Source organism: Streptomyces sp. NPDC127129, from assembly GCF_042671585.1.
In the GTDB taxonomy this organism is placed as follows: domain Bacteria; phylum Actinomycetota; class Actinomycetes; order Streptomycetales; family Streptomycetaceae; genus Streptomyces.
In genome coordinates, this window is sequence record NZ_JBHXTV010000002.1 from 460,024 (window position 1) to 517,328 (window position 57,305).

The 57,305-nt window shown below is 72.5% G+C and carries 46 protein-coding genes (1 of these 46 running past the window's edge); 25 read left to right on the forward strand and 21 right to left on the reverse strand.

The window, feature by feature from the left end; translation table 11 throughout:
- From ACFVGW_RS05325 to ACFVGW_RS05335, 3 genes are all read left to right on the forward strand, one after another.
- Positions 1–300: the 3' portion of an ATP/GTP-binding protein gene (locus tag ACFVGW_RS05325; RefSeq protein ID WP_352188908.1), read on the forward strand. 294 nt of this gene lie to the left of the window's left edge; 300 of the gene's 594 nt are visible here — the last part of the coding sequence; the start codon falls outside the window, past its left edge; its stop codon occupies positions 298–300.
- Between the two features lie 15 nt (positions 301–315).
- Entirely contained in the window at positions 316–1,659 is a 1,344-nt protein-coding gene (locus ACFVGW_RS05330; RefSeq protein WP_385850885.1) for a cytochrome P450, read from the forward strand.
- Between the two features lie 272 nt (positions 1,660–1,931).
- Entirely contained in the window at positions 1,932–3,038 is a 1,107-nt protein-coding gene (locus ACFVGW_RS05335) for a tryptophan dimethylallyltransferase family protein (RefSeq protein WP_385850886.1), read from the forward strand.
- Positions 3,039–3,065: 27 nt separating this feature from the next.
- Here ACFVGW_RS05335 and ACFVGW_RS05340 read toward each other — a convergent pair whose 3' ends face one another.
- On the reverse strand, positions 3,066–4,445 hold the full coding sequence (locus tag ACFVGW_RS05340; protein ID WP_385850887.1) for a flavin-containing monooxygenase: 1,380 nt from the start codon (positions 4,443–4,445) through the stop codon (positions 3,066–3,068).
- A gap of 292 nt (positions 4,446–4,737) precedes the next feature.
- Between ACFVGW_RS05340 and ACFVGW_RS05345 the strand changes: the two genes are divergently transcribed.
- From ACFVGW_RS05345 to ACFVGW_RS05355, 3 genes are all read left to right on the forward strand, one after another.
- A complete protein-coding gene (locus tag ACFVGW_RS05345; protein WP_383220567.1) occupies positions 4,738–5,541 on the forward strand; it encodes an endonuclease I family protein in 804 nt (267 codons plus the stop codon).
- 263 nt (positions 5,542–5,804) lie between these two features.
- Positions 5,805–7,055, forward strand: a complete 1,251-nt coding sequence (locus tag ACFVGW_RS05350; protein WP_385850888.1) for a serine hydrolase domain-containing protein — start codon at positions 5,805–5,807, stop codon at positions 7,053–7,055.
- 108 nt (positions 7,056–7,163) lie between these two features.
- Entirely contained in the window at positions 7,164–7,946 is a 783-nt protein-coding gene (locus ACFVGW_RS05355; protein WP_385850889.1) for a hypothetical protein, read from the forward strand.
- A 66-nt stretch (positions 7,947–8,012) separates the two neighbouring features.
- Here the strand turns inward: ACFVGW_RS05355 and ACFVGW_RS05360 are convergent, their stop codons facing one another.
- From ACFVGW_RS05360 to ACFVGW_RS05380, 5 genes are all read right to left on the reverse strand, one after another.
- Positions 8,013–9,584 carry a polysaccharide lyase family 1 protein gene (locus ACFVGW_RS05360; protein WP_385850890.1) on the reverse strand — a complete coding sequence of 524 codons (1,572 nt, stop codon included), beginning with the start codon at positions 9,582–9,584 and terminating at the stop codon, positions 8,013–8,015.
- Between the two features lie 225 nt (positions 9,585–9,809).
- Positions 9,810–10,451 carry a DUF998 domain-containing protein gene (locus ACFVGW_RS05365; protein WP_383291937.1) on the reverse strand — a complete coding sequence of 214 codons (642 nt, stop codon included), beginning with the start codon at positions 10,449–10,451 and terminating at the stop codon, positions 9,810–9,812.
- A 103-nt stretch (positions 10,452–10,554) separates the two neighbouring features.
- Complete coding sequence (locus ACFVGW_RS05370) at positions 10,555–11,355, reverse strand: pyridoxamine 5'-phosphate oxidase family protein (RefSeq protein WP_385850891.1); 801 nt, start codon at positions 11,353–11,355, stop codon at positions 10,555–10,557.
- Positions 11,352–12,827, reverse strand: coding sequence for a globin domain-containing protein (locus tag ACFVGW_RS05375; RefSeq protein WP_385850892.1), 1,476 nt, complete (start codon positions 12,825–12,827; stop codon positions 11,352–11,354). Before ACFVGW_RS05375 ends, ACFVGW_RS05370 begins: the two co-directional genes overlap by 4 nt.
- Before the next feature lie 343 nt (positions 12,828–13,170).
- Complete coding sequence (locus ACFVGW_RS05380; protein ID WP_385850893.1) at positions 13,171–15,192, reverse strand: prolyl oligopeptidase family protein; 2,022 nt, start codon at positions 15,190–15,192, stop codon at positions 13,171–13,173.
- 349 nt (positions 15,193–15,541) lie between these two features.
- Between ACFVGW_RS05380 and ACFVGW_RS05385 the strand changes: the two genes are divergently transcribed.
- From ACFVGW_RS05385 to ACFVGW_RS05400, 4 genes are all read left to right on the forward strand, one after another.
- Positions 15,542–15,793 carry a hypothetical protein gene (locus ACFVGW_RS05385; RefSeq protein ID WP_385850894.1) on the forward strand — a complete coding sequence of 84 codons (252 nt, stop codon included), beginning with the start codon at positions 15,542–15,544 and terminating at the stop codon, positions 15,791–15,793.
- A 97-nt stretch (positions 15,794–15,890) separates the two neighbouring features.
- Positions 15,891–16,697 carry an HlyD family efflux transporter periplasmic adaptor subunit gene (locus tag ACFVGW_RS05390; RefSeq protein WP_385850895.1) on the forward strand — a complete coding sequence of 269 codons (807 nt, stop codon included), beginning with the start codon at positions 15,891–15,893 and terminating at the stop codon, positions 16,695–16,697.
- On the forward strand, positions 16,694–18,958 hold the full coding sequence (locus ACFVGW_RS05395; RefSeq protein WP_385850896.1) for an NHLP family bacteriocin export ABC transporter peptidase/permease/ATPase subunit: 2,265 nt from the start codon (positions 16,694–16,696) through the stop codon (positions 18,956–18,958). Before ACFVGW_RS05390 ends, ACFVGW_RS05395 begins: the two co-directional genes overlap by 4 nt.
- 1 nt (position 18,959) lies before the next feature.
- Positions 18,960–21,848: an NHLP bacteriocin export ABC transporter permease/ATPase subunit gene (locus ACFVGW_RS05400; protein ID WP_385850897.1), complete on the forward strand. Its 2,889-nt coding sequence runs from the start codon at positions 18,960–18,962 to the stop codon at positions 21,846–21,848.
- A gap of 104 nt (positions 21,849–21,952) precedes the next feature.
- On the opposite strand, the gene ACFVGW_RS05405 is transcribed toward ACFVGW_RS05400, so the two are convergent.
- The gene (locus ACFVGW_RS05405) at positions 21,953–23,170 is read right to left on the reverse strand and encodes an MFS transporter (protein WP_385850898.1); all 1,218 of its coding nucleotides are present in this window, start codon (positions 23,168–23,170) and stop codon (positions 21,953–21,955) included.
- On the reverse strand, positions 23,167–24,018 hold the full coding sequence (locus ACFVGW_RS05410; protein ID WP_352188923.1) for a DMT family transporter: 852 nt from the start codon (positions 24,016–24,018) through the stop codon (positions 23,167–23,169). The genes ACFVGW_RS05405 and ACFVGW_RS05410 overlap by 4 nt, the downstream gene beginning before the upstream one ends.
- 151 nt (positions 24,019–24,169) lie before the next feature.
- On the opposite strand from ACFVGW_RS05410, the gene ACFVGW_RS05415 reads away from it, so the two are divergent.
- From ACFVGW_RS05415 to ACFVGW_RS05425, 3 genes are all read left to right on the forward strand, one after another.
- The gene (locus tag ACFVGW_RS05415; protein WP_385850899.1) at positions 24,170–25,267 is read left to right on the forward strand and encodes an AI-2E family transporter; all 1,098 of its coding nucleotides are present in this window, start codon (positions 24,170–24,172) and stop codon (positions 25,265–25,267) included.
- A gap of 4 nt (positions 25,268–25,271) precedes the next feature.
- A complete protein-coding gene (locus tag ACFVGW_RS05420; protein WP_385850900.1) occupies positions 25,272–26,078 on the forward strand; it encodes a hypothetical protein in 807 nt (268 codons plus the stop codon).
- A gap of 223 nt (positions 26,079–26,301) precedes the next feature.
- Entirely contained in the window at positions 26,302–27,069 is a 768-nt protein-coding gene (locus ACFVGW_RS05425) for a dienelactone hydrolase family protein (RefSeq protein ID WP_385850901.1), read from the forward strand.
- Here the strand turns inward: ACFVGW_RS05425 and ACFVGW_RS05430 are convergent.
- A complete protein-coding gene (locus tag ACFVGW_RS05430; protein ID WP_385850902.1) occupies positions 27,045–27,917 on the reverse strand; it encodes an SMP-30/gluconolactonase/LRE family protein in 873 nt (290 codons plus the stop codon). The genes ACFVGW_RS05425 and ACFVGW_RS05430 overlap by 25 nt on opposite strands.
- Positions 27,914–28,684, reverse strand: coding sequence for an IclR family transcriptional regulator (locus ACFVGW_RS05435; RefSeq protein WP_383220550.1), 771 nt, complete (start codon positions 28,682–28,684; stop codon positions 27,914–27,916). The genes ACFVGW_RS05430 and ACFVGW_RS05435 overlap by 4 nt, the downstream gene beginning before the upstream one ends.
- Before the next feature lie 201 nt (positions 28,685–28,885).
- Between ACFVGW_RS05435 and ACFVGW_RS05440 the strand changes: the two genes are divergently transcribed.
- The 6 genes from ACFVGW_RS05440 (at position 28,886) to mmsB (ending at position 36,148) form a co-directional block, all read left to right on the forward strand.
- A complete protein-coding gene (locus tag ACFVGW_RS05440) occupies positions 28,886–30,052 on the forward strand; it encodes a mandelate racemase/muconate lactonizing enzyme family protein (protein ID WP_385850903.1) in 1,167 nt (388 codons plus the stop codon).
- Entirely contained in the window at positions 30,049–31,077 is a 1,029-nt protein-coding gene (locus ACFVGW_RS05445; protein ID WP_385850904.1) for a zinc-binding dehydrogenase, read from the forward strand. Before ACFVGW_RS05440 ends, ACFVGW_RS05445 begins: the two co-directional genes overlap by 4 nt.
- Before the next feature lie 144 nt (positions 31,078–31,221).
- Positions 31,222–32,208, forward strand: a complete 987-nt coding sequence (locus ACFVGW_RS05450; RefSeq protein ID WP_385850905.1) for a hypothetical protein — start codon at positions 31,222–31,224, stop codon at positions 32,206–32,208.
- A 4-nt stretch (positions 32,209–32,212) separates the two neighbouring features.
- On the forward strand, positions 32,213–33,319 hold the full coding sequence (gene chvE, locus ACFVGW_RS05455; RefSeq protein ID WP_385850906.1) for a multiple monosaccharide ABC transporter substrate-binding protein: 1,107 nt from the start codon (positions 32,213–32,215) through the stop codon (positions 33,317–33,319).
- Positions 33,320–33,347: 28 nt separating this feature from the next.
- Entirely contained in the window at positions 33,348–34,898 is a 1,551-nt protein-coding gene (gene mmsA, locus ACFVGW_RS05460) for a multiple monosaccharide ABC transporter ATP-binding protein (protein ID WP_385850907.1), read from the forward strand.
- Entirely contained in the window at positions 34,895–36,148 is a 1,254-nt protein-coding gene (mmsB, locus tag ACFVGW_RS05465; RefSeq protein WP_383291948.1) for a multiple monosaccharide ABC transporter permease, read from the forward strand. Before mmsA ends, mmsB begins: the two co-directional genes overlap by 4 nt.
- Before the next feature lie 141 nt (positions 36,149–36,289).
- Here mmsB and ACFVGW_RS05470 read toward each other — a convergent pair whose 3' ends face one another.
- From ACFVGW_RS05470 to ACFVGW_RS05485, 4 genes are all read right to left on the reverse strand, one after another.
- Entirely contained in the window at positions 36,290–37,735 is a 1,446-nt protein-coding gene (locus ACFVGW_RS05470) for a glyceraldehyde-3-phosphate dehydrogenase (protein ID WP_352188937.1), read from the reverse strand.
- A 146-nt stretch (positions 37,736–37,881) separates the two neighbouring features.
- Positions 37,882–39,474, reverse strand: coding sequence for a molybdopterin-dependent oxidoreductase (locus ACFVGW_RS05475; protein WP_385850908.1), 1,593 nt, complete (start codon positions 39,472–39,474; stop codon positions 37,882–37,884).
- Between the two features lie 42 nt (positions 39,475–39,516).
- Positions 39,517–40,323 carry an N-formylglutamate amidohydrolase gene (locus tag ACFVGW_RS05480; protein WP_385850909.1) on the reverse strand — a complete coding sequence of 269 codons (807 nt, stop codon included), beginning with the start codon at positions 40,321–40,323 and terminating at the stop codon, positions 39,517–39,519.
- 178 nt (positions 40,324–40,501) lie between these two features.
- On the reverse strand, positions 40,502–43,282 hold the full coding sequence (locus ACFVGW_RS05485) for a hypothetical protein (protein ID WP_385850910.1): 2,781 nt from the start codon (positions 43,280–43,282) through the stop codon (positions 40,502–40,504).
- Between the two features lie 294 nt (positions 43,283–43,576).
- Here ACFVGW_RS05485 and ACFVGW_RS05490 point away from each other — a divergent pair, with 294 nt between their 5' ends.
- Positions 43,577–44,491, forward strand: coding sequence for a diiron oxygenase (locus ACFVGW_RS05490; protein ID WP_383220541.1), 915 nt, complete (start codon positions 43,577–43,579; stop codon positions 44,489–44,491).
- A gap of 39 nt (positions 44,492–44,530) precedes the next feature.
- Positions 44,531–46,216 (forward strand): FAD-dependent oxidoreductase, encoded by a 1,686-nt coding sequence (locus tag ACFVGW_RS05495; protein ID WP_385850911.1) that lies wholly within the window; start codon positions 44,531–44,533, stop codon positions 46,214–46,216.
- A 68-nt stretch (positions 46,217–46,284) separates the two neighbouring features.
- On the opposite strand, the gene ACFVGW_RS05500 is transcribed toward ACFVGW_RS05495, so the two are convergent.
- The 3 genes from ACFVGW_RS05500 to ACFVGW_RS05510 form a co-directional block, all read right to left on the reverse strand.
- Positions 46,285–46,920: a DUF4232 domain-containing protein gene (locus tag ACFVGW_RS05500; protein ID WP_385850912.1), complete on the reverse strand. Its 636-nt coding sequence runs from the start codon at positions 46,918–46,920 to the stop codon at positions 46,285–46,287.
- Between the two features lie 15 nt (positions 46,921–46,935).
- The gene (locus ACFVGW_RS05505) at positions 46,936–47,556 is read right to left on the reverse strand and encodes an L-threonylcarbamoyladenylate synthase (RefSeq protein WP_385850913.1); all 621 of its coding nucleotides are present in this window, start codon (positions 47,554–47,556) and stop codon (positions 46,936–46,938) included.
- 78 nt (positions 47,557–47,634) lie between these two features.
- Positions 47,635–48,213, reverse strand: a complete 579-nt coding sequence (locus ACFVGW_RS05510; RefSeq protein ID WP_352188945.1) for a Type-2Aa cytolytic delta-endotoxin — start codon at positions 48,211–48,213, stop codon at positions 47,635–47,637.
- A 103-nt stretch (positions 48,214–48,316) separates the two neighbouring features.
- On the opposite strand from ACFVGW_RS05510, the gene ACFVGW_RS05515 reads away from it, so the two are divergent.
- Entirely contained in the window at positions 48,317–49,546 is a 1,230-nt protein-coding gene (locus ACFVGW_RS05515; protein WP_385850914.1) for a Tm-1-like ATP-binding domain-containing protein, read from the forward strand.
- A 6-nt stretch (positions 49,547–49,552) separates the two neighbouring features.
- Here the strand turns inward: ACFVGW_RS05515 and ACFVGW_RS05520 are convergent, their stop codons facing one another.
- Positions 49,553–52,303: an FAD/NAD(P)-binding protein gene (locus ACFVGW_RS05520; protein WP_385850915.1), complete on the reverse strand. Its 2,751-nt coding sequence runs from the start codon at positions 52,301–52,303 to the stop codon at positions 49,553–49,555.
- A gap of 141 nt (positions 52,304–52,444) precedes the next feature.
- Here ACFVGW_RS05520 and ACFVGW_RS05525 point away from each other — a divergent pair, with 141 nt between their 5' ends.
- Positions 52,445–52,906, forward strand: a complete 462-nt coding sequence (locus ACFVGW_RS05525) for an RrF2 family transcriptional regulator (RefSeq protein WP_383220536.1) — start codon at positions 52,445–52,447, stop codon at positions 52,904–52,906.
- Positions 52,907–52,916: 10 nt separating this feature from the next.
- Here ACFVGW_RS05525 and ACFVGW_RS05530 read toward each other — a convergent pair whose 3' ends face one another.
- Both ACFVGW_RS05530 and ACFVGW_RS05535 read right to left on the reverse strand, forming a co-directional pair.
- Positions 52,917–53,213, reverse strand: coding sequence for an antibiotic biosynthesis monooxygenase (locus ACFVGW_RS05530; protein WP_352188949.1), 297 nt, complete (start codon positions 53,211–53,213; stop codon positions 52,917–52,919).
- Positions 53,214–53,298: 85 nt separating this feature from the next.
- On the reverse strand, positions 53,299–54,378 hold the full coding sequence (locus tag ACFVGW_RS05535) for a M28 family peptidase (RefSeq protein ID WP_385850916.1): 1,080 nt from the start codon (positions 54,376–54,378) through the stop codon (positions 53,299–53,301).
- 102 nt (positions 54,379–54,480) lie between these two features.
- Between ACFVGW_RS05535 and ACFVGW_RS05540 the strand changes: the two genes are divergently transcribed.
- Together ACFVGW_RS05540 and ACFVGW_RS05545 are read left to right on the forward strand one after the other, a co-directional pair.
- A complete protein-coding gene (locus tag ACFVGW_RS05540; protein ID WP_383291958.1) occupies positions 54,481–55,026 on the forward strand; it encodes an EF-hand domain-containing protein in 546 nt (181 codons plus the stop codon).
- A 37-nt stretch (positions 55,027–55,063) separates the two neighbouring features.
- A complete protein-coding gene (locus ACFVGW_RS05545; protein ID WP_385850917.1) occupies positions 55,064–55,285 on the forward strand; it encodes a hypothetical protein in 222 nt (73 codons plus the stop codon).
- On the opposite strand, the gene ACFVGW_RS05550 is transcribed toward ACFVGW_RS05545, so the two are convergent.
- Positions 55,282–57,126, reverse strand: coding sequence for a S8 family serine peptidase (locus ACFVGW_RS05550; RefSeq protein WP_385850918.1), 1,845 nt, complete (start codon positions 57,124–57,126; stop codon positions 55,282–55,284). The two genes, ACFVGW_RS05545 and ACFVGW_RS05550, sit on opposite strands and share 4 nt — an antisense overlap.
- Positions 57,127–57,305 lie beyond the last annotated feature (179 nt).

Genomic DNA, 57,305 nt, shown 5'->3' on the forward strand with positions numbered 1-57,305 from the left:
CGCTTCGTGCAGATGTGGGAGGACATGGCCCGCGGCGCGCTCGGGGCCCTGGTGCTCGTCGACCCCGAACGGCTCGCCGACTCCTTCGCCGTGATCGATCTGATCGAGCAGTACGGCCTCGACTACGCGATCGCCGTCAACCACTTCGACGGCACGAAGGACCGCGAGGAGCGGGCGCTGCGCGAGGCGCTGGACCTGCTCGACGACACCCCGGTCGTCACCTGCGACGCGCGCGACGAGAAGTCGTCCGCGGACGCGCTGATCACCCTCGTCCGCTATTTGCTGGACCGCGCTCACTAGAAGCAGAGAGAAATCATGGACGCTCGTTCCACCGCACCCGTACCCCCGCCCGGGTGCCCCGCGCACACCGACGGCGGCCGGGTACCGCTGTACGGGCCGGAGTTCCAGGCCGATCCGCAGGCGTACTACGCCTATCTGCGCCACTTCGGGGCGACCGCGCCCGTGGAGCTCGCTCCCGGGGTGGAGGCCACCCTCGTCACGGACTACGCGACCGCCCTGCAGCTGCTCCAGGACTCGGGGTCCTTCCGCAAGGACGCACGCCGCTGGCGGCACCTCAACGAGGGACTCATCAGCCCGGACAACCCGGTCGTGCCCGTGCTCTCGTACCGGCCCAACTGCATGTTCAGCGACGGCGCCGAGCATCTGCGGCTGCGCCAGGCGGTCACCGACAGCATGGCCCGGATCGACGCGCGCAAGCTCAGCCGGACCACGGAGCAGGTCTCCGAGTACCTCGTCTCGCGGTTCGCCTCACGGGGCTCCGCCGACCTCCTCGGTGACTACGCGCGGCAGCTGCCGCTCTTCGTGTTCAACGAACTCTTCGGCTGCCCGGCCGACATCGGCGACCGGGTGCTGTTCGGCATCACCGGCATGTTCGACGGCATCAACGCCGAGCGTGCCGTGGAGGTGCTGTTCGGCGCCGTCGGCGAACTGGTGGCGCTGAAGCGGGCCAAGCCCGGTGAGGACGTCACCACCTGGCTGATGCAGCATCAGGCGCGGCTCACCGACGAGGAGATGGTTCATCAGGTCGCCCTGCTCCTGGGCGCGGGAACCGACCCCCTGGGGAATCTGATCGGCAACACGATGCACCGGCTGCTCACCCATGACCGGTACGCCGACGGCGGGGGCCTGATCGACGAGGCACTCGACGACACGCTGTGGGACAACCCGCCGATGCCCAACTACGCTCCGCACTACCCGGCCACCGACATGGAGTTCGCCGGGACGAAGGTCCAGGCGGGCGACCTCATGCTGGTCAGTTTCGCGGCCGCCAACACCGGGCCGAACCTGACCGCCGCGCGCGAGTCCGGTAGCAACCGGTCCCACCTGGCCTGGAGCGCAGGCCCGCACGCCTGCCCGTCGAAGGAGCCCGCGCGGCAGATCACGGTCACGGCCATCGAGAAGCTGCTCAACCAGCTCCCCGACGTCGATCTGGCCGTGCCGGAGGAGAGCCTCGTCTGGCGCCCCGGCCCGTTCAACCGCGGTCTCACCACGCTGCCCGTCCGGTTCACCCCGGCCGAACCCGTACGCCGGACGGCCGAGGCGCCTCAGGCGCGGGCTGCGGCGGACGCCGCGGCCGAGCCGGGCGGTCGCAAGCGCGGCGGGATGTGGAGCCAGTTCCTCAACTGGCTGGCGAAGTGATCAAGGCAACTCCCGCCGGAGTGCCCGGCGCGGCATGAACGTCAGCCGTGGGGGGTATTGAGCACCGCGTTGTTGTCCAACCGTGCTCATGAGGCTGAGGAGGTGTCGTGGAACAGATATCCACCCACCCGGATGTCATGCGTCATCTCGCCGAGTTCGGCCCCCTCGATACCCGCCCCTCCGGGCGGGTATCTTCTTGGGCGCCCCCATCGGGGGAGACGCTCGGGGGGCATACGGCGAGACAGGCCCTGCGGCTCTGTGAAGCCGCCGGGTTGAGCGGGTCCGACTCCGCGGAGTACGCACGGACGCTGCTCAGGGTCCTGGGACCGGTCGCCGAGCGCCCGCTCGCCATGCCGCCGCCCTACGACTCCTTCCTCTCCGACGACCACACGCCCGTGGAGTTCTCGCTCACCTTCACCGCCGGCTCGGGGCCGACCCTGCGGGTCCTCCTCGAGCCGGGGTGCGAAGCGGCTGACCTGGCGGAGAACGGGCGCGTGGGCCTGAGGGCCGTGCGCGCGATGGGACGGCGCTGGGGCTTCGACACCGCGCGGCTCGACGAGCTGGAGGACCTGTTCTTCCCTCCGGACCCCGAGGGGCCGTTGGCACTCTGGTGTGCGCTGGAGCTGCACCCGGGCGGCGTGCCCAAGGTGAAGGTCTACCTGAACCCGGCGGCCTCCGGGCAGGAACGTTCCGCCGAGACGGTACGGGAGGCCCTGCGCCGGCTCGGCCACGACCAGGCGTTCCCGGCACTCCCCCCGAGCGACCGTCATCTGTTCCTCGCCCTCGACCTGGGTGACTGGAACGAACCCCGCGCGAAGGTCTACCTCGTGCACGACGACCTGTCGGCACGGGAGGCGGCAGGTCTCTCCCGGATGACGGGCGGCCCGGGGCCCGGGGCCATCTCACGCTTCTTCCGCACGGCGGCGGGGCTCGACACCGGCGTGGGCCCGGATGCCGGCAGCGACGCCGACGGGCTCGCCGCCCTGGACGGGCCCGGCGCACTGGACGCCCTCGACGTACCGCTGGACCGGCGGCCGGGACTGACCTGCCACTCCTTCACCGAGACCGGGGCGGACCGGCCCAGCGGGTTCACCCTGCACATCCCCGTCCGGGACTACGCCCGGCACGACGGGGAGGCGCTGGACAGGGCGGTGACCCTGCTGCGGCGCCAGGGCATGGACCCCGCGCCGCTCCTCCGGGCTCTCAGAGCCGTCACCGGGCGACGGCCCGAGGACGGCGTGGGGCTGATCGCCTATCTGGCCCTGGCCCATCAGCGGGGGAAGCCCACCCGGGTGACCGCCTACATCTCCTCGGAGGCGTACCGCGTCAGGCCGCCGGCCGACGCGCCCCTTCCGCGCGCGGTGGAAGCCGTCCACTGACCGCGCGCCGACGGACGGTCGTCCGGGTCACCTCTCCTGCAGCTCACGCAGCTCGCGCAGATAGGGGCCGACGTCCACCTGGACCGAGGCGCCCCCCTCGGTCCGCCCGTAGCGCGCCTCGACGTCCTTCAGATAGACGTCGATCTCCTCACGCATGAGGTCCGCCGACGGCAGGGTGACGTCACCGTCGACGATCCCCGCCACCCAGCGCGCCTGGGCCTCCACGAGGCGCGTGATCGAGCCGACGGGGCGGATCAGGCCGACGAAGTACAGGCCGGTCCGCTCGGGTGCGACCACGCGCCGGTACAGCCGGACCGCCCCGTGCCCCTCGCCGGTGGGACAACCGGCGGGAAGGAAGGGGAAGTCCATCCGGAATCCGGTGCAGTGCACGATCGCGTCGGCCTCCTCCACGCTTCCGTCGGTGAAGGTCACCCGTCCGCCGTCGACGGAGTCGATCGCGGGCCTGGGAATGACGCCGCCGTGCCGGATCCGGCTGAGTATCTCGTCGGAGATGGTCACGGCGGAGGAGAAGATCGCGTGGTCCGGTTCGGGGAGACCGTAGTCCGAGAGGTTCCCGCGTGCCACGAGCAGCGCCTGTTCGACGAAGCTCCGCTGTTCGGCGAAGGGCATGTCCTGCCACCACGGCGCGTCGGCGATGAGGTCGACGGACATGCCGAAGAGCTGCTTGGGGACCACGTGCAGCCCACGGCGGACGGAGAGCACGGTCCGCGCGGCATGGCGGGAGAGATCCGACGCGATGTCCACACCCGACGCCCCCATCCCCACGACGACGACGCGCTGCCCGGAGAAGTCGGCGCCGTCGTGGAAGTCGAGGGAGTGCAGCATCCTTCCGGTGAACGAACCGGAGCCCGGGGGAAGGGGTTTCGGCGGCGACGCAACCGTGTTGTGACCGGAGGCGACGACCACGTGCGTGAAGCGCCGTTCCGTCACCTCGCCCCGCGCGTCCCGGCTGGTGACCGTCCAGGAGCCGGCGCCGTCGCCTTCCCCACGCGCTCCCCCGTCGTCCTGCCGTACGGAGAGCACCTCGGTCCGCGTCTCGACGCGCGGCAGCAGGCCGGCCCACTCGGCGAACGCCCGCAGGTAGGCGGCGACCTCGGCGTGCCCCGGGTACAGCGGCAGGTCGGCCGGCATCGGGAAGTCGCTGTATCCGGTCAGCTGCTTGGCGGTGTTCAGGTGCAGGGAGCGGTAGCCGGGCCCGCGCTCGCCCGCCCCCGGCTGACGCCAGATCCCGCCGACCTCGGGCGCCTTCTCCAGACACACGAAGTCGATGCCCTTGAGCGAGAGCGCGTGCGCGGTCGCCAGCCCGGACAGTCCCGCACCGATGACGCACACGCCCCGGGCGGGGGGACCGTCGACCGCACGTGACCCGTTCCTGGATCCCTCCACAGCACACCATCCGTCCTCGCGCCGGGGGCGGTCGGCACCGCCGTCCCCCCGTGCGGGAGCCCGGAGGCCTCACGATACCGATCACCGTTCGGGAGTGATCTTCCGAGGTGCCGGGCCGTCCGGGGACGTGCCGTATGCGAGAACGTCATGGAAAAGCCTTCTGGGGGTTACACATTCGGCCACCGCACCGTGGCACGCTCCCGCTGGCGGAAAGTCAACACGCGTAGATCACGCCACTGTTGAGCCGAAACCTTACGCCAGGCGTATCCCCATCCCCCCGAAAGGTCCCCCCATGTCCTTTGTGCCCACCGGCAGATGGAAGGCTCTGGCCGCGACCATATCCGCGGTCCTCATCGGTCTCACCCTCCCGACGGTCGCCGCGACCCCGGCGAGCGCCACGACCACGGCGTACGACAGCACGTACTACAAGAACGCGATCGGCAAGACCGGCACGAGCCTGAAGTCCTCGCTGCACACGATCATCGGCAGCCAGAGCAGGATCTCGTACGACGCGGTCTGGAACGCGCTCAAGGTCACGGACCAGGACCCGAACAACAGCGCCAACGTGATCCTGCTGTACAGCGGCACCTCGCGCAGCAAGAGCCTCAACGGCGGCGACGTCGGCGACTGGAACCGTGAGCACGTCTGGGCCCAGTCCCACGGCAACTTCGGCACGTCGGCCGGCCCCGGCACCGACCTCCACCACCTGCGCGCGGCGGACGTCCAGGTCAACAGCATCCGCGGCAACAAGGACTTCGACAACGGCGGCAGCGCGGTCAGCGGCGCGCCCGGCAGCTACACCGACTCCAACTCCTTCGAGCCGCGCAACGCGGACAAGGGCGACGTGGCCCGCATGATCCTCTACATGGCCGTCCGCTACGAGGGCGACGACGCCTGGGCGGACCTGGAGCCGAACGAGTCGACGTCCAACGGCAGCGTGCCCTGGCACGGCCGGCTCTCGGTCCTGAAGCAGTGGAACGAGCAGGACCCGCCGAGCGCCTTCGAGGAGCGCCGCAACGACATCATCTTCGGCACCTACCAGGGCAACCGCAATCCGTTCATCGACCACCCGGAATGGGTCGAGGCGATCTGGTAGACCCGCCGCGGTCCGCCGAGTTCCGCGCCCCCCGGCGGGGAACTCGGCCCCGGTGCGGCCGGGAGACGGGGTGAGCGGGGCCGCCGGGGTGACAGGGCGACCGGGCGACCGGGGCCGCGTGGGCGACTGAGCGACCGGGCCGTACTCCAGGACTCCGGCGGGGTGGTGCGCCGGGATGGTGTCCCTGCCCCACATGGGCGGGTCTCGGACCGTCCCCGGAGTGTTCGGCAGCCTCCCCGCCGGGCCACCTCCATAGTGCGGTCATGACACGCACCTCCCCCGCACGCCCGCCCGCCCGGACGCGTGCCCGCAGGGCCGCCCTGCTCTGCGCGGCCCTCCTCGCTGTCACGGTCCACACCACCGCTGTCGCACCCGCGCTCGCCGAAGGGCCCGGCGGCCCCGGCGCACGGGACTGTACGAGGACCGCACGCCCCCTCGACGCGCAGGGCCGCGAGGTCCTGGCCATCGCCCGCAAGGCCAAGGACGACCTCAGGCTGAACTCCGTGGAGCTGCGGGTCACCGTCGGCGGACGCGAGGTCGTCACCGACGCGCTCGGCGAGTCCATGACCGGTGTCCCGGCCCGGCCGGACATGCATTTCCGCGCCGGATCCGTGGCCTTCGCCCACATCGGCACCGCCCTCCTCCAGCTGGTGGAGGAGCGGAAGGTCCGTCTGGACGACACCGTGGAGAGCTGGCTGCCCTTCGTACCGAAGGCGGACCGGATCACCCTGCGGATGCTGGCCACGAACACAAGCGGCCTCCACGACTACGTCACCGACCCGGCCTTCGCCGCCGAGCTAGGGCCCCACCCGTTCCGCCACTGGACCCCGCAGCAGCTCCTCGCGTACCCCTTCAGCCACTCGTTCTGGTACGAGCCGGGTACCAGTTGGAGCTACTCGCACGCCAACTACCTGCTCCTGGCCATCGCGCTGGAGAAGATCACCGGCACTCGGATCGACCGGCTTCTGGAGGAGCGGGTCTGGCGCCCCCTCGGGCTGCGCAACACGCGGAACAACTTCACCCCCGACATTCCCGAGCCGGTCCTGCACGCCTTCACCTCAGACCGCGGTCTCTACGAGGAGTCCACCTTCTGGAACCCGTCGTGGACCACGGCGCCCGGCGCGGTCATCACCACCGACATCTGCGACCTGGCCCGCTCCGCGCGCGCCATCGGCGCCGGGGAGCTGCTCTCGCCCCGCTCGTACCGCACCTTCGTCAACCCGGGCACGGTCGGCCTGGGCGGCGGGACCGCCACATGTCCCGAGGCGATCTGTCTGCCGCAGACCGAGGGCTGGCACTTCGGGCTCGGCGTCATCGTGGCCAACACCTGGCTGGCCCAGAACCCGTCGTTCTCCGGCTACGCCGCGATCCAGGCGTACCTGCCCTCGCAGCGCCTCGCCATCGCCGTCTCCACGACCAAGACCGCGAACACCCCCGCCGGCAACACGGCCGAGGTCGTCGCCGAGCGCATCGCGGCCGAACTCGCGCCGGACACCCCGCTGACGCTCAGCTGAGATCGTGGTCCCGGCCGGGACCACGATCCACAGGGACACCACACCTTCACGCGCCGACTCCGACGATCAGGAACCGGCGCGTGACCGCCGTCAGGCAGCATGGTGACCATGAACTCGGAACAGCCGCCGTCGCACGGAGCGACCGTCGTCCCCACGGACACCCTTCCGAACGCGGCCGACGTCAGGAACGCGAGGACGACCCTCCTCGGACTCCTCGCCCGTACGGGCGTACCCGAGGACGAGACGGGGCGGCTGATCGCCCTGGTGGAGGCCGGCGCCCTCGCGGAGGCCCACGGCGAGGTCGCCCGGGTCGTGGCGAGCGCTCCCGGGGACCGGGGAGAGCGGTTCCGCCTAGGGTGGCTCGACGGCGCCCGGGCGGTCGACGAGACACTGCTGCGCAGTACCGAGCGCGCGCTGCGGCGGGCGCTCGGCGCCGACGAGCCGGGCGGCGCCGAGGGACCGTCGGACACGGCGCACGTCCACCCCCCGGTCGCGGGGGTGGACGTGGAGCGGGCGAAGGTTGCCGTGACCCCGCTCTACCTCGCGTTCACCCATGTCTCCGACCTCGACCCCGAGGTGTCGGAGGACGTCCTCGTCGCCGTCCTCGGCACGATGAGCACCGCGGAACGGGCCGGGTACGCCGGACATCTGGACGCGTTCGCCGGGTCCTGGAGCGAGCGGCTGAACCGGCTGTACGCGGAGTACGGGCCCGGCAGCGACGTCTCCATCCACGGCCGCTACTCCCTCCTCCACTCCCCCAGCAGCGTCGCCGTACTGGAGCGTCTCGTCTCGGCGCCGGACGCGCTGCGGGAGGAGTGGGACCGGGTGGAGCTCCCTCCCGTCTGGCTGGAGGGGCTGGCGAAGGCCTGGGACGCCCCGCCGGGCGGGTGAGCCGCGGCGGGGCGGCGGGTGGACCGCGGTGGGGCTGCGGCGGCGCCGCTCCGTCGCGTGGGTGCGCTACGAGGCGTAGGTCTCGAACTCGGCGACCTTCGGGGTGGCGGTGGAGCCGGTGATCTCGAAGGTGACCTTCTTCAGCGAGGTCGCGGGGAAGGTGATGACGCCCGCCCCGCTGCCGGACGTCAGGACCGCTCCGGTGTCGCCGTTGAGGACCCGCCAGGAGCCGATGGCGCCGGCCGAGCCCGCCGCCTCCCGTACGGCGATCCGGGACACGCTGGTGGCCGAGCCCCACTTGACCGAGACGGAACCGGTCGCGCCGGCCGGGGACCAGTACGTGCTCAGGTCACCGTCCCGCACGTTGCCGTAGCTCGTGCCGTCGGCCTTGCCGGAGCCGTCGGAGCCGGCTCCGAGGGAGAGGTTGGTCCCGGCGGGCGGGGTCGGAGTCGGGGCGGGGGTGGTGGGCGCCGGGGTGGTCGGCCGAGGAGTGGTCGGGGTCGGCGCGGGGGTGGTCGGCGCCGGTGTCTGCGGGGAGCAGCTGCCGTCGGAGACCCGCAGGCCGTTGTTCGCGCCCGCCGTCCGGCTCACGACGTCGGGTACGCAGCTCGCGTTGTCGAGGCTGTACGCGTAGGGGATGGCGACCGTCGTGTTGGACTGCGGGTTCGGGCCGGCCGGGTTGTTGTCGGTGCCGGGGCTCGACCAGGTCACGTTGTCGAAGACGTTCCCGCCGACCTGCCAGTACCCGGCCGCATCCGTGTAGAAGGTGCCGAGGACGTCCTTGGAGTCCTCGAAGTAGTTGTTGTCCACCTTGGCGCGCGCCCCGGCCCGGGAGTTGATGCCGGACTCGTTGAGGCTCACGTAGTGGTTGTTGTAGATGTGCGCCGTGCCGCCGCGCAGCAGGGGTGCGCGGGAGTCGATGTTCTCGTACAGGTTGTGGTGGTACGTGATGAAGCCGTTCGAGAGGTCGCTCTCGCTGGAGCCCACGAGGCCGCCGCGGCCGGAGTTGCGCAGGGTGCTGTAGGACAGGGTCACGTACTGGGTGTTGTCCTTCATGTCGAACAGGCCGTCGAACCCCTCCGACTCACCGCCCGACGCCTCCAGGGTGACGTGGTCGACCCACACGTTGCGGACGTCGCTCTCCATGCCGATGGCGTCACCGCCGTTGGAGACGGGCGAGCCCGACTTCTTGACGTTCCGTACGGTCACGTTCTGAATGATGATGTTGCTGGATTCACGTATGTGGATGCCGAGTTGATCGAAGACCGCACCGGCACCGACGCCGACGATCGTGACGTTGCTGATCTGCTTGAGCTCGATCACCCCGTCCGCGGTGTTGCAGCCGGTGCCCGACACCTTGGCCGTGTTGCCGTGGTCGACGGTTCCCTCGACCTCGATGACGAGGGGGGTGCTCGTAGAGGGTCGGGCGCAGAGCGCCGCGTGGATCGCGGTCCCCGTGGTGGCGCGTACGGTCTGCCCGCCCGCGCCTCCGGTGGTCCCGCCGTTCTGGGTCGCGTAGCCGGTGGCGCTGCCGGTCGCCGCCGATGCCTCCGGCGCCGACAGCACCGCGGCACCCGCTGCCACCAGGGCCGCGGCGGCCAGCGCCGCGGCGAGTCGTGGTGCGACTGCTCGTCCCATTCTCGTCTCCCATTCGTCGTCGGCACGCGTCGTCGCATGCCGGAACGGCGGCGGCTCCTCGGCCGCCCCCGCCGGGTGTCCCGTACAAGGAGAAAGCGCTTTCTGCCGTGCGACGATAGGGCGCCGTCCGTTCGACTGGCAAGGTTTGAGCCCGCGTCAAATTCAGTGATGTGAACACCGGCTCCCCTGCGGACCGCTGCCGAGCGCCGTTCCGGGGCGGGTCGTTCAGTCGGGCAGGGAGCGGTCGTCGTCGCTCCGCGCGTCCACCGTCGCCCGTGCGTCGCGCAGGTCCCGGTAGGCGACGCAGGAGGCGACGACGACGAAAGGCCACACCGCCTGCATGCAGGTCACCAGGCGTTCGGCGACGCCGGGAGCGCCCTGACGCTCCGTCTCGATCAGGTACCAGGCCGCCCCGACGCCCATCAGGACGCTCGCCGCGACCGAAGGCGCGAGCCGCAGGCCCCAGGGCGCGGCCGGGGTCCGGACGGCGGCCAGGACCGGCCACACCGCGAGCAGGACGAAGCCGACGACGGCGACCGAACCGTGCTCCAGGGACCCACCGCTGCTGGGCGCCGGGAGCATCGTCACCAGGAAGGCCGCGAGCCCGCCGGCAGCCAGCGCCAGCCGTCCGGCCAGTGCGGCCGGGCGGAGCCCCCAGGCGGTGAACAGGTGGCAGACGCCCAGCGCGAGCAACGCTCCGGTCATCACCCAGAAGCCCTTGGCGCCGTAGGCCCCCAGCACGCTGATGTTCTGGGTGACGGGATCGTACGCCGGTCCTTCCAGATGGGCCGCGAGCATCCAGCCGCCGACCAGCAGAACGGGGGCGCACCCCGACGACACCAGAGCCCACCGAGGAACAGGTCGCATCGGCACACCGTAAGCCGCTCGGTCGCCTCCGCCGCGCGTACACGGGCGGGTGGAGTCCGAATGGGGGTGTGCGGAGCGTGGCGTGCCGTCGGGGACCGGACGGTCAGACGGTCACGTTCCTGTCGAACCAGCCGGTGAAGACGTGCTCCTCGTCGGCGATCCGGCGCTGCTCGGCCTCCTCCAGGACCCTCTCCGCCTCCGCCCGCCAGGTCGCGGCGTCCGCGCGCGGCGGGGGCAGGAACGGACCGCGCTCCGGGGATTCGGCCGCGGCGCCGAAGAAGTCGCCGCCCTTGCGCCTCACGTCGTCCGTACCCCAGGCGCGTCCGTTCCCGTCCCGGGGCACCTTCTGCAGATGGGGGATGTGCTTGGCGCAGTGGATGTACGCCTCCTCCACGGCGACCTCGACCCAGACCTGGGCGCGGCGGCCCGGGACGGAGTCGTACGGGAGACCCTCGTGGGCGCGGCGCATGGTGTCGTCCGACACGACCCGGGCCCGGCCGTTGACGTGGAGTCCGATGCGGTCCCGGAGGAAGTCCATCATGAGGAGGCCGACGTGGGGGTTCTCCTCGATGTTGCCGAGGCTGGCCTGCACCCCGTTGCCCCGGTACTCGGGGTACGCGAGGGTCCGGTCGTCCAGGACGTGGAGGAAGCCGGGCGGGCCGGCCCGGAAGGTGTTGTCGCACTCGCCGTGCCGGTCGGCGGTGGCCAGGAAGAACATCTCCTGGCGCGCCACGAACTCCCGCATGCGGGTGTTGAGCCGTTCGAGGACCTGGTCGGCGTAGAACCGGTCGGCACGCTCGGTGGTGCCCATGCGCTGCTGGACGAGGTGCTCGCCGTCGCTCCCCGGCCGGACGGCGCGCACCGGCGTCGGCTGCCGGTAGCCGGTGTGTTCGAAAGTGCTCAATTCCTTGCCCCGACCAGTTCCTCGATGGAGTCGTGCCGTATGCGGTGGGTCGGGATGCCGATGCCGACCAGGGTGTCGACGCCGCGCCGGATCATGCCGGGCGGGCCGGAGAGATAGGCGTCGTAGGTGTGCCACGGTCCGTACTGACAGACGGCGTCGGGCAGTTGGCCGCACAGCTCGCCACTTGCCCCGTCGTCGACGACGGGACGGACGGAGAGCCAGGGGTGCGACTGCTGCATCCGGAGCATGGTGTCGATGTCGTACAGGTCGTGGTCGCGGCGGGCACCGTAGAAGACCTGCACGGAACGGCGTCTGCCGTGCTGGGCGACATCCTCGACCAGCGCCTTGATGGGGGCGATGCCGGTGCCGCCGCCCAGACAGAGCAGACCGTTGTCCGTGGTGTGGTCGACGGTCATGGATCCCGCGGGCGCGCCGAGCCGGATCACGTGCCCCGGACGGGCCCGGTGCACCAGGGCGTTGGAGACCCATCCCGCCGGTACGGCCTTGACGTGGAAGGAGAGCAGTCCGTCCGAGCGGGGCGCGGAGGCGAAGGAGTAGTGCCTCCAGACACGCGGCCACCAGGGCGTCTCCAGCGAGGTGTACTGCCCGGCGAGGAAGGGGTACGGCTGGTCGGGCCGGACCGTCACGACAGCGATGTCGCGCGTGCGCATCTCGTGGGCGACCACCTCCGCCTGCCACCAGGCGGGGGCGCGGAGTTCGTCCTCGGCCGCCGCGTCGATCATGATCTGGGAGATCGCGGTGTAGGCACCCACCCAGGCCGCTTGGGTCTTCGGCCCCCAGCTCTCCGTGGCGTACTGGGAGAGTGCGCCGAGAAGAGCTTCGCCGACGGCCGGGTAGTGCTCGGGGAGCGTGCCGTACTTCCGGTGCCCGCGACCGAGCCCGGAGAGGTACGCGGTGAGGGTGGCGGCGTCGTTCACATGGGTCGCGGCGGTGAGCAGCGCCGTGAAGAGCCGGTCCCGCTGGGTGTCCATGGCGGCGGGGAACAGGGCGCGCAGGTCCGGGTGCTTGAGGAAGAGCAGGGCGTAGAAGTGCGAGGTGACCTTGTCGGCGATCGGCTCGATCTCGGCGAGGGTGCGGCGCAGCAGTGCGGCGTCGGACGTGTCCTCGGGGGCCGCGGCGGGGGCCGCGGCGGGAGAGGATCCGAACGCCTGGAACGGCGCGGCGGGCGCGGAGGGCGCGGTCCGCTGCTCCGGCACGGACGGTGCGCTGGGGGTACTCGGTGCGGACGGTGCGCTCGGGGTACTCGGTGCGGACGACATCGACGGCGCGGGGGCTACGGGCGCCGGGGGCGTCGCGGGCCCGGTGGCCGGCGCGGGCCTGGTGGGCGGTGCCTGGGGGGTGGGTGCCGGACCGCCCGGGGTGCTTCCCGGAGTTCGACCGAACCAGCCCCCGTTCCGGTTGTTCCCGCCGGAGTTCGCGCTGTCGGCCGACATGGTGGTCGGACCATCCATCGGTTTGCCTCGCCTCGAACGTCTTTCTGTCGGTCTTCGCACATGGGGTCCGAGTGTGCCCCGATTTCCCTCTCCGTATCGGAATTCCACGTAAGCGCACCCGTCACTGCGAAATGGTGGTATATCCCGCCCTCCACATGGGGCACGGATGTGCGAACGGGCATGACCCTACCCCGCACCCGGGATTCCATGAAGGCTCGATTCAGCCCTCACCGCCCTGCCAGGGTTTTCCCTGGTCAGAGCAGTAATTTGGACGATGGGCCGAGAGTTTTATGGTGAGTTGACGACGAATACCGACCGTTCTGGCGCGAATGCGTCACAGGATGTGCGCCGGTTCTTCACTTCACGAGAGGTGCCGCCAGAGGAACGCATACATCAGGGCGTTGTTGTGGGCGGACTGTTCGTTGTCACTGGCGCCCGCGTGGCCCCCGCCGGTGTTCTCGTGGAGCAGGACCCGGTGCCCGAGTTCGCGCAGCCGGGCGGCGGTCTTCCGGGCGTGCCCGGGGTGGACGCGGTCGTCCCGGGTGGAGGTCATCAACAGGACCGGCGGGTAGACGCGGTCGGCGGCGAGCCGGTGGTAGGGGGACAGAGCGCGGAGATGGGGGCGGTCCGCCTCGACGTCCGGGTCGCCGTACTCGGCGATCCAGGACGCCCCCGCGAGCAGCCGGTGGTAGCGGAGCATGTCGAGCAGCGGCACCTGGGCCACGATCGCGCCGAAGAGTTCCGGGTACCGGGTGAGCATCGCGCCCATGAGCAGGCCGCCGTTGCTGCCGCCGGCGGCGCCGAGCATGGCCGGGGTGGTGATGCCCCGCGCGACCAGATCCCCGGCGACGGCCGCGAAGTCCTCGAAGGCCCGCGGCCGGTCGGCCCCGAGCGCGGCCCGGTGCCAGTCCGGTCCGTACTCCCCGCCGCCCCGGATGTTCGCGATCACGTACGTGCCGCCGCGCTCCAGCCAGCCCCGGCCCCGCACGGCACCGTAGGAGGGGGTGAGAGAGACCTCGAATCCGCCGTAGCCGTAGAGCAGCGTGGGGCCCGGGCCGGTGAGGGCCCGGTCGGGGCCGATCACGAAGTAGGGCACACGGGTGCCGTCCGGGGAGGCCGCGAAGAACTGCTCCACCGCCAGACCGGCCGTGTCGAAGCGCTCCGGGGCCCGCTTGAGGATCTCGGCCCCGGCGCCGATCCGGCCCTGGTAGAGGCTGGAGGGCTGCAGGAAGCCCGACACGTCGAGGAAGTACTCGTCGGAGACGTCCGGATCGGTGTCCACGACGGTGACGGCGGAGAGCGGCGGGACGTCGGTGAGCGGCTCGCGCGTCCAGCCGCCTCCCCCGGCGCTCGGAGTGAGGATCTCGATGCGGGTGCTGACGTCGCGCATCGTCTCCAGGAGCAGATGGTGCCGGGTCCAGGAGTGTCCGGCCAGAGCGGTCCGCTCGTCGGGGGTGAAGAGCACCTCCGCCGTACGGTCGCCCGCCAGGAAGGCGTCGAAGCCGAAGGCCAGCAGCGAGCCGGCCGGCTGCCCCAGCCACGCGGACCTCAGCGTGACGATCAGGTGCCGGCGATGGGCGTACGCCTCGGCGTCCTCGGGGACGTCGATCTTCACGAGGTCCCCGCCGGGGGTCAGGAGAAAGGTCTCACCGCGGTAGAAGTCGCTGGCGCGGCCGACGAAGTCGCGCTCGAATCCGGGTGTCGTGTCGCGCAGCCCCCAGGCCGACACGTCCGAGGACTCGGCCTCGAAGACCACGGCCGCCTCCTCCAGCGGCGTGCCCCGCCGCCACCGGCGTACGGTGCGCGGATAGCCGGAGTCGGTCAGCGAGCCGGGGCCGAGGTCGGTTCCGACGAAGACGGTGTCGGCGTCGATCCACCCGATCCGCGTCTTCGCCTCCGGCACCTCGAACCCTCCGGCGACGAAGGACCGGGTGGCGAGGTCGAACTCGCGGACCTCCACGGCGTCGCCTCCGTCGCGCGAGAGACACACCAGCGCCAGGTCGTCCTCGGGCCGGCGCACCCGGGCGCCCGCCCACACCCACGCGACACCCTCCGCCTCGGCGAGCGCGTCCAGGTCGAGCAGGACCTCCCACTCGGGCTCGTCCTTGCGGTACCGCTCGGGCGTCGTGCGCCGCCACACGCCCCGCACCCGCTCGGCGTCCCGCCAGTAGTTGTAGAGGTAGGCGCCGCGCCGGGTGGTGTACGGAATGCGGTCCGAGGCGTCCAGCGCGTCCCGCAGGCGCTGCTTGAGAGAGGCGAAGCCGTCGTCGGCTGCCAGTTCGGCCGCCGTCTCGGCGTTCCGCTCGGCCACCCACGCCAACGCGGCCTCACCCTCGACGTCTTCCAGCCACAGATACGGATCGTCATCGTTCACACACCGCATTGTGCAGCCGGTCCCCGCCCGTGCGCCTGCCGAAAACCTGCACATCGCGAGCGTGTTGGGGGCGGCCGCCTTCACGATTCCTCGACCGGGAGGTGACGGAAGGCGTCCGGAGGGCACCGTTCTGTCCGTTACATTCCCCCCGCGTCGGGGGGCTCCGGAATCTGTTACTCGTTCCTGCGAAGAAGGTGTCGGCATTCCGTGAATATGGGGTCACGGACGTCGCCTCAGGTACACAAACGTCCGCGGCGAGGCGTCAACTGAATTGGTCCGGTAACCCGTTCGCATGCTTTGATCGGCCCCCTGCGGCCGCAGAAACGGATTCCCCCCCAACAAATGAAGGGTGCGCATCATGCGTCACGACCTTGAGACGGTAGAGATCTCCGACGCCGACCTGGACGCCGTGTCCGGCGGTCTCGTCGCCGTCTCCGGTGGCCTCGCCGGCGCCGTGACCGGCGACGTCACGGGCCTGCTCGGCACCGTCGGTTCCCTCCAGACGGTCCAGGGTGTCGAGAGCCTGGCCACCGGCGTCCCCGGCCTGGCCCAGGGCATCACCGGCGTCTCGGTGAACACCGCCGGCATCACCGGTCTCGCCGGTCTCTGAGCCGAATATTGCCCGTGAACCCCGGAACCCTCACCGGTTCCGGGGTTCACGGGCGCCCCGTATCCGAACGAATCGAATGCGCTCGAGGGAATAGTCCGTGCAGTTCCGCCAGAAGGCGCTTTCCAAGCTGCAATCGCCCGAAGAACTCGATGTGCCGGTACGGTTCGCGCGCCCGCAGGGCCGCCTCGTGCTGGCCGTCACCGTCGTCGTGATCGCCGTCGCGGGCTACTGGGCCCTCACCGGCACGGTGGCGGCCAAGCTCAACGCACCCGGTGTCCTCACCCACGGCGAGGGCAGCTATCTGCTGCAGAGTCCGGTCGCCGGGCAGGTGACCGACGTCCTCGTCGAGGAGGGCCGGTCCGTCTCCCCCGGGACGCCGGTGCTGACCGTCCGTACGGACAAGGGCGACCGGCCCGTCCGAGCGGTGGCGGGCGGCCGGGTGACCACCCTCTTCGCCCGGATGGGCGCGGTCGTCACGACCGGAGCGGACGTGGCCACGGTGGAGCGCGTGACCGATCCGAAGGACCCGCTGGTGGCCGTGCTGTACCTCCCCGGCGAGGACGCCTCGACGATCCGGGCGGGCGCGCGGGTCGACCTCGGCGTCCAGTCGGTCCCCCGCGACCGCTACGGCGTCCTGCGCGGCCGCGTCGAGGCCGTGGGCCGCACTCCCCAGACACGGGAGCAGATCGGCGCCTTCCTCGGCGACAGCGGGCTCGCGGCGCAGCTCTCCCGGCAGGGCAACCCGGTCGCGGTGGTCGTGCGCCTCGACCGCTCCTCCGCCACACCCTCCGGCTACACCTGGTCCTCCACGGACGGCCCCCCGCACCCGGTCGACTCCGGTACGCCCGTCACGGGCTCCGTCCATCTCTCCGCGCAGCGCCCCGTCGACTGGCTGCTGCCGTGACCCCGACGCCGGAGTCCACCCGCGACCGGAGCCGCTCCCGTTCCCGCGCCTCGGCGCGCCGGCTGCCCCCCGCCCGGCGCCGTCGCGACCCCGTGCCCAAGGGCCGGCGGCCCCGTACCGTGCGCACCCCCACGGTGCTCCAGATGGAGGCGGTCGAGTGCGGCGCCGCCGCCCTGGCGATGGTGCTCGGTCACTACGGCCGCCATGTGGCGCTCGAAGAGCTGCGCATCGCCTGCGGCGTCTCGCGCGACGGCTCGCGGGCGAGCAACCTCCTGAAGGCGGCCCGCGGTTACGGCCTGCAGGCCAAGGGCATGCAGATGGACCTGGCCGCCCTCGCCGACGTGGCGGCCCCTGCCGTCCTGTTCTGGGAGTTCAACCACTACGTCGTCTACGACGGCATGGGGCGCCACTTCGGCCGCAGGGGCGTGTACATCAACGACCCGGGCAAGGGGCGCCGGTTCGTGCCCATGGACGAGTTCGACACGAGCTTCACGGGGATCGTGCTCACCTTCGAACCCGGACCGGGCTTCCGCCGCGGCGGCCGCAAGCCGGGCGTCATGGGCGCCCTGCCCGCCCGGCTGCGCGGCACGTCCGGGACGATGGCCGCGGCGGTGATCTCCAGCCTGCTGCTCGTCGTCGTCGGCGCCTGGGTGCCCGCGCTGAGCCGTACGTACATCGACATGTTCCTGATCGGGAACCAGACCTCGCTGCTGAGCGTGCTCTTCGCGGCGATGGCGACCGCCCTCGTCCTCACCGCGACCCTCACCGCGCTGCAGCAGGCCAACCTGCTCCGCGGGCGCATCATCGCCTCCACGCTGGGCAGCGCACGCTTCCTGAGGCATCTGCTCAGACTTCCGCTCACGTTCTACGCCCAGCGCAACCCGGCCGACCTCGTCCAGCGCCTGCAGTCCAACGACGCGGTCGCCGAGACCCTCGCCCGCGACCTGGCCGCCGCGGGCGTGGACGCCGTCGTGGTGCTCCTCTACGCCGTGCTCCTCTGGACGTACGACCCGCAGCTCACCGTCGTCGGCGTACTGATCGCGCTGCTGAACGTGCTCGCCATGCGGATCGTGATCCGGCTTCGGGCCACCGACACGCAGAAGCTGCGAGCCGAGAGCGCCCGGCTGACCAACACCTCGTACAGCGGTCTCCAGCTCATCGAGACGATGAAGGCGACCGGCGGCGAGAACGGCTTCTTCCGGCGCTGGGCCGGTCAGCACGCCACCACGCTCGACGTCCAGCAGAGGCTGGGTGTGCCCAGCGCCTGGCTGGCGGTCGTCGCGCCCACCCTGGCGGCCCTCAACAGCGCGCTGATCCTGATGATCGGCGGTCTTCGGGCGGTGGAGGGTCATCTCTCCGTCGGACTGCTCGTCGCCTTCCAGGCCCTGGTGACCAGCTTCACCGCGCCGATCACCCGGCTCAACGGCGTGGCGGGAAGGATCCAGGACTTCGCCGCCGACGTCGCCCGTCTGAAGGACGTCGAGAACTTCCCCGTCGATCCGGTCTACACGCGGCGCGAGCCGCCGGACCGCACCCGCCGTCTGACGGGCCATGTCGAGCTGGACGCCGTCACCTTCGGCTACAGCCCGCTGGATCCCCCGCTCCTGAAGGACTTCTCACTGACGGTGGGCCCCGGGCAGCAGGTCGCGCTGGTCGGCGGCTCCGGCAGCGGCAAGTCGACCGTCTCCCGGCTGATCTCGGGCCTCTACACCCCCTGGGAGGGTGCCATCCGGATCGACGGGATGCGGCTGGAGGACATCCCGCGCGGCGCCCTGGCCGCGTCCGTCTCCTTCGTCGACCAGGACGTCTTCCTCTTCGAGGGCACCGTCCGCGACAACATCGCCCTGTGGGACCCCTCCGTCCCCGACGAGGCCGTCGTCGCCGCCCTGCGGGACGCCGCCGTGTACGACGTGGTCGCGCGCCGTCCCGGTGGCATCCACAGCCGTGTCGAGCAGGACGGCCGCAACTTCTCCGGCGGTCAGCGCCAGCGTCTGGAGATCGCCCGGGCTCTGGTGCGCCGGCCCACCGTCATGGTCCTCGACGAGGTGACCAGTGCCCTGGACGCGGCGACCGAGCAGATCATCATCGACAACCTGCGGCGTCGCGGCTGTGCCTGTGTGGTCATCGCCCACCGGCTGAGCACGGTGCGCGACAGCGACGAGATCGTGGTCCTCGACCGGGGCACGGTCGTGGAGCGCGGCAGGCACGCACATCTGGTCGCCGCCGCAGGCGCGTACGCCGACCTGGTCAAGGAGCACTGAGGTGACGTTCCCTCACCAGCCCACGCACCCGGGCGTGGTCGTCGCGGATCCCGTCGTCGCGGCCCTCGGCGGCCTCGGCACGGCGGTCGACTGCACCGGTGCGCGCAGTGTCTCCCTCGAAGGACCGCACGTGGTGTGGCTCGTCGTCGAGGGCGCCATGGACCTGTTCGCCGTCGACGCCGCACAGCTCGGCCCCTGGCACTTCCTGGGCCGTCTCGAGGCGGGCGCGCTGCTGCTCGGACCGGTCGAGGGGCCCGAGCACACCCTGATCGGGCGGCCGTTGGAGGGGTGCCTGCTGCGTCGCGTGGAGCTGCGCGAGCTGTCGTACGCGGGCGGGCAGTGGTACGACGGACAGTGGTACGCCGACCCGGATCCGTACGCCGCGGCCGAGCCGCGGCTCAGCCCCCTCGAACACGCCTTCTCCCTCGGCATCGGACGTGGTCTGCGGGTGCTCTACCAGGCGCCGCTCGACGGCCGTCCGGGCAACGAGGCCGGCGGCGCGGACGACGACGTGCTCTGGATGCAGATCGCCCCCGGCAGCGTGCGCTACGGAGCGGCGTACGAGGGGTACGGCGACGACTCCGCCGGCACCCTCCTCGTCGACCCGGCGATGTGGCAGGGCATGGTCGACCAGCAGTTCCGGCTGTCGTACGCCCTGGACAGCTGGATCGAGGAGCTGGAGCGCGCCCACGAGGACCGTACGGCGGCCGGGATCGAGGCGGGCCGGGCCGCCCGGACCGAGGCCGACCAGACACTGCTCGCCTCCATCGGCCGTTCCGGCCCGGGCGGTTCGGGCTCCACCCGCCGGGGCTCGCGCGGGCGGGCGGGCGACGACGCGACGTACGCCGTCTGCCGTCTGGTGGCCGACGAGGCCCGGATCACGCTGGCCGGTCCGGCGGAGGCGATGGGCCTGCCGGGGCGTCTCGACGCCGTCGAACGGGTCGCGCTCGCCTCCCGGATCCGTACGCGTGTCGTACGGCTCGGCGGTCGCTGGTGGCGGGAGTACAGCGGGCCGCTGGTGGGGCGTCGCGAGGAGGACGCGAGCCCGGTCGCGCTGCTGTGGCGGCGTGGCGGGTACGAGGCCGTCGACCCCGCCACGGGTGAGCGGGAGCGCGTCGGCAGGGCCAACGCGGCGGCCTTCGAACCGCGCGCCGTGATGCTCTACCGTCCGCTGCCCGACCGGCCGTCGAGCCTGCCGGCGCTGGTCCGGTTCAGTCTGCTCGGCACCCGCGCGGAGCTGCGGACCCTGCTGCTGAGCGGGCTCGTCGCGGTCGGACTGGGCGCCCTGGTGCCCATCGCGACGGGCAAGGTGCTGGGCGAGTACGTGCCCCGGGCGGAGAACGGTCTCATCGTGCAGACGGCGCTGGCGATCGTCGCCACGAGCGTCGTCTCGGCCGCCTTCATGCTGCTGCAGAACATCTCCATCCTGCGGATGGAGGGCCGGATCGAGGCGACCCTCCAGCCCGCGGTCTGGGACCGGCTGCTCCGCCTGCCGACGCGGTTCTTCACGGGCCGCTCCACCGGTGAACTGGCCAGTGCGGCCATGGGCATCAGCGCCATCCGCCGGGTGCTGTCCGGCATCGGACCGGTCGTCGTCCAGGCAGGCACCGTCGGCACGGTGAACCTGGTCCTGCTGCTCGTCTACAGCGTGCCGCTGGCCCTCGCGGCCCTCGCGATGCTGCTGGTCGTCGCGGCCGTGTTCCTGGGCCTCGGGCTGTGGCAACTGCGGTACCAGCGGCAGCTGATCCGGATCGGCAACAAACTCAACAACCAGGCGTTCCAGACCCTGCGCGGACTGTCGAAGCTGCGCGTGGCGGCGGCCGAGAGCTTCGCGTACGCCGCCTGGGCGGGCGAGTTCGCCCGGACCCGTGAGCTCCAGCAGCGCGTCGGGCGGATCAAGAACGTCCTCACGGTGCTCGGCGCGGTCTGTCTGCCGCTGTGCACGCTCGTGATGTTCATGCTGCTCGCCGGTCCGGCCCGGGGATCCATGTCCGCGAGCCAGTTCCTCACCTTCAGCACGGCGGTGACGATGCTCCTGTCGTCGGTCACCCAGCTGACCGGCGCGCTGCTGTCGGCCGCCGCCGTGCAGCCGATGTTCGAGCAGGTCAGGCCGTTGCTCCGGGAGATGCCCGAGGTCCGCGGCTCCAGCGCCCAGCCGGGCGTGCTGAGCGGGGCGATCGAGGCGGAGAACCTGTCGTTCCGCTACTCCGACGACGGCCCGCCGGTGCTCGACGGTGTCGACTTCCAGGTGCGGCCAGGAGAGTTCGTGGCGATCGTGGGCGCCAGCGGCTGCGGCAAGTCGACGCTGCTGCGGCTGCTCATCGGTTTCGACGCGCCGACCTCCGGCGGCGTCCGTTACGACGGCCAGGACCTGGCGGCACTCGACCAGGCGGCCGTGCGCCGTCAGTGCGGCGTCGTGCTGCAGAACGCCCAGCCGTTCTCCGGCTCGATCCTCGAGTGCATCTGCGGCGCGGAGACGTTCCCCCTGGAGGACGTGTGGGCCGCCGCGGCGATGGCGGGACTGGCCGAGGACATCAAGGCCATGCCGATGGGTCTGCACACCATGCTCTCCGACGGCGGCGGCACCATCTCGGGCGGGCAGCGCCAGCGGCTGATGATCGCCCAGGCGCTGATCCGCCGCCCCCGGATCCTCTTCTTCGACGAGGCGACGAGCGCGCTCGACAACGAGGCGCAGCGGGTGGTCATCGAGTCGACGCGCGCGCTGAACGCGACGCGGGTCGTGATCGCCCACCGGCTGTCCACCATCATGGACGCCGACCGGGTGATCGCGATGGCGGACGGCCGGATCGTCCAGCAGGGATCGCCCGCGGAGCTGCTGGCGGACACGACCGGCCTCTTCCACGAACTGGTCCGCCGCCAGCTGAGCTGACCGGTCGGGCCCAACGCGGGACCCGGGGACAGGGCCGGGCCGGGGCCGTACCAGGACCGCGCCAGGGCCGGGGCAGCACGGGTCAGCACGGGGTCATCACCGGATCAGGGCTCCGCGTGGCGCATGGAGCGGGCCAGGTGGAGGCCGGTGGCTGTGGCGAGCAGCGTCACGCAGCCGGTGAAGATCAGTCCGGCGGTCTCGAGGCCGACCCACTCGGTCAGCGCGCCGACGCCGACGACCGGCAGGGAGATGCCGGCGTAGGCGACGACGAAGAACGAGGAGACCGTCGCCGCCCGGTGCGCGGGCGGGGCCGCCTCGCCGACGGCGATCAGCCCGGCGCGGAAGGCGAGCCCCTGTCCGATCCCTCCGCAGACCGCTCCGGCCTCCAGGAGCGGCAGCACCTCCACCCGGAGGGACGCTCCGACGAGGAGGAGTCCGGCCACCAGCACGAGACAGCCGAGGGGCAGGGCGACGCGTACGGCCATCTTGGACGTCCACGACTGCCCCACGGTCGAGGCGAGGAACACCGAGAAGACCACGAGGCCCGAGACGGCCAGATTGGTGATCCCGAGCGTCTGCGAGACGAAGCTCGGTGCCACCGCGGTGAAGAGGCCGAGGAGGGAGAATCCCGCGAAGGCGGCGAGCGCCGAGGGGGTGAAGACGCTGCGGACCTCGGCCGGTACGTACAGGCCCTGCGGCCTCGGCCGGGTCCACAGCTGCGGCTCCGCGACCGTCTCCGGCAGGAGCAGCACGATGAGGCAGCCCACGGCGACCATGGCGAGGTGGGCCAGGAACGGCAGCTCCAGCGGTCTCGGGGCGTACTCCGCGAGGAAGCCGGAGATCAGCGGTCCGCAGCCGAGGCCGCCCATGTTCGCGGCGGTCGCGGCGAACCCCGCGCGGGACTTCCGGCCCGGCCGTGCCAGCTCCAGGACGGTGACCGTCCCCGCCCCGCTCAGCAGCCCGGCCGAGAAGCCGGACAGCAGCCGCCCGGCGAACAGATAGGGCAGCCCGTCCTCGAGGAGGAAGCAGACCGCGCTCGCCGCGGCCAGACCCAGCGCGGTCCAGAGCACGGGGCGACGCCCCACCGTGTCGGAGTGGTTGCCGACGAGCAGGAGGGTGGCGATGACGCCCACGGCGTAGCTCGCGAAGATCACCGTCACCATCAGCTCGGAGAAGCCGAGCTCCTCGCGGTACAGCCCGTAGAGCGGCGTGGGCAGTGTCGTACCGGCCATGCCGATGGCGAAGACCACGGCCGCCGCCACATAGCCGAGGTGCCGGTCGCGGCGGGAGGCGCTGCGGGACGGAGCGGACGCGTGGCTCATCCCGAGACCCCGGCCCGTGCGAGGGCGAAGACGCCGAAGACGATCAGGCCCACGCCCAGCAGCTCCGGCACCAGCCACCATCCCATGCGTACGTCCTCCTCGTAGATGAGGATGCCCAGCATCAGGCTCACCGTCGCGTCGCCCAGGGTCAGCGCGGGCTGGGAGGCGACCAGCGGCCCGCCCTGCATGGCGTGTTCGAGCAGCAGGAGCGCCGCGATGCCGGCGACGCAGAAGGCGTACGTCTGCCAGGCCGTCAGGAAGCCCGTCAGGCCGTCCTCGTCCAGGATGTGCATGGAGGTCTTCATCAGGCCCGCGGTGAGCGCGTAGCAGATCGCCGTGGCCGCCCCGAGACACCCGGCGCGGGCGCGGCCGGGCGGCCGGCGCAGTCCGGCGAAGGCCAGGGCCACCACGGCCGCGGCGCACACCACGAGCGCCGGGACCCAGCGGTCCAGCGGCACGTGCGTGCGGTTGCCGTCCGGCGAGGCCGCCATGAGCGCCACACCGAGGCCCGCCACCACCGCGGCCACGGCCAGCCACTGCGCCGACGGCAGCCGCTCGCGTGACATCAGTGAGGCGATCAGCAGCGCGAGCGGCAGCTCCAGGACGAAGAGCGGCTGCACGAGCGACAGCGGGCCCGTGGCCAGGGCCGCCGCCTGCCCGACACCGGCGACGATGACCGCGAGGATGCCGGCGAGCCAGAGCGGGCGCTTCAGGAGATCGAGGATCAGACCGGGCCGGAACGAGTCGGTCTGACGGACGGTGAGCGCGGCACGGCGCTGCAGCACCGTGGCGAGCGCGTTGCTGAACGCGGCGCAGAACGCGAAGAGGACCGGCAGGACGACGCCCATCCTCCGATCCTCACCGGCCCCGGTCGGCCGCCCGGCGCCGACACCGGCCCCGGCCCCGGGTTCACCCTGTACGCGCCCCTCCTGAGCCCGGTCGGCCGAATACCGGGCCTCTGGCGTGGCCCGCGCGGCCCAGGGTGGTACGTCGTTGGCCATGCAGCAAGGCACTCCGCCGCAGGTGATCCCGTTCCTCCGCACCGCCGCCGCGTACGCGTGGCGGCTGCTCGTCGTCGGGGCGCTGATCTACAGCCTCTTCGCCGTCCTCGGGCGTTTCCACGAGATCGGGGTGGCCGTGTTCCTGGGTCTGGTGGTCACCGCGCTGCTGCGCCCGGTGGCCGACCTGGTGGCCAAGGGGCTGCCCCGGCCGCTGGCGGTGACCGTCACGATCCTCGGCAGCATCGCGCTGGTCCTGGGGATCCTCGCGCTGGTCGGCGAGGCGGTGGAGCAGGACCGGACCACCCTGGTGCGCGAGTTCCGGGAGGGCGTCACCCGGATCGAGGACTGGCTGGAGCGGCCGCCGTTCCGGCTGAACCCGGAGGCGCTCTCGGACGTCCAGGGCAGGATCGGCCAGTTCCTCTCCAGCCATCGCTCGACGCTGATCAGCGAGGCGATGAGCGGTGCGCACCGGCTGGTGGAGGTCCTGACCACCCTGGCCCTCGCGCTGTTCTGCTCGGTCTTCTTCATCCACTCGGGTGACCGGCAGTGGGCGTGGCTGAGGGAGCAGCTGCCCGGGTCGGTGCGCGTGCGCATGGACATCGCCGGCCGGGCGGGCTGGCGTACGTTCACCGGCTACACCCACGGCATCGTGCTGGTGGCCGCCGTGAACGCGGTCCTCGTCGGTCTCGCCCTCTGGCTGCTCGGCGTTCCGCTGGCCGTCCCGCTGGCGCTGCTGGAGTTCGCGGCCGCCTTCATCCCGCTGATCGGCTCCCCGATCGCGCTGGCGGTCGCCGCCGTCGTGGCGCTCGCCTCGCAGGGCCCCTGGGTGGCGGCGATCGTCATCGCCCTGATCGTGATCATCGGGCAGATCGAGGGACATCTGCTGCATCCGATCGTGATGAGCTGGGCCGTACGGCTGCACCCCCTGGTGGTGGCGATCTCGGTGATCGCGGGGGCGATCGCCGCGGGTGTCGTGGGAGCGGTGGTGGCGGTGCCGCTGGTGTCGGTGGTCTGGTCGGTCTACACGGAGCTGCGGGACGCCCGCGAGGCCGCCGAGGGCGAGCCCGGGGCGGCGGCCCCGGCCGTGCGGGAGTGAGGGCATGGACGTCGAGCAGGTCTTCGATGAGCTGTACGGGGTGGCACCGGACGAGTTCGTGGCGGCCCGTGACGCGCGGACGGCCGAGGCGCGGAGGTCCGGGGACGCGGCCGGCGCGAAGCGGATCGCCGCGCTGCGCCGCCCCACGCTGGCCGCCTGGGCCTCGAACCGGTTCGTACGGGAACGGCCCGAGGACGTCCGGCGGCTGCTCGCGCTCGGCGAGACGCTCCGCGAGGCCACCCGGCTGCTGGACGCGGCGAGGATGCGCGAGGCGGCGGGCGTGCAGAACAAGGTGATCGCCGCGGAGGTCCGACAGACCGCGGCGGTCGCCGAGGAGGCGGGCCATCCGCTGAGCGCCTCGGTCCGCCAGGAGGTCGAGCAGCTCTTCCGCGCGGTGCTCGCCGACCCCGGCATCGCGGCGGAGTGGTCGTCGGGCCGTCTGGTGAGACCCCCTCAGGCCCCGGTCGGCTTCGGCGCGATCGTCCCCGAGACCCTCCCGCCCCGCCCCGACCCCGCCGTCGCCCGTGCCGCGGACGACGAGGCGGCGGCGGAGCAGGAGGCCCGGAAGGCGGCGGAAGAGGCCGCGGAGGCGGCGGTCGCCGAAGCGCGCCGCAGGGACGAGGACCTGCGGGCGGCGGAGGCCCGCGCGACCGAGGCGGACGAGCAGGTGGCCGCACTCGAAGAGCGGCTGCGGGACGCGAAGTCGGCCCAGAGGACGGCCCGCAAGGCGGTGAAGGAGGCGGCGACGACGGCCCGCAGGGCACACCGCGAGGCGGCCGGCGCGGAGGGGGACGTACCCAGGCACCGATGACTCCGCCACCGCCGACGACGTCCGGTGGAGGTGCCGGAGGGCACGCTGCCGGTGTACCGGGGGGAGCGGACCGCCGAGCACCACCGGTGCCCGGTCCGCAAGCGGGGCGGGGTTTGTGACGGTTCTCGTGAGTCCTCACCGCATTTCGGTGGGATACCCGTGTGTTCCGCCAGTGGCAGAACACCAGCCGGACCGGGCTCGACGATCACTACAGTCCAGTGTCATGACGACAATGACGACGCGTACGGTCGAGTATCCGGCCGACGGCTTGACGATGATCGGGCACCTCGCGCTCCCGGCCGGTGTCGGCCGCCGGCCCGCGGTGCTGCTCGGACCAGAGGGCACGGGGCTCAGCGACGTCGAGCGCCGCCGGGCCGATGCTCTCGCCGAACTGGGATATGTGGCGCTGGCCTTCGACCTTCACGGCGGGCGCTATCTGGACGACCCCGAGGAGATGCTGGCCCGTTGCCTGCCGCTGCTCGCCGATCCCGACCGGATGCGGGGCATCGGCCATGCGGCGCTCGACGTGTTGCGCAGCGAACCGCGGACCGATCCCGACCGGATCGCCGCCGTCGGCTACGGCACCGGGGGCGCCATCGGGCTGGAACTCGGGCGCGACGGCGTCGGCCTGCGCGCGATCGGGACGGTCAACGCAGTGACTACGGGCCGACCGGGCGAGTCGGCGCGCATTCGCTGCCCGGTGTGGGCCGGAGTCGGGTCGGAGGACCCGATCATGGCGCCCGCGCAACGGAACGCGTTCACCGCCGAGATGCAGGCCGCGGGCGTCGACTGGCGCCTCACGGTCTACGGCGGAGCCTTGCACGCCTTCCACCACCCACCGGTCGACCACCCCACGGTCCCCGGCGTCGGCCACCACCCACGGCACGCGGAGCGAGCCTGGCGCGACGTCGTCGACCTGCTCGCCGAGTGCCTGCCCGTGACGGAGGATCTGGGGCATGACCCAGGTCAGCACGCCGGCGCCGGGCACTGACAGCCTCCGAAGGCGGTGCCCGGCAGGCCGTGGCCCGCGTTGCGGAGGACCAGGAGCGAGCCGGCCGACGGGTGGGCGTGCGGGGCGCCGGTGCGGGCCGTGGTGATGTACAGGTCGCGGAGGTCGGCGCCCCCGAAGGCGCAGGCCGTGGGGCGCGCCACGGGGAGGGGGACGACCCGGTCCAGGTCGCCGCGCGGCGTGTAGCGGCGGAGGCGGGCGCCGTCCCACAGGGCGACCCAGACGCAGCCGTCCGCGTCGACCGTGAGCCCGTCGGGGTAGCCCGCGCCGGGCTCTACGGTCACGAACGGGCGCCGGTGCGTGGCGAGATCGGCTCCGGTGGGGCAGACGTCGATGCGGCGCGTGGGGCTGTCGACGTAGTACATGAGGGAGCCGTCCGGGCTCCAGCCGATGCCGTTGCTGACCGTCACCCCGGAGAGCGCCTCGTGCGCGGCACCGTCGGGGGCGAGGCGCACCAGGTTGCCGCCGCCGGGCGCCTCGTCGTACCGCATGGTGCCCGCCCACAGCGCCCCGTCCGGGGCCACGGCGGCGTCGTTGCCACGCCGCCCGGGCACGGGGTCGCGCAGGAGCCAGCTGAAGGCGCCCTCGGCGTCGTAACGCCCTATGCCGTCGCGGAGGTTGACCACGAGCCCGCCGTCCGCGCACGGCTTCGCCGCGCCGACGTGCTGCTCGGTGGCCATGACGGTGCGCCGGCCGGTCGCCGGCGCGTAGGTGTGGACGCGCGAGCCGAGGATGTCGACCCAGATCAGCCGCCCGGTGGTCGCGTCCCAGGTGGGGCCCTCGCCGAGGGCCGCCTCGGCGCGGACCGCGATCGCGAGGTCCTGGCTCATCGCGTGCCGCGGTGGCCGAGTCGTACGGAGAGGTCGGCGGCGCCCTTGGCGGCCAGTTCGGCGAGCTCCCGTTCGCGGTCCTCGCTCCAGCGGATCACGGGGACGGAGACGGAGAGCGCCGCGACGACCCGACCGGAGCTGTCGCGGACGGGTGCGGCGACGCAGCTCACGTCGGGGTTGGACTCCTGGTGCTCGACGGCGACGCCCCGCTCCCGGATCTCGGCGAGGGCGGCGCGCAGGGCGTCGTGGCCCGTGACGCTGTTCGGCGTCATCGCGACCAGCTCGCGCCCGTCGATGCGGCTCTCCAGCTCGGCCGGCGGCAGCGAGGCGAGCAGCATCTTGCCGACGGCGGTGCAGTGCGCGGGGAGCCTGCGGCCCGCGGCGGAGACCATGCGGACCGCGTGGGTGGAGTCCACCTTGGCGACGTAGATGACGTCGGTGTCCTCCAGGAGCGCCACATGGACGGTCTCGTCGCAGATCGCGGCGACCTCGCAGGCCACCTGCCGGCCCTCGGCGGCGAGATCGAGCTGCTCCGCGTACCGGCTGCCGAGCTGGTACGTGCGGACACCGAGGCGGTAGCGTCCCGGCTGGTCGGGTACGGGCACGAGATAGTTGCGGGCCGCCAGCGTGGTGAGCAGTTCGTGCACCGTGGTGCGCGGGAGGCCGAGCCTGCGGACGACGTCCGGGGCGGCGAGCGTCTCGTCGCCCGTCAGGAACAGCTCCAGTATGTCCAGCGCTCTGCCCACCGCGGGCACCTGTCGTCCCATCGCCGCTCCCCCTCATCCCTCATGTCCGGCCGTGTTCGGTATTCCGGCCGATGACCGGTATCGCGAACACAGGCTAACCACAGGCCTCTTCGTCCGGCAACGGCCGCGCGATCCGTTGACACGTACCCGACCAGCCCCTACGGTCACGCCTACATTTCGAACGTGTGACGAAATTTCGAACGAGACCGAGGGGCAACTGCCGTGCGGATCACGGGAATCAGCACTCATGTCGTCGGAACTCCCTGGCGCAACCTCACCTATGTGCTCGTCCACACCGACGAGGGACTGACGGGCGTGGGCGAGACCCGCATGCTCGGCCACACCGACGCACTGCTCGGCTACCTCCGCGAGGCGGAGGCCAACCACATCGCCGGCTCGGACCCGTTCGCGATCGAGGACCTGGTCCGCCGGATGAAGTACGGGGACTTCGGACGGGCGGGCGAGATCGTGATGTCGGGCATCGCGGTGATCGAGACGGCCTGCTGGGACATCAAGGGCAAGGCGCTCGGGGTGCCGGTCTGGCAGCTGCTCGGCGGCAAGGTGACCGACCGGGTCAAGGCGTACGCCAACGGCTGGTACACCACCGAGCGCACCCCGGAGGCGTACCACAAGGCCGCTCGCGCGGTGATCGAGCGGGGCTACCGGGCCCTGAAGATCGACCCGTTCGGCACCGGGCACCTCGAACTGTCGCACCAGGACACGCTGTACGCGGTCTCGCTGATCGAGGCGGTGCGGGACGCCATCGGGCCGGACGCCGAACTGATGCTGGAGATGCACGGGCGCTTCTCGCCGGCCACGGCGATCGGGCTGGCCCGGGAGATGGCGCCGTTCCGCCCGGCCTGGCTGGAGGAGCCGGTCCCGCCGGAGAACCTGAAGGCGCTGGAGAAGGTGGCGGCCAAGGTGGACCTCCCGATCGCGACGGGTGAACGGATCCACGACCGGATCGAGTTCCGTGAGCTCTTCGAGAGCCAGGCCGCCGACATCATCCAGCCGGACGTCGGCCACCTCGGCGGCATCTGGGAGACCCGGAAGCTGGCCGCGACCGCCGAGACGCACTACATGATGGTCGCCCCGCACAACGTGGGCGGCCCGGTGCTCACCGCCGCCTCCCTCCAGGTCGGCTTCACCACACCGAACTTCAAGATCCTTGAGCACTTCAACGACTTCGCGGACGCGGAGATCAAGAAGGTGGTCAAGGGCGCGCCCCAGGTGGTGGACGGCTACTTCCAGCGCTCGGACGCGCCGGGCCTCGGCGTCGAGCTCGACACGGACGCGGCGGCCGAGTTCCCGCAGCAGCAGGCCCGCTTCGACCTGTGGGCGGACGGCTGGGAGCGGCGCGCCCCCGCGACGCGGGGCGGCGGGGCGTGAGCCGCGCCCCGGCCGGACCCGGCCTCGCGGTCGTCGTCGACGCACCGGGACGGCACCGGCTGGCCCCGCACGAGCCGCGCCCGCCAGGCCCCGGGGAGGCGCTGGTACGGGTGTACGCGAGCGGCGTCTGCGGCAGCGACCGCGAGGTGTACCGGGGCACTCGGCCCGAGGGGTTCGTGCGGTATCCCCTCACGCCCGGACACGAGTGGTCGGGGACGGTGGCCGAGGTCGGCGAGGGCGTTCCGGAGGACCTCGTCGGCAGGAAGACGGTCGGCGAGGGGTTCCGCTCGTGCCAGGTGTGCGAACGTTGTCATACGGGCGACGTCACGCTCTGCACGGCCGGGTACGACGAGACCGGCTTCACCCGGCCGGGCGCGATGGCGCCCACGCTGACGCTTCCGGCCCGGCTCCTGCACACGCTCCCCGGCGACGCCGATCTGACGGCCGCGGCCCTGCTGGAGCCGGCCGCCTGTGTCGCGGCCGCGACGCTCGCGGCGGCGCCACGGCCCGGTGAACGTGTCGCCGTGGTCGGCGCGGGGACTCTGGGGCTGATCGCCGTCCAGCTGCTGGCGGCCTCGTCGCCCGCCGAACTGTGCGTCGTGGAACCGCGGCGCGAACGGGCCGCACTGGCGCGGGAGTTCGGGGCGACCTCTGTCCTCCCGACGGCCGGGAGGACGGAGGAGGGCCGGTGCGATCTGGTCCTGGAGGCCGCGGGCGCCCCCGGCTCCGCCCGTACCGCTGCCGGCCTCGCCCGCAGGGGCGGCCGGGTCGTCCTCACGGGCATCCCTGCCCCAGGGGCGGACGGTCTCGATCCCGCGGAGCTGGTCACCCGCCGGCTGACCCTGCACACGGTCTTCGGCGCGCCGCCCGCCGCCTGGGCCCATGCCGTACGCGCCTTCGGGGCGGGCCTGCTCGACCTCGCCGCGCTGGTGACGCACGAACTGCCGCTCGGGGCGTTCCCGCAGGCGATGGAGCTGGTGGGCTCCGGTGACCCCAAGGTCGGGAAGGTGCTGCTACGGCCCTGACGCCCGGCAGGCCCCGCGACCGCTTCGCACCGAACGCCGCCCCGGGCGGACCCCTGCCCCCGGTCCTGCCCCCGGTCCCGTACCGACCCACCCGTACCTCTGCTTCCGAACCATGTCCGACATACCGAACACGGAGGAACGCTCGTGACCGACGCTCCGCCTTCCCCGCCCCACCGGCCCGGCGAACACGCCCTCTCCGTCCTCGGGCTCGGCTCCCCCGCCCTCTCCCCCGCCGACACCTCCCCGCACTCCTTCCCGGACGGCGGCACCTGGCGGACCGAGGTGCCTTCCGTGGAGGGGCCCGAGGCGCTGGAGGCGGTCCTGGAGGAGTCCGCGCGGCTGGACGTGCCGGTCCACCGGGTCAGCCAGGGCAGCGGCGTCTGGATGCTGACGGACGACGAGATCACCGCCATGGTCCGGGCGGCCGCCGAACGCTCCGTCGAACTCTGCCTCTTCACCGGCCCCCGCGGCACCTGGGACATCGGCGGCTCGGTCCGCAGCGACTCCCGGGGCGGAGGCCTGCGCGCCCGTGGCCACGACGCGGTCGCCGGCTGCGTGGAGGACGCCGTCCGCGCCACCGGGCTGGGCGTCCGATGCCTGCTCGTGGCCGACGAGGGCGTGCTGTGGACGCTGCACCGGGCCCGGTGCCACGGCGTGATCCCCGCCGGCACCACGCTGAAGGTCTCCGCTCTGATCGGCCCCGTGAACCCCGCCGCGTACGCCGTGCACGAGCGTCTGGGCGCCGACTCGGTGAACGTGCCGAGCGATCTGCCGCTCGCCCATCTCACCGAGATCCGGCGGGTGAGCGCCGCGCCGATGGACATGTACATCGAGGCGCCCGACGACCTGGGCGGCTACGTCCGGATGTACGAGGTCGCCGAGCTGATCCGCCGGGGCGCCCCGCTCTACCTCAAGTTCGGTCTGTCGAAGGCGCCTTCCCTCTATCCCTCCGGTCTGCATCTGCGCGAGACGGTGCTCGCCACCGCCCGCGAGCGGGTCCGCCGTGGCCGGCTCGCCCTCGATCTGCTGGCCCGGCACGGCGCGGACGGCGGGATGTCCCCGCTGGGCTCGCGGCTGCCCGGCCCGCTGAACCGCTTCCCCGACCCGATCCACCACACCGACAAGGACTGATGCCATGCGTATCCGCAGTGCCGCCCCCGCCACCGTCCTCGCGACCGCCCTCGCCGTCGTCCTCTCCGCCTGCGGCCAGAGCGGCGCGGGCGGCGCCAAGGAGGAGAAGGGCGCCGAGGAGCTGACCGTGGGCATCGCGATGCCCACCAAGTCCTCCGAGCGCTGGATCGCCGACGGCAGGAACATGGTGAGCAGCCTGGAGAAGTACGGGTACAAGACCTCCCTCCAGTACGGCGAGGACGACCCGGACCAGCAGGTCTCGCAGATCGAGAACATGATCACCCAGGGCGTCGACGCCCTCGTCGTCGCGGCCATCGACGGCCGGGCCCTCGCCAACGTGCTCCAGCAGGCGGCGGACGCGAAGATCCCGGTCATCTCCTACGACCGGCTCATCCTCGGCTCGCCGAACGTCGACTACTACGCCTCCTTCGACAACGAGAAGGTCGGCGAGCTCCAGGGCGGCTACCTCGTCGAGAGGCTGGGCCTGAAGGACGGCGGCAAGAAGGGCCCGTTCAACATCGAGCTGTTCGCCGGCTCGAACGACGACAACAACACCCGCTACTTCTTCCAGGGCGCCATGAACGTCCTCCAGCCGTACATCGACAGGAAGCAGCTGGTCGTCAGGTCCGGTCAGACCAGGCTCAACCAGGTGACGACACTGCGCTGGGACGGCGGCCAGGCCCAGAAGCGCATGGACGACCTGCTCACCTCCTCGTACGCGAAGGAGCGGGTGGACGCGGTCCTCTCGCCGTACGACGGCATCTCCATCGGCATCCTGTCCGCCCTCAAGTCCGACGACTACGGCGGCGCGGGCAAGCCCCTGCCCGTCGTGACGGGGCAGGACGCCGAGGTCGCCTCCGTGAAGTCGATCATCGCGGGCGAGCAGACGCAGACCGTGTACAAGGACACGCGCGAACTGGCGAAGGTCGCCGCGCAGATGGTCAACGCGCTCTTCGAGGGCAAGAAGCCGGAGGTCAACGACACCACGACGTACGACAACGAGAAGAAGGTCGTCCCGGCCTTCCTGCTCGACCCGGTGAACGTCGACAGGAGCAACTACCGCTCCGTGCTGGTCGATTCCGGCTACATCAAGGCGAGCGACCTCAACTAGACCGCGACCGGAGAGGAGAGGGTGTGCCATGGCGGGACCCGTCCTGGACATGCGCTCGATCATCAAGACGTTTCCCGGCGTGACGGCACTGTCGGACGTCTCCCTGACCGTCCGGGCGGGCGAGGTCCACGCCATCTGCGGGGAGAACGGAGCGGGCAAGTCGACGCTGATGAAGGTCCTCAGCGGCGTTCATCCGCACGGGAGTTACGAGGGGGAGGTGCTCTTCCAGGGTGAGCCGTGCCGGTTCCGGGACATCGGGGCGAGCGAGAAGCGCGGCATCGTCATCATCCACCAGGAGCTGGCGCTGGTGCCGTACCTCTCCCTCGCGGAGAACATCTTCCTCGGCAACGAGCACGCCGGCCGCGGCGTGATCAGCTGGGACCGGACCCTGCGCCACGCGGCGGAGCTCCTGCGCCGCGTGGGTCTGGACGAGCATCCGCAGACCCGCGTCGCGGACATCGGTGTCGGCAAGCAGCAGCTGGTGGAGATCGCCAAGGCGCTCGCCAAGGAGGTGAAGCTGCTGATCCTCGACGAGCCGACGGCCGCGCTGAACGACGAGGACAGCGGCAAACTCCTCTCTCTCATCGAGGAGTTGAAGGGTCAGGGCATCACGTCGATCATCATCTCGCACAAGCTCAACGAGATCGCCCGGGTGGCGGACTCGGTGACGATCCTGCGGGACGGCCGGTCGATCGAGACCCTCGACGTGAGGGCGCCGGAGACCACCGAGGACCGGATCATCCGGGGCATGGTGGGCCGCGATCTGGACCACCGGTTCCCCGAGCGCACCCCGCACGAGCCGGAGCGGGGCGCGGCGCCCGCCCTGGAGATCCGGGACTGGACCGTGCACCATCCGATCGACCGGCACCGCAAGGTCGTCGACGGTGTCTCGCTCACCGTCCGGCGCGGCGAGATCGTCGGGGTCGCCGGCCTGATGGGGGCGGGCCGAACCGAGCTGGCGATGAACGTGTTCGGGCGCAGCTACGGGCGGTACGGCGGCGGCACGGTCCTCAAGGACGGCGTGGAGATCCGTACCCGTACGGTCCCCGAGGCGGTCGGGCACGGCATCGCGTACGTCACCGAGGACCGCAAGCACTACGGCCTCAACCTGATCGACACGATCAACCGGAACGTCTCGCTGAGCGCCCTGTCCAAGGTCGCCCGGCGCGGCTTCGTCGACGAGCACGAGGAGACCCGGGTCTCCGAGGGCTTCCGCCGGTCGATGAACATCAAGGCGCCGACGGTCTTCGAGCCCGTCGGCCGGCTCTCCGGGGGCAACCAGCAGAAGGTCGTCCTCAGCAAGTGGATCTTCGCGGGCCCCGACGTCCTGATCCTGGACGAGCCGACCCGCGGGATCGACGTGGGCGCCAAGTACGAGATCTACACGGTCATCGACCGGCTGGCCGCCGAGGGCAGGGCCGTCCTCTTCATCTCCTCGGAACTCCCCGAGCTGCTCGGCATGTGCGACCGCGTCTACACCATGGCGGCGGGCCGGCTCACAGGCGAGGTGTCCCGTGCCGAGGCGACCCAGGAGCTGCTGATGCGGCACATGACGAAGGACAGGAGGGAACACGCATGAGCACCGATCTCACGGCCGGGACCCAGGCCGACGGCACCGGGAAGGCGCCGGACGGCCCACCGGCGGAGGGCCGTCCCGGCGTCGGCCGGCTGATCCTCGACGGACTGCGCGGGAACATGCGGCAGTACGGCATGCTGATCGCCCTCGGGCTGATCGTGGCCCTGTTCGCGGTCTGGACGGGCGGCGACCTGCTGCTGCCGCGCAACGTCTCCAATCTGGTCCTGCAGAACAGCTACATCCTGATCCTGGCGATCGGGATGATGATCGTCATCATCTCGGGCCACATCGACCTCTCGGTGGGCTCGCTCACCGCCTTCGTCGGCGCGGTGGCGGCCGTGCTGATGGTGGAGCACCGGATGGCGTGGCCGCTGGCGGTGGTGCTCGTGCTGCTGCTCGGCGCGGCGGCGGGGGCCATGCAGGGGTTCTTCATCGCGTATCTGGGCATCCCGTCGTTCATCGTCACCCTGGCCGGGATGCTCCTGTTCCGCGGTCTCACCGAGATCTTCCTCAAGGGCCAGACGATCGGGCCGTTCCCCGACGGGCTGCAGACGGTCTCCAACGGCTTCCTGCCGGAGGTGGGGCCGAGCACCGACTACCACAATCTGACCCTGCTGCTGGGTCTGGCCCTCATGGTCTTCGTCGTGTGGCAGGAGGTGCGGGACCGCCGCCGTCAGCGGGAGTACGCCCTGGAGGTCGCGCCCGTCGGGCTGTTCGCCGTGAAGCTGGGGGCGCTGGTCGCCACGGTCCTGGTCTTCACGCTCCTGCTCGCCAGCTACAAGGGGGCGCCGGTCGTGCTGCTGATCCTGGCGGCGCTCCTGGTCGGCTTCGGGTACGTCATGCGCAACGCCGTCGTGGGACGCCATGTGTACGCGATCGGCGGTAATCTGCCGGCCGCCAAGCTGTCGGGGGTACGGGACCGGAAGGTCACCTTCCTGGTCTTCCTGAACATGGGGGTGCTCGCGGCGCTCGCCGGGCTGGTGTTCGCCGCCCGGTTCAACGCCGCCTCGCCCAAGGCGGGCATCAACTTCGAACTGGAGGCGATCGCCGCCTCGTTCATCGGCGGCGCGTCGATGAGCGGCGGTGTGGGCACGGTCCTCGGCGCCATCGTCGGCGGCCTGGTCCTCGGCGTGCTCAACAACGGCATGAACCTCGTCGGGATCGGTACGGACTGGCAGCAGGTGATCAAGGGCCTGGTGCTGCTCGCCGCGGTCGGGTTCGACGTGTGGAACAAGCGCAGGGTGGGTTCCTGAGCCGGAGGCCGCGGGCCGCGCCGACGGCTGCGCCGGCGTACGACACCGGCGGCCGCCTCCGACGCCGTGAGAAGGGCCGAGGCCCCTGCCGGGAAACGGCAGGGGCCTCGGCCTTCGCGCGTGCGCGCCGGTGCGTCCGGATCAGACCGCCGGGGCGGGGTACGTCGGGTACTCGACGCCGGAGACGTGCTGGACGACGCGGATGACCTGGCACGAGTAGCCGAACTCGTTGTCGTACCAGAGGTAGAGGATCGCGTTGTCGCCGTCGACCTTCGTCGCGCCCGCGTCGACGATCGAGGCGTGGCGCGAGCCGACGAAGTCCATGGAGACGGCGTCGGGCGCGGTGGTGAAGTCGATCTGGCGCTTCAGCGGCGAGTGCAGCGAGACGTCGCGGAGGTGGTCGAGGACCTCCTCGCGGGTGGTCTCGCGGCCCAGGCGCAGGCTGAGGATGGCGATCGAGACGTCCGGGACGGGGACGCGGATCGAGCTGCCGGTGATCGGCGCCTTGAGGTCCGGCAGCGCCTTGGCGACGGCGGAGGCGGCACCGGTCTCGGTGATGACCATGTTCAGCGGCGCGGAGCGGCCACGACGGTCGGCCTTGTGGTAGTTGTCCAGCAGGTTCTGGTCGTTCGTGAACGAGTGGACGGTCTCCACGTGACCGCGCAGCACACCGTACTCGTCGTCCATGGCCTTCAGCGGCGGGACGATCGCGTTGGTGGTGCAGGAGGCGCAGGAGAGGATCTGCTCGTCCGGCTTGATCGTGTCGTGGTTGACGCCGTGGACGATGTTCGGGACGTCGCCCTTGCCCGGAGCCGTCAGGACGACCTTGTCGATGCCGGGGCGCAGGTGCTTGGAGAGGCCCTCGCGGTCCCGCCACTTGCCCGTGTTGTCGATGAGGATGGCGTCCTTGATGCCGTGCGCCGTGTAGTCGACCTCGGACGGGTCGTTGGCGTAGATCACCTTGATCGTGTTGCCGTTGGCGATGATCGTGCTGTTCGCCTCGTCCACGGTGATGGTGCCCTGGAACTGGCCGTGGATCGAGTCGCGCCGCAGCAGCGAGGCGCGCTTGACGATGTCCTGGTCACCACCCTGACGGACGACGATGGCGCGCAGACGCAGACCGTTGCCGGAGCCGGCCTTCTCGATCAGCAGGCGGGCGACGAGGCGGCCGATGCGGCCGAAGCCGTAGAGGACGACGTCGCGGCCGTCACGGCGCTCGATCTTGTTGTCCCCGGTGGCACCGGAGACCGCGGAGGCGGTGAACTCCTCCACCGACAGACCCCGGTCGTCGCTCTTGTAGGCCTCGGCGAGCAGCGCGATGTCGATCTGCGACGGGCCGAGGTCGAGCGTGGTGAGCGCCTGCAGGAACGGCAGGGTCTCGGTGACCGAGAGCTCCTCGCCGGCGATCTGGCGGGCGAAGCGGTGCGTCTTGAGGATGCTGACAACCGACTTGTTCACCAAGGATCGGCTGTGGACCAGGACCGTGACGTCCCGCTCCCGGTGCAACTTCCCGATGATCGGGATCATCGACTCCGCGATCTCCTCGCGGTTCTTCCAGCTGGTGAACGAGTCGTCATTGACAGTCACGAGTTCATCTTTCGAGCTAGGTGGTGCTCATATGCTAACCCGTCGAACTTTTGATCTTTCCCGGGGGTCCTTCCCCCGGGCCTCTCCGGGCTCTCCCCGGGCCCCCTCCCGACCCTCCCCCGGGCTCCGTCCGGGACTGGCCCGGCTCAGGACTCCTCGACGGTCACGACGACCGAGTGCCACCCTTCGGCCCCGTCCGGCATGGTGTCGGTGGGCTCCTCGGGCTGGGTCGCGCCGGTGCCGTCGGTGGCCCGGACCGTGAGGGTGTGACGGCCGGGAGCGGCCCGCCAGGGATGCACCCACTGGCGCCAGGTGTCCAGGCCGTTCGCCGCGCCGAGCCGGGCCGCCTCCCAGGGCCCGTCGTCGACCCTCACCTCCACACGCCCGATGCCGCGGTGCTGGGCCCAGGCCACCCCGGCGATCATGACCGTGCCCGCGGCGGGCCGGGCGAGCGGGCGTGGGGTGTCGATCCGGGACTGGGTCTTGACCGGTGCCTGCGCCGCCCAGCCGCGGGGGACCCAGTAGGCGTCGTAGGCGTCGAAGGTGGTCAGCTCGACGGACTCGATCCACTTGCAGGCGGAGACGTAGCCGTAGAGCCCCGGGACGATCATGCGGACCGGGAAGCCGTGCTCCAGGGGCAGGGGCACACCGTTCATGCCGAAGGCGAGCAGGGCGTCCCGGCCGTCCATCACGGTCTCGACGGGGGTGCCGATGGTCATGCCGTCGACGGAACGGGCCACGAGCTGGTCGGCCGGTCCGCCTTCGGAGGGCGGGCGCACCCCCGCCTCGCGGAGCAGGTCGGAGAGGCGTACGCCGAGCCAGCGGGCGTTGCCCACGAGGTCTCCGCCGACCTCGTTGGAGACGCAGGCGAGGGTGATGTCCCGCTCCACGACCGTGCGCGACATCAGCTCCGGGAGCGTGAGGGAGAGCTCACGGCTCACGCCGGTCCCGTGGATCCGCAGGCGCCAGTCGTCGGCGTCGACCTTGGGGACGACGAGCGCGGTGTCGATCCGGTAGAAGTCCCTGTTGGGGGTGATGAAGGGGCCGATGCCCGGGACGTCGAGCTGGGCCCCGGGAGGCACGGCCGGCGCGGGCGAGGCGGGCCGGGGCAGTCGCAGGGCGTCGCGGGACGCCGTGGCGCTCTCGCCCGCGACGGAGCCCGAGGCCCGGCCGAGCGCGGCGGCGCCGGTCGCCGCGAGGCCCGTGGCCGCGGCGACGACGAGGAAGCTCCTGCGGTCCGCCCGGGCGGCCCCGTCCGGCAGCTCCCCGGTGCCCGGGGCGAGGAGCCTGCCGATGAGGACGTACAGCAGGAGGGCTCCGGCCGCCGCCCCGAGGAGCGAGGGCAGGACGTCGAGGGCGGAGTCGGAGTCGGGCCTGCTCACGGCCGCGAGGGCGCCGACGACACCGAAGCCGAGGACACCGGCGGCCGCGGCCCGGCGGCGGCGCAGCGCGAGCACCCCCAGCGCGGCGGCGATCAGGGCGAGGACGAGCAGGATGCCCAGCAGGAGGACGGCCTTGTCGCTCTGGCCGAAGGTACGGATCGCCCACTGTTCGACCGCGGTCGGGGTCCGGTCGACGACGGCGTCGCCGACGGCCGTGACCGGGCCCGCCTCATGGCGGACCCAGCCGGCGAGGAGGTCGGCGACGGCCAGGGCGACATAGCCGGAGAGGACCCCGCCGAGCGCGGCGAGCAGCCGGTCCGTGCGGGTCGGCGGCCGGAGAGGGCGGGTGGCGTTCATGCGTCCCAGCATCGACGGGAGAGGACCGCCGCGCCGGGGATTTCAGCCGCGCGCCGCACCCGCCTCTTCGACCAGGGCCGCCAGGGCGGCGCCGAGCGTGTCGAGGCCGGGTCCGGCGGGGCCGCCGGGCTCCGTCATGTAGACGTCGCGGCGGATCTCGATCATCAGGGCGGTGACGCGCGGATCACGGCCGTAGTGGTCCAGCGGCACGTACGTTCCCGCGAAGGGGCTGTCCGTCCCGATCCCGCCGAACGGGGCGAACGCCTTCCGCGCCGCGTCCACCAGCGCGGGCGGTGTGTGGAAGGCGTCGGTGCCGAGGCAGATCGGGAGGCGCGGTCCGTCGCCGTGCAGCTCGTACGGGAGCGCTTCGGTCGGGTACGAGTGCACGTCGACGATCACGGCACGGCCGGCCGCCGCGAGCCGCTCCTCGACGGCGGCCGTCATGGCCCGGGCGTACGGCGTGAAGTACCGGTCCAGGAGCGGCCGCGCGTCGTACGCCTCCGGCCGGAGTTCGGCGCGGTGCGTGGTGCGGGTGTAGACGGCGCCCATCCCCACCGCGCGCATCTCCTCGCGCTCGTCGGGGAAGCGCTCGGGGTCGACGACCAGCCGGGAGAGGCGGTTGACGAACCGCCAGGGCGTGACGGCCGCGGTCCGCGCGGCCACGGCGGCGATCTCGGCGGTGTGGGAGTCGGTGATGTGGTCCAGCTCGCGCGCGAGTTCCTCGTCCCCGAGCACGATGCCGTCGCGGACGTCCGGCGGCAGCTCGCGGGAGGAGTGCGGCACATGCAGGAGTACCGGCGAGTCCGGTGCTCCGGGGAGGAGCCGGAAGGAGTGCGGTGTGTCGGTCATGGGCGGTCCTCGCTGTACGGCGGCGGCGTCGGCACCAGCATGATCGACGGAGGGGGAGCCCGGGCGCGCCGGGGGGTGTGGGCAGTGGTCCGGGGGCCGGTGACGGCCCGACGGACCGGACGACGTGCGCGGGCGCCGGGCCCGCGCTCGCCGTCCGGTCCATGGGGGTCGGCTCGCTCTACGCGGCGTCCCGCACCGAGCCCTTGAACTCCGGGCCCTCGTGCGGCTCCCAGTCCGCGTCGTACGTGATGAGCCTGCTGCGCAGGTACTCGGTCGCCTCGCGCACCGTGTCCGCGACCGTGGGGATCGTCACCTCGGCGGTCGTCCGCCCGGCGGGCACCTGCACCGAGAAGGCCGGGGCCTCCCCCTCCCACAGGCCCGAGAGCGGCACCGGACGGGCCGGGGGCTCGCCGAAGTGCTCCTCCAGCCAGCTCCGTGCGACGTCCGCCGTGGACAGCTCGGCGCCGCCGGCGACCGGCAGGAGGGCGAGCGAGCCGCCCAGCTCCACGTCGGCGGCCGCGGACAGGGTCAGCCGCCAGGTCAGCGGCCGGCCCTCGGTGACGTCGGTCTCGACCGGGGTCAGCGTCACCGTGGGCATCGTGTCGTCGTTCCGTGCGGTCACCCCGCCCCGGTGCGAGCCGACGGCCACACCGCGGACCGCCTTCACGGACACGTCCTGGGTGACGTCGTAGCCGTAGCGGGTGTTGCCGCGCACCTCGACGGGGACGTCGATGTCCTGGCTGCCGGGACGTACCGTCACGACCCTGGACGTCACCTCCTCCGTGCCCGGCCGGGGGACGAACACCCGGACCTGTCCGCTGCCCTGGCCCGAGACGGTGACCGGGACCTTGACCGTACGGACCCCGGAGTCGCCCTCGTCGACGGTCAGCCGGCCGATGTCGACGCGGGGCATGACGGTCGGCCGGGCCTCCGGTGTGCCGGGGCGCCAGCCCCAGGCGTCCATCAGCCAGGCAGTGCCGGCGCCGCCGCGCGGGGTCAGTTCGAGGGTCGTGACCCGGCGCAGGTCCAGGCCGGACCGTACGGCGGCGGCCAGGGGGAAGCGGAGTTCACGGGCCCAGAGGGACGTGGTCCGGTCGCTGCCGGGGAGTCCGTCGATCCGGGAGGCCGTGCCGAGGCGCGCCCGCTTGCCGGAGGAGTCGACGAGTGCGACGTCCAGGTGCGTGCCGGTGCTGTTGGGCGGAAGGATGACGCGCAGCGCCAGCGCCTCGGAACCCTTGAGCGAGACGGGACCGGTGGAGCGGACCGTCACCGGAGGGCCCGCGGCCCCCTTCTTCCACCGGAACGCGACGGCGTCGCGGCCCGGTTCGGGCGACGCCTCCCAGGCGGCGAAGTGCGGCGACCGGCCGCTCGCATCGGGCGCCAGGCAGGCGCGGCCGGGGTCGGGGTCGATCTGCGCGCACACCCGGCCGCCGGTCACGGCGGTCGAGGGACCGGGCAGGAACGCGGGGGTGCGGTGCGCGCCGACGGCGTGGCTGAGGACGCGCGCCGTGCCGGCCGAGGGTGCGCGCCGGCCGGTTCCGTCGAGGAGCGGGCGGACGCGGTCGTCTCCGGCGACGAACAGCTGGGCCGCGGCCGCGATGTAGGTCGCGCCCGCGGTCTGCTGCTGCGCGGCGGTCATCCGGGTGGAGGTGCCCGGTGAGCACACCGGGTCGCGGGTGTCGTCCTCGAAGAAGTCGTCGGAGGCGGGCGCCTCCGCCTGGCCCGGGGTCCACTCGCTGTTGAAGTAGTTGTGGTTGGCACCCGGCATGTAGACCGCGCTCTGGAGCGCGGCGCCGCCGCCCACCCCACGCGTGCCGTCGACGTAGATCTGGCCCTGGAGGTCGGAGACGTCACCGTCGCAACCGGGCAGCATGGTCATCGAGGGCACGTCGGGGGCCGGGTTCTGGCCGAAGATCGTGGGCCCGATCAGCACGTTGCCGCGGATGGTCCAGCGCACGGGGCCCTGGTGTCCGTCCTGGTCGGCGGGCGGCCGGTGGAGGCTGTCGAGCGCGGCGCGGTTGACGCCCTCGCCGCCCCGGGAGTGGCCGACGAGCAGGACGCGGGAGAGGTCGGCGGGCGCGGCGGCACGCACGGCGGACGGGGCGCCCGCCGGGTTCTCGGACCACTCGGCCCAGCGGGCCAGGTGCTGCCGGACCAGGGACGAGCGGGCCTGGGCTCCGGCGTCCTCGGCGAGGTGGTCCTGGGCGTTGATGCCGTTGGCGGAGATCGAGACCGTCACATAGCCCTGGGAGGCCAGCAGTTGCTGGGCGCGCAGATAGCCCTTGTGACTGGGGATCGGCCGGGTGCCCGGGGCGCAGGGCCAGGCGCCGGTCACCTCCTCGCCGGAGCCGTAGCAGGTCCCGTGACGGCCGTGGAGGAACAGCGCGAGCGGACGCTTGCCCGCCGCGCCCGTCGGTCCGACGACCACGGCCCGCATCTCGACGGGCTCGGCGTATCCGGGCAGCCGTATGGACGCCAGGTCGTACTCGCCGCTGACGGTGCGGTATCCGCCGGGCACTCCGGGGTCGACCGGGTTGGCCGGGAACGGCGGCTCCGTCAGCGCGGAGCGCGCCGGGGGCCGGGCGCCGGAGGTCCGGGACGGCGCGGGGGCGTCGGCGTCCAGGCGGCGCCCCCCGGCGACCACCTTCAGCTCGTCCACGGAGCCGAGCCGCAGGCCGTCGGCCCGGAGCCGGTACGCCTTGCCGTCGGCGGCGGGCACGGGGACGCCGAGCAGGCGGTTCCCGGAGTGGAACTCGACGCGGGCGTCGCCCATGGGCACGCGGTCGGGGGACGTCCAGACGAGCTGCCGGTCGGCGCCCTCGCCGGTGAGGCGCCAGCCCTCCGGCAGCCTCCCCTGGTCTCCTTCCCCCGCCGGGTTCCCCGCCCGCGCCAGGGAGCCCGGGGACGGTTCGGCGAACGCCGTTCCCGGCGACGCCGCGGCCAGTGCGATGAACGCCATGGCCGCGGTCACCGCACGTGTGACACGTATCAAAGCGGTCTTCCTCACGATCGGTCGTACGGGCACCTCGGGGTCAGCGGGTGCCTCTCTCGTGACCGGAGGACGGCAACAGGCCGTCGTGGGTTGCCTCGTGGGGGCGTCCGGTCGTGGACGGGACGGGGACACGTGGAGAGATCGAGGGGATTTTCCGCACGGGGGTAGGCCCGCACCACTCCCTTGTTATACGTTCCGTCTAACAGCTTGCTAGACGCCGCATCTAACAAGCGTGCGACGTCTCGATCCAAGGAGCCGCACATGGCGAGCAGCACCGTCCGACCGGAGAGCGAGGAACGGCACGCCGAGCAGGAGGTCGCCCGGCGGCTGCTCGACTCGGCCGCGAAACTGTCGTACGACCCGGCCACCGAGGTGGACTGGGACACCCCGCTGGACAAGGACTTCCACGGCGCGAGCCCGGAGTGGAGCACCCTCTACGGCACCGCGTACTGGAGCGAGCTGACGGAGCCCCAGCGCAAGGAGCTGACCCGCCAGGAGGCGGCGTCGGTGGCCAGCACCGGCATCTGGTTCGAGATGATCCTCCAGCAGATGGTGCTGCGGGACATGTACGCCAAGGATCCGACCGAGCCCCGGTTCCAGTGGGCGCTCACCGAGATCGCCGACGAGTGCCGGCACTCCATCATGTTCGCCCGGGGCGCCGCGAAGCTCGGTGCGCCCGCCTACCGGCCGGGCCGGATCGCGGTCGAACTCGGCAGGGCCTTCAAGACGGTCGCCTTCGGCGAGGCGGCGTACGCGGCGATCCTGGTCGCCGAGGAGGTCCTCGACGTGATGCAGCGCGACTGGATGCGCGACGAGCGGGTCGTGCCGTTCGTCCGCACGATCAACAACATCCATGTCGTGGAGGAGTCGCGGCACATGAAGTTCGCCCGCGAGGAGACACGCAGGCGGCTCCGTGGCGCGAGCAGGGCGCGCCGTCAGTTCCACGCGCTGGTCATCGCGATCGCGTCGTACGTCATCGTCACCAGCATGGTGGGCCGGAAGGTCTACGAGAGCGCCGGGCTCGACGTGGAGCGCGCCGTGCGCGAGGCCGGGGCGAACGAGCACCACAAGTCGCTGATGCGGTCCAGCTGCGCGGGCCTGATGGAGTTCCTCTCCTCCGCCGGGCTCCTCACCCGGCCGGCCCTCGCCTTCTACAAGCGCGCCCACCTGATCTGACCGTAGCCCGACCGGGCCGAGCCGAGCTGAGCCGACGACATGACCTACGCCATCACCCAGACGTGCTGCAGCGATGCCACCTGCGTCGCCGTGTGCCCCGTGAACTGCATCCACCCGACGCCGGAGGAACGGGAGTTCGGCAGCACGGAGCTGCTCCACATCGATCCGGCCACGTGCATCGACTGCGGCGCCTGCGCCGATGCCTGTCCGGTGGACGCGATCTTCCCGGTGGACAGCCTCTCGCCGGCGCACGCCGGATACGCGGCCGTCAACGCCGCGTACTTCGCCGACCGGGAGCCTCCGGCCCGGGCCCCCGGGCCGAACTTCCACTCCTGGGGCGCCCCGGCCTTCGAGCGGAGCCTGCCCTCCGACTTCGCGCCGATCCGCGTCGCGGTCGTCGGCACCGGCCCGGCGGGCATGTACGCCGCCGAGGACCTGCTGCTGCACACCAACGCGGAGGTGACCCTGGTCGACCGGCTGCCCGTGGCGGGCGGTCTCGTCCGGTACGGCGTGGCGCCGGACCACCCGGCGACCAAGAAGGCCGGCGACACCTTCGCCCGCTTCCACACCCATCCCCGGGTACGGATGCGGCTGGGCGTCGAGGTCGGCAGGGACGTCACGGCGGAGGAACTCGCCGCGCACCACGACGCGGTCGTCTACGCCGTGGGCGCCTCCACCGACCGCAGGCTCGGCGTCCCGGGCGAGGAGCTGCCGGGCTGCGTCTCGGCGAGCTCGTTCGTGTCCTGGTACAACTCCCACCCCGAGTGCGCCCCGGACGCGATCGACGTGACCGGCGCCGAGCGGGTCGTCGTGGTCGGCAACGGCAATGTCGCGCTCGACGTCGCCCGGATCCTCGTCATGGACCCGGAGAGCCTGGCCGGCACCGACATCGCCGACCACGCGCTCGCCGCCCTGCGTGCCTCGCGGGTACGGGAGGTGGTGCTGCTCGGACGGCGGGGACCGGAGGACGCGGCGTACACCGCCTCCGAACTCCTCGCCCTCACCCATCTGCCCGGGGTGCGGCTGGTCGTGGACGACCACGATCCGCGGACCGGCGCGGCGATCGACGGCGCGGGGCCGGGCGAGAAGGCCGCGCTGCTGCGCGACGTGGCGCGGGAGACCGTGGACTGGACCAGGGGGCCGTCGCCGGCGTCGTCCTCGTCCTCGTCCTCGTCGGAGGGCGAGCGGCGCATCGTGCTCCGGTTCCACTCCGCGCCGGTGGCGCTGACCGGCGAGGGGGCGGTACGGGCCGCGCGGGTGACGGAGGGTCCGGGCGAGCGGGAGATCCCGGCCGGGCTGGTGCTCCGGGCGGTCGGCTACCGGGGCGTGCCGGTGCCGGGGCTGCCGTTCGACGAGGTGACCGGCACCGTGCCGCACGAACGCGGCCGGGTGACCGGGATGCCCGGGACGTACGTCGTCGGCTGGATCAAGCGCGGTCCCTCGGGCGGGATCGGCGCCAACCGGACCTGCGCGGCCGAGACGGTGGGCACGCTCCTGGCCGACGCCGTCGCGGGCGCCCTGCCCACCCCGTCCCGTACACCCCAGGCGTTCCGGCGGCTGATCCGCAGACGCGGTGCGGAGGTCGTCGACGCCCGTGGCCTGGCCGCGATCGACCGGGCCGAACGCGGCCGCGGCCGCGAGACCGGACGGCCGAGGGTCAAACTCGCCACGGTGGCGGAGCTGGTGGCCGCCGCCAGAACCACCCGCCTGCGCCGCCCGGTCTGACGTTGTCCGATCGACGTGGCCCGGGGTGGGGGCCCGGGGGCCGGGTCCCACACGTCCCCGCCCCCGGCCTAGTCCGTGACCTTCTCCCAGGCCGTCGTGCCCAGCAGGCCCGTCTCGCCGATGTCCAGGCCGCCTTCCGGCACCACCGTCTGGCGCTCGGCGCCCGCGGCCGGGGCGATCTCGACGTACACGCCGCTCCCCCGCCCGGTCGACACGTCGACGGCCGAGTAGCGCCAGACGAAGACGCTGCGTGCCGACTCCCCCGGCTTCAGCGCCACCGGGTGCGGTCCCGGGTCGTCGAGCCGGGTGACGGGCTCCGGTCCCTTCAGCACCGTGACGTCCATGGGCCGGCGTGCGACGTCCCGAACCCGTACGTCCGGATACCCGTTGACGCGCTGCTCGCCCGTACCGCAGTTGGTGAGCGTCACCGGCATGGCGCGCAGCCCCATGGCCACGTTGACCATTCCCGTCGTCACCCGGACACCGGACACCGGGCAGCCGTCCGTGGCGTTCGGAGCGGGCGGGGCGCCCGGGTCCGACGGGCCGGGAACCGGGACCTCCATCGGCGGCCGGACCTCGGAGGCGTGGGCCCCCGTCCGCTCGGGGTCGGCCTCGCGGTCGAGTTCGGCCCCGAGACCGCAACCGGCGGTCGTCAGGAGGGCCACCGCCAACAAGAGGACGAGGCGCGGGGATATGGCGGTCATGTCGCGATCGCCCGGCTACTCGAACCGCGCGGTGTCGCCCGCTCCCCGGCGTACGACCTCCGGCTCGCCGCTCGAGAAGTCGATGACCGTCGTCGGCTCGGTGCCGCAGTCACCGGAGTCGAGGACGGCGTCCACCGCGTGGTCGAGCCGCTCCTTGATCTCCCAGCCCTGGGTCATCGGTTCGTCCTCGCCGGGCAGGAGCAGCGTGCTGGAGAGCAGCGGCTCGCCGAGCTCCTCCAGGAGCGCCTGGGTCACGACGTGGTCCGGGATCCGGACGCCGACGGTCTTCTTCTTGGGGTGCAGCAGCTGGCGCGGGACTTCCTTGGTCGCCGGCAGGATGAAGGTGTAGCTGCCGGGGGTCGCCGCCTTCACGGCGCGGAACACGTCGTTGTCGACGTGCACGAACTGGCCGAGCTGCGCGAAGTTCTGGCACACCAGCGTGAAGTGGTGGCGGTCGTCCAGCTCACGGATCGAGCGGATCCGGCCGATGCCGTCGCGGCTGCCGATCCGGCATCCCAGCGCGTAGCAGGAGTCCGTCGGGTACGCGATGAGCGCGCCGGAGCGGATGCTGTCGGCCACACCGCTGATGGTGCGCCGCTGGGGGTTCTCGGGGTGCACGTCGAAGTACTTCGCCATGCGGTCAGTCTAGGGTTCCCTGCGGTCCGGCCCGGGACGGCGGGCCGGTGCGGGTTTCACCGCACGTCCGGGCGGCCGTCAGGCCGCGAGGCGCAACTCCTGGCGCAGGACGATCGCGTTGAGCCGGATCGCGTACGGCGCGATGTCCGTGATCTCCAGGGCGGCGGCCTTCTCCTTCTCCAGTCCGACGGTCACGTCGATGCAGAAGGCGATCGCGTACATGTGGTCCCCGGTCTCCTCGTCCTGGAGGGCGAAGAACAGGTCCCGGTAGTAACTCGTCCGGTCCGGCCCCTCGTCGTAGTACGAGAGTCCCGGTCCGCCCTCCTGCGCGGCGAGTCCGGTGAACGCGTCGGCGAGCTCCCGCTCGACGGTGTCCCAGAACGCGGCCTCGGCGAACTCGCCGGGCAGCGCCTGGCGCACGGCCTCCTTGAGGGAGAGCACCATGACCATGACGGGGGCGTGCTCCTGGAGCCCCCAGCCGCGCACCATCTTCACGACGGCGCTGTCGGGCACGGCGGCCGCGGCCTGGTGGATGTTCTCGAAGTCGAAGTTGACGGTGGCGGGCGCGATCGCCTCCTGGAACAGCCGGTCGATGGCGCGGGCCTGGTCGAGATGGTCCGGGCCCACCTCGATGACGGTCCTGAAACTGGCGGTCATGACTCTCCTCGTACGTCGTGGTGATCAAGGGGGGTCAGTATGCCGTCTGGCGTCGGGCCGCCACACCCTTGTCGTCTTGTCGACTTCGCCGGACAGTACGGGGATGGCGATCGTAGTGCTGGTGGGCACGTTGGACACCAAGGGTCTTGAGTACGGGTGGCTGCGCGAGCGGCTGGAGCGTCGCGGCATCGAGGTCATCGTGGTCGACACCGGGGTGATCGGGACCCCGCGGATACCCGCCGACGTCCCGCGCGCCGAGGTGGCGCGGGCGGCGGGCGTCCGCCTGGAGCGGTTACGGAGCGAGGGGGACCGTGGCGCGGCCGTGACCGCGATGGCGCGCGGGGCGGCCGAGGTCGTGCGGCGGCTGCACGCGGAGGGCAGGCTCCACGGGGTGCTGGCGCTGGGCGGCAGCGGCGGTACGTCGATGGCGACGCGGGCGATGCGGGCCCTGCCGCTCGGCGTGCCGAAGGTGATGGTCTCCTCGATGGCCTCGGGCGATGTCGCGCCCTATGTCGGCTCGGCGGACATCACGCTGATGTACAGCGTGGTCGACATCGCCGGGGTCAACCGGGTGTCGGCTCCGATACTGGCGAACGCCGTCGACGCGGTGGCCGGTATGGCCCGGGGATTCGCGGCGGCGGTTCCGGCGCCCGCCGCGGACGGCGACCGGCCGCTGATCGCCGCGAGCATGGCGGGGGTGACGACGCCGGGCGTCGACGCGGCGCGGGCGCGGCTGACCGAACTCGGCTACGAGGTGCTGGTCTTCCACGCGAGCGGGGCGGGGGGCCGGACGCTGGAGTCGCTCGCGGAGCAGCGGCTCTTCGCCGGCGTCCTGGATCTGACGCTCTGCGAGCTCGCGGACGACCTCTGCGGAGGCATCCTGACGGCGGGGCCCGACCGGCTGCTCGCCGCCGGGCGGGCGGGGGTTCCGCAGGTGGTGAGCCCGGGAGCGCTCGACCTGGTGAAGTTCGGCCCCCTCGACACCGTGCCGGAGCGCGTGCTCGACCGTGACGTGCGGGTGCACAACCCGTCGATCTCGGTGGTCCGGACGACGGCCGAGGAGTGCGCGGAGCTCGGCGCGCGGGTCGCGGCGAAGCTGCGGACCGCCACCGGCCCCACGACCGTCCTGCTGCCGCTGCGCGGCCTGTCCACGCTCGGCGGGCCGGGCGGGCCGTACCACGATCCGGAGGTGGACGAGGCGCTGTTCAGCGCCGTCCGGGACGGGCTGCGCGGCAGCGCGGTCGACGTGGTGGAGGCCGACACGCACCTCAACGACCCGTCGTTCGGCCGCGCGGCCGCGGACCTCCTGCACCGTTTGATCCAGGGGGGCTGACCCCGCTCACCCGGGCAGGTCGGCCAGGCGTCGCCGGTCGAGCGGGGAGGCGCGGCGGTCGAGCCGTTCCTCCAGGAGGTGGCGGGCCGCGTCGCTCTGGCCGGCTTCGAGGAGGGCGTAGAGCAGGGTCTCCTCGACGACCTCACGCTGGGCCGCGCTGCCGCCCACGCGGCGCAGGGCCGGCTGCAGGGCGCGCAGCCCCTCCACCGCGGTGGTCCACTGTTCCTCCAGGACGGCTTCGAGGGCGCGGCAGAGCGGGGCGATGACCTCGCGCTGGACGGGGTCGGCTCCGCAGGCGTGGGTGCGCAGCCGCCGGAGCGCGGGCACATCACCGGCGGCGGTGAGGGCGACCGCCCCGTGGAGGGCGGTGAACGCGGTCGCGGGGCGTTCGAGGAGGTCGCGCTCGACGGCGTCGAGGACACCGTCGACGGGTACGGCACCGGTCCAGTTCCGGGTCATCCTGGCCCGCCACAGGAGGGAGCCGGAGTCGACCAGGGCGCGGACGCCGTTCACCTGGCGCGGGGCGAGCTGGGCGAACCAGCGTCGGCGTACCGCCTCGGAGTCGTCCAGGGCGAGTTCATGGAGCGCCACGTGCCAGGAGAAGTGGGCGCGGTGCACGGCGCCCCGGCCCTGGCCGCCGATCCAGCCGTCGAGCCAGTCGCGGCCCGCGCGGTGGTCGCCGGACTCGTAGTGGACGTGCGCGAGGGCGTGGACGGCGTGGCCGGAGGCGGGTTCGACGGCCAGGGCCGCCGTGGCGAGGGCGCCGGCCTCGTCGATGCGGCCCTGCTCCTGGCGGACGAAGGCGAGCAGCGAGGTGGGGAACCAGTGCCCGTCGTAGGCGGGCGCGGTGTGCTCGACGATGCGGCGGGCCAGCGTGCCGTCGATGTCGCCGACGCCGGAGAAGGCGATGGTGGGCACGGCGATGCTCAGTGCGAAGGCGTCACCGGGGTAGCGGTCGAGATGGGCGACGAGTGCCCGGTCGCCGTCCGCTCCCCCGTCGCCGTCGGCCCTCCCGCCGGTGTCGTGGGCCCGGATCCGGCGGGTGACGACGTCGACGAAGGAGCGTTCCCGCTCGTCGCCGCGCTCGGCCACGCTGCGCTGGGCGTCGGCGAGTTCGCGCGAGACGTCGAGGTCGGCGCCGCACTCGTGGCCGAGCAGGGCGAGCGCGGCGTGTCCGAGAGCGAAGCCGGGGTCGAGGGCGGTGGCCCGGGCGAACGCCTCGGCGGCCTTCGCCCGTACGGTGACGACCCGGCCGAGGCCGCTGCGGAAGGCGGCGGCGGCCGCGGCGTGGGTCGACAGCGGCAGCCCGAACTGGTCGGTGGGCCGTCGGCGGGTCCGCTGCGGAGCGGGGGTGAGCGGGGCGAGTACGGACTCGGCGATCTCCCTGGCCTGTGCCCTGATCTCGGGGATCGCGGTCGTCTCCCACAGCTCGCCGCGCCGGGGCGCGCCGAGGGTGAACAGCGGCCTGCCGGTGCCGCCGTGGGCGTCGCGCAGCCGGCCGGCGTCGGTGGCGACGCCGATGCCGAGCGGTCCGGGGGCGGCGAGGCCGTCGGCGAGCAGCCCGCCCCAGAGCGGATCGTCGGCCGGGTCGGTCCGGAGTCCGGGTCCGGTGCAGTCGACGACCCATCCCGCCGTCAGTTCCCGGCCGTCGGCGAGCGCGACGGCGATCCGGCCGTCGTCCGTCGTGCGGGCTGCGGCGATCCGGCCGGAGTGGACGCGCAGGCGGCGGGCCGCGCGGGCCCGGGCGACGGTCTCGGCGGTGGCCGGGGCCATCCGGTGGCGGTGGACGTTCCACCGGGTCGCGTCGCGCTCGAGGAACTCGGCCCGCTCCTCGTCGGTGAGACCCTGCCAGAGCGCGGCGATGGCGGGGCGCAGTCCGTCGAGTGCGGGGCGCCAGTCGCCGTGGTCGCGCAGCGAGGCGGCGAAGTGGAGGCGCAGCGCGGTACGCAGCCGGTGGAGCGGAAGGGCCGTCAGGCCGGGCGGAACGGGTACGGGCGGCAGCGGCGCGACGGCGTGGGGGCGGGGCAGCAGGCCGCTGCGCGAGAGGGCGTGCACGGTGCGGCCGGGCCGGTCGAGGACGAGCGCGAGGTCGACGGCGGTCAGGCCCGCGCCGACGAGCAGCACGTCGTCGTCGGGTCCCACCCTGTCGAGCGCGCCGGGCGCCCACGGGCTGGTGACGAACCGCTCGGAGCCGCGCAGTCCCGCCGGGGCCCAGCGCGCGGTGCCCGCGGCGGGCCCGGTGGCCAGGACGACGGTGTCGGCGGTGACGGTCCCGCCGTCGGCGAGCCGCAGTGCGAACCGTCCGTCGGCCGTGTCCGTACAGCTGATCGCCCGCGTCCGCAGCCGGCGTACGGCGACGGTGCCGTGGGCGGTGATGATGGCGCGTCCGAGGGTGTCGGCGAGGTAGGAGCCGAAGCGGTGCCGGGGGGCGAAGTCCCGCTCGGTGACGGTCGATTCGCCGTGGCGGCAGAGCCAGCGCCGGAAGTGGCCGGGGTCGTCCGGGTAGCAGCTCATTCCGCCGACCGGCACGTTGAGCCGGTGTTCGGGGACCTCGGTGGAGTACGCCGTGCCACGTCCGGCCTCGGCGGCCGGGTCGACGAGGACGAGGTCGAGCGTGATCCGCCGGCGGGCGGCCGTCTCGCACAGCTGGACGGCGACGAGCGCCCCGGCCGCGCCCGCGCCGACGACGGCCACGGTCGGCCGCGGACGGCCCGGGACCGTCGGTGCGGGGACGGACTCGGGCAGGGGCACGGGCATGGGCACGAGGGACCTCCGGCCAGGGCGGGCACTGCGGAACGTTGTTCACTATGTCGATGAACAATGTGCAATGACAAGGCCGCCACGTCCCGTGCGCCGGGGGCCGGATCGGTTTCGCGCCAGCCGTGAGACATTGAGGCGGTGAGGATCTCAGCGCGAACGGACTACGCGGTCAGGGCCATGGCGGAGCTGGCCTGCTCCCCCGGCCGGCCGCTCAAGGCGGAGGACATCGCGAGCCGGCAGGACATCCCGGTCCGTTTCCTCTTCGTCGTCCTCAGCGAGTTGCGGCAGGCCCGGCTGGTGAGCAGCGTGCGCGGCCCGGACGGCGGCTACACCCTCTCCAGACCGTCCGGGGAGATCACCCTCGCCGATGTGATCCGGGCGATGGACGGCCCGCTGGTGAGCGTGCGTGACCTGAAGCTGACGGGTCTGGAGTACCAGGGGGCGGCGGCGCCGATGCCGGACGTCTGGCGCGCGGTGCGCGCGAGTCTGCGCCAGGTCCTGGAGGGGACGACCCTCGCGGACCTGGCGTCGGGAGCGCTGCCGGAGCTCGTCCGGGAGCGGGCGCGCGAGTACACCGACGACGTACGGACCTATCCGTAGCGCCGCGCGGTCACCGTCCGGGCAGGCCGAGTTCACCGCCCCGGTAGAAGGCCTCGTTCTCCTCGACGACGAACGGCGCCATCGTCTCGCGGCGCTGGCGCTCCGCGTCGGAGGACCGCCAGGCGTCGCACGCCTCCTTGGAGTCCCAGAGCGAGACGCCGGTGATCTCCTGGCCGTCCTCGGTCCAGTAGGCGTAGGCCTTGTGCAGACCGTCGGGAGAGAATCCGGGGCGCCAGGCCCGCTCGAACTCCTCCAGGGCGCCCGGCGTGATGCGGCGCGTGGTCACCCAGACAAAGCGCTGCTCCATCGCAGCCTCCTCGGTAACGGGATCGGTCGTGATCGCGCTGTCCGACCACCGTAGGTCCGCGGGCCCGATTCCGCCTCCGAGACGGCTACCGGCGGTGACGGCGCGGGTGGGACGGGCCGGGTGGGCACCAGAGCGCCGCGGTGGCCGCGGTGGCGACGGCGACGGCCGTCAGACGCTCGTGGTCGACGGTGTCCGGGGTGTCGGTGGGGCGGTGGTAGCGGGGGTTGCGGAAGTTCGCCGTGCCGGTGAGCAGGACGGCCGGGATGCCCGCGTTCCAGAAGGCCGCGTGGTCGCTGCGGCCCAGGTGGTTCACCGGCGGCACGGCGAGCCCGGCGAGGGCGCCGAGCGGGCCGTCGGGGCGGGGGTCGCGGAGGGTGACGACGGGCAGGGGCGGGTCCGCGGCGGCGGCCGCCAGGCGCCACAGGCCGGCCGCCGTCTGTGACGACCGTCGGTGGACGACGAGGACGAAGTCGCCGCGCCGGCCGGCCGCGTGCACGGCGCCGGACGCTCCCGGGAAGACCGTGCCGAAGCCCGGGGGGACCGTCTGTGTTCCGGGCGCCGTGTCGAAGCAGCCGACGGACTCCAGGCAGAGCATCCCGGCCGGCCGTCCGCCGGGGCCGGCCGCGCGGGCGGCGACCCGTGCTCCGACGAACCCCAGCTCCTCCATGTCGAAGCAGGCGAGGCGCACCGCCGGTGGCCGGGACAGCCCGCCGAGCAGCCGGGCCACCTCCATCAGGGCGGCTACTCCGGAGGCGTTGTCGTCGGCGCCGGGGCTGCCCGCGACGGTGTCCAGGTGGGCTCCGACGAGGACGACGGGCCGCCCGTCCCGGTCGCCCGGCCCGGCCCCGCCGGGCAGCCGGGCCAGCAGGTTGGCTCCGGTGAGCCGTCGGTGCACCCGGAAGCGGAGGGGCGACAGGCGGGCGCCGCCGGGGCGGTCGGTGCAGCCCGGGCGCCACCGGACGTCGAACGGCTGCCGTTCGGTCAGCCAGCCCGCCTCTGCCAGGCGCCGTGCCACATGCGCCTCGGCGCGGAGCATGGCCTCGGGCGCGTGGGTCCGGCCGCGCGGACGGTCGGCGAGGACGTCGATGTCGTGCCGCAGGCGCGCGGGATCGGCTCGCCCGGTCAGTTCCCGGACGAGGGCGGTCACGTCGGGACCTGCCTCCATGGCGTCGATGGTGGCGTACCCGGCGCGGGAGCGCCCGAGCAACCACACTGGGGATTCTGCCGTCCCTCTCCGTACGACCCCCTCCAACGGAAGGATCCCCGCATGGCGCCGCTCGATCCGATCACTCGTAGGCTCCGGCTCCTCTTCGAGGTGCTGGACTCCGACGGCGACGGATTCGTCACCTGGTCCGACCACGAGCGGATCGTGGAGACGTACGCGGCGGTCTACGGGCTGACGGCGGACGATCCCCGGATCCAGGCCCTGGAGCGGGCGTACTGGGCACAGTGGCTGGGGCTGCTCACCCAGTCGGTGCCGGGGCGGGAGCGTCTGGACCAGGACGGTTTCGTCGCGGCTCACCGCGCGGTGGGCTACGACAGCGACCGGCCCGAGCTGCTCGAGAACCTCGCCGCGGCCATCTTCCGCCTCATGGACACGAAGGGCGACAAGCGGGTCAGCGGGGAGGAGTTCACCGCGTATCTCGCCGTCTGGGGCGTCACCGGGGAGCAGGACCCGGGAGTGTTCGAACGACTCGACCTGGACCGCGACGCGTTCATCTCGCAGCGCGAGATCGCCCGGTCGCTGCGGGCGTTCCACCTGCACAACGACAACCTCAACACGCCCGGAGGCATCTTCCTCGGCGTGTACTGACCGTGCGCGGCGGCCCGTGGTGTGGTCGGATCTCGTCATGGACGTCACTGAGGAGAGCGACGGTTCGTCCGGGCCCCGGGGTTCCGGAGAGCGCCGTCGTGCGGCTCGGCGGGCCGTAGCGAGCCGGACGACCGACCGGGCCGAGCTCGCGGAGTTCCTCGACATACTGGATCTGCGGCCCGAGGTCGACCACCTCTACTCCGGACCGGAGTCCGGGCGCCCCCGCCGCAGCGGCGAGGGGCGCCCGGGCAATGCCTAGAAGGTCAGGTTCCAGGCGTCGATCTTGCCGGTGTCCTGGTTGGCGTTGTCGTTCACACGGAGCTTCCAGACGCCGTTGGCGACCTCCGCGGAGGCGTTGACGGTGTAGGTCTGGAGGATGTTGTCCGTGCCGCTGCCGGTCCGGTTGTGCAGGGTGTAGACCGTGCCGTCGGGGGCGACCAGGTCGACCTTCAGGTCACCGATGTACGTGTGCTTGATGTCCACGCCGACCTTGAGGGTGGCCGGGGCGTTGCCCGTCACCCCGCTGACCGTGAGGGAGCTCTCGACGGTGGCGTTGTCGGTGATCGCGACGTCGGTGAGGTTCTCGAAGTACGCGCCGGGGGGCGGGGTGGTGCCGCTGACCGCCTTCAGCGCGTCGACGCGGCCCTCGCCGAAGAAGCTGTTGTTGGCCGTGGTGCCGGTGCACCGGCTGTCCGACGGGCAGGCCAGGTCGGTGGCCTGGACGCCCAGCTTCGTACGGATGTCGGCCGGGGTGTCGCCCGGGTTCGCGCTGGCGAGCAGCGCGGCCACGCCCGCCACGTGCGGGGAGGCCATGGAGGTGCCGCTCAGCGAGGAGTACTTGCCGCCGGGGACCGTGCTGTAGACGGACTCGCCGGGGGCGGACACCTCGATGACGTTGCGGCCGAAGTTGGAGAAGGACGCCTTGGACGAGCCGTTGGTGCCGTTCGCCGCGACCGTGACGACACCCGGCAGCTCGGCCGGGATGTCGAGGCAGTCGTTGGTGATGGTCCGGGTCACCGGGGTGGAGTCGTTGGGCGAGGAGGTGTCGGTGGTCTTGTTCGCCAGGTCGTAGTTGGCGTTGCCGGCCGCCGCGACCTGCAGCGAGCCCTTGCCCTCCGCGTACTTCTGGGCGCGGCCCACACCCTCCAGGATGGCCGCCTGGTCCACGTTGTTCGGGCAGTTGAACTGCCACGGGTCCGTGTAGTAGCTGTTGTTGGTGACCTTGAAGCCGTGGTCACCGGACCAGACGAGCCCGCAGATGGTGTTCTCCGCGAAGAACAGCGTGCTGCCCGGCTCGGCGATGCGGACCGAGGAGATCTTCACGCCCGGCGCGACGCCGATGGCGCCCTTGCCGTTCTTGGCGGCCGCGACCGTACCGGCGACGTGCGTGCCGTGGGTGTCGACGTCACGCCAAGCCCCGGCCCGGGTGTCCGCCTTGCCGTACGCGCAGGAGACCGAGTCGGCGGCGTTGAAGTTGGGCGCCAGGTCCTGGTGCTGGTCGTCCACACCGGTGTCCAGGATGCCGACCTTGACCGTCGGGGAGCCGGTGCTGACCGCCCAGGCCTGGTCGGCCTTGATCTGCGTCATGTCGGACCGGACCGGCTCGGTGGACGGTGCGGCGGACTGGGACGGGTTGCTGGGCAGCGCCGGGTTGTAGGCGTCGGCGGGGACGTCGGAGGTGCGGGTGGCGCCGACCTGCTGGACGCCGGAGACCGCGCGCATCGCCGGGGCGAAGCCGGTCGACGTCGAGTGGGCCACCACGACGCCGATGGCGTCGTACGAGGCGAAGACGGTGCCGCCGTTGTTCGCGACCGCCGTGCGGACGGCCGTGGTGTCACCGGGAGCGGTGATGACCAGGTAGGCCCGGGTGCCGGCGGCCCAGGCCGCCGGGACGGCCGCCTTGGCCGCGCGGGCGGCGGAGGCGGCGGAGGCGGCCGACGCGGTGGAGCCGGCCTGAGCCGCGGAGGCGGCCGTGGGCTCCGGGATGGTCGTCGGCGCGGCCTGAGCGGCTCCGACGGGCACGGTGAGCGCGACGGCCGAGCCGAGAGCGGCGACGGCCACGGCGGAGAGTCTCAGCCGGCTGGATATGTGGGAAAACAATGCGTCCTCCGATGGCCCGGTGACGCTGGTGGCGCCTGCCGGGCCCTGTGTTGTAGGGGGTGGGTCGCAAGATCCCAGAGACCGGCATGCGGAAGGAAGTGTTCAACCCCATAAGCCCGTTGGCGTTACCCAGTGTTGACCTGACGGTGTGTCGGTCGAGGCGGTTTTCCCCCGCGGTG

What these genes read in the sequence shown, in the direction of transcription:
- mmsA (WP_385850907.1), top strand. Translation starts at nt 33,348, where the DNA reads ATGGCGGGACCCGTCCTGGACATGCGCTCGATCATCAAGACGTTTCCC.
- ACFVGW_RS05365 (WP_383291937.1), bottom strand. Translation starts at nt 10,451, where the DNA reads ATGCGACCTGTTCCTCGGTGGGCTCTGGTGTCGTCGGGGTGCGCCCCC.
- ACFVGW_RS05485 (WP_385850910.1), bottom strand. Translation starts at nt 43,282, where the DNA reads ATGGCGTTCATCGCACTGGCCGCGGCGTCGCCGGGAACGGCGTTCGCC.
- ACFVGW_RS05375 (WP_385850892.1), bottom strand. Translation starts at nt 12,827, where the DNA reads ATGGATGGTCCGACCACCATGTCGGCCGACAGCGCGAACTCCGGCGGG.
- ACFVGW_RS05435 (WP_383220550.1), bottom strand. Translation starts at nt 28,684, where the DNA reads ATGGGACGACAGGTGCCCGCGGTGGGCAGAGCGCTGGACATACTGGAG.
- ACFVGW_RS05535 (WP_385850916.1), bottom strand. Translation starts at nt 54,378, where the DNA reads ATGGAGGCAGGTCCCGACGTGACCGCCCTCGTCCGGGAACTGACCGGG.
- ACFVGW_RS05360 (WP_385850890.1), bottom strand. Translation starts at nt 9,584, where the DNA reads ATGGGACGAGCAGTCGCACCACGACTCGCCGCGGCGCTGGCCGCCGCG.
- ACFVGW_RS05510 (WP_352188945.1), bottom strand. Translation starts at nt 48,213, where the DNA reads ATGACCGCCAGTTTCAGGACCGTCATCGAGGTGGGCCCGGACCATCTC.
- ACFVGW_RS05355 (WP_385850889.1), top strand. Translation starts at nt 7,164, where the DNA reads ATGAACTCGGAACAGCCGCCGTCGCACGGAGCGACCGTCGTCCCCACG.
- mmsB (WP_383291948.1), top strand. Translation starts at nt 34,895, where the DNA reads ATGAGCACCGATCTCACGGCCGGGACCCAGGCCGACGGCACCGGGAAG.
- ACFVGW_RS05345 (WP_383220567.1), top strand. Translation starts at nt 4,738, where the DNA reads ATGTCCTTTGTGCCCACCGGCAGATGGAAGGCTCTGGCCGCGACCATA.
- chvE (WP_385850906.1), top strand. Translation starts at nt 32,213, where the DNA reads ATGCGTATCCGCAGTGCCGCCCCCGCCACCGTCCTCGCGACCGCCCTC.
- ACFVGW_RS05540 (WP_383291958.1), top strand. Translation starts at nt 54,481, where the DNA reads ATGGCGCCGCTCGATCCGATCACTCGTAGGCTCCGGCTCCTCTTCGAG.
- ACFVGW_RS05405 (WP_385850898.1), bottom strand. Translation starts at nt 23,170, where the DNA reads ATGAGCCACGCGTCCGCTCCGTCCCGCAGCGCCTCCCGCCGCGACCGG.
- ACFVGW_RS05420 (WP_385850900.1), top strand. Translation starts at nt 25,272, where the DNA reads ATGGACGTCGAGCAGGTCTTCGATGAGCTGTACGGGGTGGCACCGGAC.
- ACFVGW_RS05415 (WP_385850899.1), top strand. Translation starts at nt 24,170, where the DNA reads ATGCAGCAAGGCACTCCGCCGCAGGTGATCCCGTTCCTCCGCACCGCC.
- ACFVGW_RS05475 (WP_385850908.1), bottom strand. Translation starts at nt 39,474, where the DNA reads ATGAACGCCACCCGCCCTCTCCGGCCGCCGACCCGCACGGACCGGCTG.
- ACFVGW_RS05520 (WP_385850915.1), bottom strand. Translation starts at nt 52,303, where the DNA reads ATGCCCGTGCCCCTGCCCGAGTCCGTCCCCGCACCGACGGTCCCGGGC.
- ACFVGW_RS05410 (WP_352188923.1), bottom strand. Translation starts at nt 24,018, where the DNA reads ATGGGCGTCGTCCTGCCGGTCCTCTTCGCGTTCTGCGCCGCGTTCAGC.
- ACFVGW_RS05495 (WP_385850911.1), top strand. Translation starts at nt 44,531, where the DNA reads ATGACCTACGCCATCACCCAGACGTGCTGCAGCGATGCCACCTGCGTC.
- ACFVGW_RS05515 (WP_385850914.1), top strand. Translation starts at nt 48,317, where the DNA reads ATGGCGATCGTAGTGCTGGTGGGCACGTTGGACACCAAGGGTCTTGAG.
- ACFVGW_RS05385 (WP_385850894.1), top strand. Translation starts at nt 15,542, where the DNA reads ATGCGTCACGACCTTGAGACGGTAGAGATCTCCGACGCCGACCTGGAC.
- ACFVGW_RS05350 (WP_385850888.1), top strand. Translation starts at nt 5,805, where the DNA reads ATGACACGCACCTCCCCCGCACGCCCGCCCGCCCGGACGCGTGCCCGC.
- ACFVGW_RS05530 (WP_352188949.1), bottom strand. Translation starts at nt 53,213, where the DNA reads ATGGAGCAGCGCTTTGTCTGGGTGACCACGCGCCGCATCACGCCGGGC.
- ACFVGW_RS05430 (WP_385850902.1), bottom strand. Translation starts at nt 27,917, where the DNA reads ATGAGCCAGGACCTCGCGATCGCGGTCCGCGCCGAGGCGGCCCTCGGC.
- ACFVGW_RS05330 (WP_385850885.1), top strand. Translation starts at nt 316, where the DNA reads ATGGACGCTCGTTCCACCGCACCCGTACCCCCGCCCGGGTGCCCCGCG.
- ACFVGW_RS05490 (WP_383220541.1), top strand. Translation starts at nt 43,577, where the DNA reads ATGGCGAGCAGCACCGTCCGACCGGAGAGCGAGGAACGGCACGCCGAG.
- ACFVGW_RS05545 (WP_385850917.1), top strand. Translation starts at nt 55,064, where the DNA reads ATGGACGTCACTGAGGAGAGCGACGGTTCGTCCGGGCCCCGGGGTTCC.
- ACFVGW_RS05380 (WP_385850893.1), bottom strand. Translation starts at nt 15,192, where the DNA reads ATGCGGTGTGTGAACGATGACGATCCGTATCTGTGGCTGGAAGACGTC.
- ACFVGW_RS05505 (WP_385850913.1), bottom strand. Translation starts at nt 47,556, where the DNA reads ATGGCGAAGTACTTCGACGTGCACCCCGAGAACCCCCAGCGGCGCACC.
- ACFVGW_RS05500 (WP_385850912.1), bottom strand. Translation starts at nt 46,920, where the DNA reads ATGACCGCCATATCCCCGCGCCTCGTCCTCTTGTTGGCGGTGGCCCTC.
- ACFVGW_RS05480 (WP_385850909.1), bottom strand. Translation starts at nt 40,323, where the DNA reads ATGACCGACACACCGCACTCCTTCCGGCTCCTCCCCGGAGCACCGGAC.
- ACFVGW_RS05425 (WP_385850901.1), top strand. Translation starts at nt 26,302, where the DNA reads ATGACGACAATGACGACGCGTACGGTCGAGTATCCGGCCGACGGCTTG.